This is a genomic window from Stenotrophomonas aracearum, from assembly GCF_031834615.1.
GTDB lineage: Bacteria > Pseudomonadota > Gammaproteobacteria > Xanthomonadales > Xanthomonadaceae > Stenotrophomonas > Stenotrophomonas aracearum.
The window spans coordinates 3176412-3232520 of the sequence record NZ_CP115543.1; the positions used below are offsets into that span (position 1 = coordinate 3176412).

52 protein-coding genes and 1 tRNA gene (2 of these 53 running past the window's edge) are annotated in these 56109 nt (G+C 68.0%); 18 read left to right on the forward strand and 35 right to left on the reverse strand.

Going from position 1 to position 56109, the window contains the following annotated elements; all coding sequences use genetic code 11:
- The 5 genes from PDM28_RS14445 to pilG all read right to left on the reverse strand — a co-directional run.
- Nucleotides 1-1890 carry the start of a hybrid sensor histidine kinase/response regulator gene (locus PDM28_RS14445; protein WP_311182563.1) on the reverse strand. 4575 nt of this gene lie to the left of the window's left edge, so the window shows 1890 of its 6465 coding nt (coding positions 1-1890); it begins with the start codon at nt 1888-1890; its stop codon lies off the left edge, out of view.
- 94 nt (nt 1891-1984) lie between these two features.
- Nucleotides 1985-4021: a methyl-accepting chemotaxis protein gene (locus PDM28_RS14450; RefSeq protein ID WP_311182564.1), complete on the reverse strand. Its 2037-nt coding sequence runs from the start codon at nt 4019-4021 to the stop codon at nt 1985-1987.
- Between the two features lie 43 nt (nt 4022-4064).
- Nucleotides 4065-4595, reverse strand: a complete 531-nt coding sequence (locus PDM28_RS14455) for a chemotaxis protein CheW (RefSeq protein ID WP_102945348.1) — start codon at nt 4593-4595, stop codon at nt 4065-4067.
- A complete protein-coding gene (locus tag PDM28_RS14460) occupies nt 4595-4957 on the reverse strand; it encodes a response regulator (RefSeq protein WP_102945347.1) in 363 nt (120 codons plus the stop codon). The genes PDM28_RS14455 and PDM28_RS14460 overlap by 1 nt, the downstream gene beginning before the upstream one ends.
- A gap of 18 nt (nt 4958-4975) precedes the next feature.
- Nucleotides 4976-5377, reverse strand: coding sequence for a twitching motility response regulator PilG (gene pilG / locus PDM28_RS14465; protein ID WP_070208795.1), 402 nt, complete (start codon nt 5375-5377; stop codon nt 4976-4978).
- Nucleotides 5378-5626: 249 nt separating this feature from the next.
- On the opposite strand from pilG, the gene gshB reads away from it, so the two are divergent.
- Both gshB and PDM28_RS14475 read left to right on the forward strand, forming a co-directional pair.
- Complete coding sequence (gene gshB / locus PDM28_RS14470; RefSeq protein ID WP_311182565.1) at nt 5627-6577, forward strand: glutathione synthase; 951 nt, start codon at nt 5627-5629, stop codon at nt 6575-6577.
- Nucleotides 6578-6582: 5 nt separating this feature from the next.
- On the forward strand, nt 6583-7461 hold the full coding sequence (locus tag PDM28_RS14475; protein ID WP_311182566.1) for an energy transducer TonB family protein: 879 nt from the start codon (nt 6583-6585) through the stop codon (nt 7459-7461).
- Here the strand turns inward: PDM28_RS14475 and tsaB are convergent, their stop codons facing one another.
- From tsaB to mrcB, 4 genes are read right to left on the reverse strand one after another with little or no spacing between them, the layout of a single operon-like run.
- Entirely contained in the window at nt 7462-8166 is a 705-nt protein-coding gene (tsaB, locus tag PDM28_RS14480) for a tRNA (adenosine(37)-N6)-threonylcarbamoyltransferase complex dimerization subunit type 1 TsaB (protein WP_311182567.1), read from the reverse strand.
- Nucleotides 8167-8172: 6 nt separating this feature from the next.
- Nucleotides 8173-10206 carry a DNA repair helicase YoaA gene (gene yoaA / locus PDM28_RS14485; protein ID WP_102945344.1) on the reverse strand — a complete coding sequence of 678 codons (2034 nt, stop codon included), beginning with the start codon at nt 10204-10206 and terminating at the stop codon, nt 8173-8175.
- A 21-nt stretch (nt 10207-10227) separates the two neighbouring features.
- Entirely contained in the window at nt 10228-10758 is a 531-nt protein-coding gene (locus PDM28_RS14490) for a hypothetical protein (protein ID WP_102945343.1), read from the reverse strand.
- Between the two features lie 23 nt (nt 10759-10781).
- Entirely contained in the window at nt 10782-13220 is a 2439-nt protein-coding gene (gene mrcB / locus PDM28_RS14495; RefSeq protein WP_311184702.1) for a penicillin-binding protein 1B, read from the reverse strand.
- Nucleotides 13221-13315: 95 nt separating this feature from the next.
- Here mrcB and PDM28_RS14500 point away from each other — a divergent pair, with 95 nt between their 5' ends.
- Entirely contained in the window at nt 13316-15433 is a 2118-nt protein-coding gene (locus PDM28_RS14500; RefSeq protein WP_311182568.1) for a glycosyltransferase, read from the forward strand.
- On the opposite strand, the gene PDM28_RS14505 is transcribed toward PDM28_RS14500, so the two are convergent.
- Genes PDM28_RS14505 through PDM28_RS14515 form a run of 3 tightly spaced genes read right to left on the reverse strand, consistent with a single transcriptional unit; the run spans nt 15405 to nt 20011 of the window.
- On the reverse strand, nt 15405-16241 hold the full coding sequence (locus tag PDM28_RS14505) for an SDR family oxidoreductase (RefSeq protein ID WP_311182569.1): 837 nt from the start codon (nt 16239-16241) through the stop codon (nt 15405-15407). The genes PDM28_RS14500 and PDM28_RS14505 overlap by 29 nt on opposite strands.
- 36 nt (nt 16242-16277) lie before the next feature.
- Nucleotides 16278-17828, reverse strand: a complete 1551-nt coding sequence (locus PDM28_RS14510) for a hypothetical protein (protein ID WP_311182570.1) — start codon at nt 17826-17828, stop codon at nt 16278-16280.
- Nucleotides 17829-17857: 29 nt separating this feature from the next.
- Complete coding sequence (locus tag PDM28_RS14515; protein WP_311182572.1) at nt 17858-20011, reverse strand: RelA/SpoT family protein; 2154 nt, start codon at nt 20009-20011, stop codon at nt 17858-17860.
- A 107-nt stretch (nt 20012-20118) separates the two neighbouring features.
- Between PDM28_RS14515 and PDM28_RS14520 the strand changes: the two genes are divergently transcribed.
- Nucleotides 20119-20655 (forward strand): hypothetical protein, encoded by a 537-nt coding sequence (locus tag PDM28_RS14520; protein WP_102945339.1) that lies wholly within the window; start codon nt 20119-20121, stop codon nt 20653-20655.
- Between the two features lie 44 nt (nt 20656-20699).
- On the opposite strand, the gene hrpA is transcribed toward PDM28_RS14520, so the two are convergent.
- On the reverse strand, nt 20700-24800 hold the full coding sequence (hrpA, locus tag PDM28_RS14525; protein WP_311182575.1) for an ATP-dependent RNA helicase HrpA: 4101 nt from the start codon (nt 24798-24800) through the stop codon (nt 20700-20702).
- An 89-nt stretch (nt 24801-24889) separates the two neighbouring features.
- On the opposite strand from hrpA, the gene PDM28_RS14530 reads away from it, so the two are divergent.
- The 6 genes from PDM28_RS14530 to PDM28_RS14555 all read left to right on the forward strand — a co-directional run bounded on the left by PDM28_RS14530 (nt 24890) and on the right by PDM28_RS14555 (nt 31301).
- A complete protein-coding gene (locus PDM28_RS14530) occupies nt 24890-25456 on the forward strand; it encodes a Dps family protein (protein ID WP_102945337.1) in 567 nt (188 codons plus the stop codon).
- Between the two features lie 151 nt (nt 25457-25607).
- A complete protein-coding gene (gene recQ, locus PDM28_RS14535; protein WP_311182576.1) occupies nt 25608-27410 on the forward strand; it encodes a DNA helicase RecQ in 1803 nt (600 codons plus the stop codon).
- Between the two features lie 92 nt (nt 27411-27502).
- Nucleotides 27503-27889, forward strand: a complete 387-nt coding sequence (locus tag PDM28_RS14540; protein WP_311182577.1) for a CopL family metal-binding regulatory protein — start codon at nt 27503-27505, stop codon at nt 27887-27889.
- A 97-nt stretch (nt 27890-27986) separates the two neighbouring features.
- Nucleotides 27987-29765: a copper resistance system multicopper oxidase gene (locus PDM28_RS14545; RefSeq protein ID WP_311182578.1), complete on the forward strand. Its 1779-nt coding sequence runs from the start codon at nt 27987-27989 to the stop codon at nt 29763-29765.
- Nucleotides 29762-30703, forward strand: coding sequence for a copper resistance protein B (locus tag PDM28_RS14550; protein ID WP_311182579.1), 942 nt, complete (start codon nt 29762-29764; stop codon nt 30701-30703). The genes PDM28_RS14545 and PDM28_RS14550 overlap by 4 nt, the downstream gene beginning before the upstream one ends.
- An 85-nt stretch (nt 30704-30788) precedes the next feature.
- Entirely contained in the window at nt 30789-31301 is a 513-nt protein-coding gene (locus tag PDM28_RS14555; protein WP_311182580.1) for a GNAT family N-acetyltransferase, read from the forward strand.
- Nucleotides 31302-31331: 30 nt separating this feature from the next.
- Here the strand turns inward: PDM28_RS14555 and PDM28_RS14560 are convergent, their stop codons facing one another.
- Nucleotides 31332-31631 carry a TFIIB-type zinc ribbon-containing protein gene (locus PDM28_RS14560; protein ID WP_311182581.1) on the reverse strand — a complete coding sequence of 100 codons (300 nt, stop codon included), beginning with the start codon at nt 31629-31631 and terminating at the stop codon, nt 31332-31334.
- Between the two features lie 162 nt (nt 31632-31793).
- Here PDM28_RS14560 and PDM28_RS14565 point away from each other — a divergent pair, with 162 nt between their 5' ends.
- Both PDM28_RS14565 and PDM28_RS14570 read left to right on the forward strand, forming a co-directional pair.
- Nucleotides 31794-32195 (forward strand): response regulator, encoded by a 402-nt coding sequence (locus tag PDM28_RS14565; protein WP_102945330.1) that lies wholly within the window; start codon nt 31794-31796, stop codon nt 32193-32195.
- Nucleotides 32196-32280: 85 nt separating this feature from the next.
- Nucleotides 32281-32943: a DUF3011 domain-containing protein gene (locus PDM28_RS14570; protein WP_311182582.1), complete on the forward strand. Its 663-nt coding sequence runs from the start codon at nt 32281-32283 to the stop codon at nt 32941-32943.
- A gap of 52 nt (nt 32944-32995) precedes the next feature.
- On the opposite strand, the gene PDM28_RS14575 is transcribed toward PDM28_RS14570, so the two are convergent.
- Nucleotides 32996-33664, reverse strand: coding sequence for an MliC family protein (locus tag PDM28_RS14575; protein WP_102945328.1), 669 nt, complete (start codon nt 33662-33664; stop codon nt 32996-32998).
- A 354-nt stretch (nt 33665-34018) separates the two neighbouring features.
- On the opposite strand from PDM28_RS14575, the gene PDM28_RS14580 reads away from it, so the two are divergent.
- The 3 genes from PDM28_RS14580 to PDM28_RS14590 are packed head-to-tail and all read left to right on the forward strand — an operon-like array spanning nt 34019 to nt 36410.
- Nucleotides 34019-35143: an acyltransferase family protein gene (locus tag PDM28_RS14580; RefSeq protein ID WP_311182583.1), complete on the forward strand. Its 1125-nt coding sequence runs from the start codon at nt 34019-34021 to the stop codon at nt 35141-35143.
- Entirely contained in the window at nt 35131-36057 is a 927-nt protein-coding gene (locus tag PDM28_RS14585; RefSeq protein WP_311182584.1) for a 2OG-Fe(II) oxygenase, read from the forward strand. The genes PDM28_RS14580 and PDM28_RS14585 overlap by 13 nt, the downstream gene beginning before the upstream one ends.
- Before the next feature lie 11 nt (nt 36058-36068).
- Nucleotides 36069-36410: a hypothetical protein gene (locus PDM28_RS14590; RefSeq protein ID WP_311182585.1), complete on the forward strand. Its 342-nt coding sequence runs from the start codon at nt 36069-36071 to the stop codon at nt 36408-36410.
- Nucleotides 36411-36424: 14 nt separating this feature from the next.
- On the opposite strand, the gene PDM28_RS14595 is transcribed toward PDM28_RS14590, so the two are convergent.
- The 19 genes from PDM28_RS14595 to aspS form a co-directional block, all read right to left on the reverse strand.
- A tRNA-Lys gene (locus PDM28_RS14595) sits at nt 36425-36500 on the reverse strand.
- 78 nt (nt 36501-36578) lie between these two features.
- On the reverse strand, nt 36579-37244 hold the full coding sequence (queC, locus tag PDM28_RS14600) for a 7-cyano-7-deazaguanine synthase QueC (protein WP_102945263.1): 666 nt from the start codon (nt 37242-37244) through the stop codon (nt 36579-36581).
- Between the two features lie 75 nt (nt 37245-37319).
- Nucleotides 37320-38018 (reverse strand): 7-carboxy-7-deazaguanine synthase QueE, encoded by a 699-nt coding sequence (queE, locus tag PDM28_RS14605; protein ID WP_311182586.1) that lies wholly within the window; start codon nt 38016-38018, stop codon nt 37320-37322.
- 139 nt (nt 38019-38157) lie between these two features.
- Nucleotides 38158-38970, reverse strand: a complete 813-nt coding sequence (gene ybgF / locus PDM28_RS14610; protein WP_425507670.1) for a tol-pal system protein YbgF — start codon at nt 38968-38970, stop codon at nt 38158-38160.
- Between the two features lie 9 nt (nt 38971-38979).
- Nucleotides 38980-39495 carry a peptidoglycan-associated lipoprotein Pal gene (gene pal / locus PDM28_RS14615; protein WP_070206984.1) on the reverse strand — a complete coding sequence of 172 codons (516 nt, stop codon included), beginning with the start codon at nt 39493-39495 and terminating at the stop codon, nt 38980-38982.
- Between the two features lie 63 nt (nt 39496-39558).
- Nucleotides 39559-40881, reverse strand: a complete 1323-nt coding sequence (gene tolB, locus PDM28_RS14620; RefSeq protein ID WP_311182588.1) for a Tol-Pal system beta propeller repeat protein TolB — start codon at nt 40879-40881, stop codon at nt 39559-39561.
- Between the two features lie 142 nt (nt 40882-41023).
- Nucleotides 41024-42082 (reverse strand): cell envelope integrity protein TolA, encoded by a 1059-nt coding sequence (tolA, locus tag PDM28_RS14625; RefSeq protein WP_070206987.1) that lies wholly within the window; start codon nt 42080-42082, stop codon nt 41024-41026.
- Complete coding sequence (gene tolR, locus PDM28_RS14630) at nt 42072-42500, reverse strand: protein TolR (RefSeq protein ID WP_311182589.1); 429 nt, start codon at nt 42498-42500, stop codon at nt 42072-42074. Before tolR ends, tolA begins: the two co-directional genes overlap by 11 nt.
- 23 nt (nt 42501-42523) lie before the next feature.
- A complete protein-coding gene (tolQ, locus tag PDM28_RS14635) occupies nt 42524-43303 on the reverse strand; it encodes a protein TolQ (RefSeq protein ID WP_102945257.1) in 780 nt (259 codons plus the stop codon).
- 10 nt (nt 43304-43313) lie between these two features.
- Nucleotides 43314-43745 (reverse strand): tol-pal system-associated acyl-CoA thioesterase, encoded by a 432-nt coding sequence (ybgC, locus tag PDM28_RS14640; protein WP_102945256.1) that lies wholly within the window; start codon nt 43743-43745, stop codon nt 43314-43316.
- On the reverse strand, nt 43735-44775 hold the full coding sequence (ruvB, locus tag PDM28_RS14645; RefSeq protein WP_070206991.1) for a Holliday junction branch migration DNA helicase RuvB: 1041 nt from the start codon (nt 44773-44775) through the stop codon (nt 43735-43737). The genes ybgC and ruvB overlap by 11 nt, the downstream gene beginning before the upstream one ends.
- A 63-nt stretch (nt 44776-44838) precedes the next feature.
- Complete coding sequence (locus tag PDM28_RS14650) at nt 44839-46758, reverse strand: potassium transporter Kup (RefSeq protein ID WP_102945255.1); 1920 nt, start codon at nt 46756-46758, stop codon at nt 44839-44841.
- 46 nt (nt 46759-46804) lie between these two features.
- Nucleotides 46805-47392, reverse strand: a complete 588-nt coding sequence (gene ruvA / locus PDM28_RS14655) for a Holliday junction branch migration protein RuvA (protein ID WP_102945254.1) — start codon at nt 47390-47392, stop codon at nt 46805-46807.
- A gap of 10 nt (nt 47393-47402) precedes the next feature.
- Complete coding sequence (ruvC, locus tag PDM28_RS14660) at nt 47403-47924, reverse strand: crossover junction endodeoxyribonuclease RuvC (protein WP_311182590.1); 522 nt, start codon at nt 47922-47924, stop codon at nt 47403-47405.
- Between the two features lie 14 nt (nt 47925-47938).
- Nucleotides 47939-48670: a YebC/PmpR family DNA-binding transcriptional regulator gene (locus tag PDM28_RS14665; protein WP_311182591.1), complete on the reverse strand. Its 732-nt coding sequence runs from the start codon at nt 48668-48670 to the stop codon at nt 47939-47941.
- A gap of 54 nt (nt 48671-48724) precedes the next feature.
- A complete protein-coding gene (locus tag PDM28_RS14670; protein WP_070206996.1) occupies nt 48725-49357 on the reverse strand; it encodes an esterase/lipase family protein in 633 nt (210 codons plus the stop codon).
- 97 nt (nt 49358-49454) lie between these two features.
- Nucleotides 49455-49976, reverse strand: coding sequence for a GNAT family N-acetyltransferase (locus PDM28_RS14675; protein WP_311182593.1), 522 nt, complete (start codon nt 49974-49976; stop codon nt 49455-49457).
- Nucleotides 49977-49996: 20 nt separating this feature from the next.
- Nucleotides 49997-50329, reverse strand: a complete 333-nt coding sequence (locus PDM28_RS14680) for a DNA primase (RefSeq protein ID WP_311182594.1) — start codon at nt 50327-50329, stop codon at nt 49997-49999.
- Nucleotides 50330-50359: 30 nt separating this feature from the next.
- A complete protein-coding gene (gene aspS, locus PDM28_RS14685) occupies nt 50360-52108 on the reverse strand; it encodes an aspartate--tRNA ligase (RefSeq protein WP_311182595.1) in 1749 nt (582 codons plus the stop codon).
- 157 nt (nt 52109-52265) lie between these two features.
- Between aspS and PDM28_RS14690 the strand changes: the two genes are divergently transcribed.
- The gene (locus PDM28_RS14690; protein WP_102945250.1) at nt 52266-52997 is read left to right on the forward strand and encodes a DUF3011 domain-containing protein; all 732 of its coding nucleotides are present in this window, start codon (nt 52266-52268) and stop codon (nt 52995-52997) included.
- A 3-nt stretch (nt 52998-53000) separates the two neighbouring features.
- Here the strand turns inward: PDM28_RS14690 and PDM28_RS14695 are convergent, their stop codons facing one another.
- A complete protein-coding gene (locus PDM28_RS14695) occupies nt 53001-53639 on the reverse strand; it encodes a hypothetical protein (RefSeq protein ID WP_102945249.1) in 639 nt (212 codons plus the stop codon).
- Between the two features lie 128 nt (nt 53640-53767).
- Between PDM28_RS14695 and PDM28_RS14700 the strand changes: the two genes are divergently transcribed.
- Together PDM28_RS14700 and ggpS are read left to right on the forward strand one after the other, a co-directional pair.
- Complete coding sequence (locus PDM28_RS14700; protein WP_311182596.1) at nt 53768-55030, forward strand: MFS transporter; 1263 nt, start codon at nt 53768-53770, stop codon at nt 55028-55030.
- 62 nt (nt 55031-55092) lie between these two features.
- Nucleotides 55093-56109, forward strand: partial view of a glucosylglycerol-phosphate synthase gene (ggpS, locus tag PDM28_RS14705; RefSeq protein ID WP_311184703.1) — the beginning only. Its footprint extends 1227 nt past the window's final position; 1017 of the gene's 2244 nt are visible here — the first part of the coding sequence; it begins with the start codon at nt 55093-55095; its stop codon lies off the right edge, out of view.

Consider the following 56109-nt stretch of genomic DNA (forward strand, 5'->3'; position numbering starts at 1 on the left):
GCTCGGCAAGGCCTGCACGTCCAGCGTGCCCTCGGCCTCCTGCGCGGCCACCGGCGCGTCATCGATCTCCAGCGACAGCACGTCGCCGGCGTTGTGCAGCGGCTCGTCGAAGGTGAACTCGATCGGCTCGTCGCTCAGTTCCAGTGCATCGTGCTCGGCCGCGACCGGATCGAACCCGGTGCTGGCCGGCTGGTCGTCGTCGGACACGGCCGTGTCGACCCCGTCCAGCACGATCGGCGCGATCTCCACGGGCGCAACGCCCCATGCCTGGCCTGCCTCGCTGTCTTCCGCCACGACCGGGTCGAAGTTGGCGAAGGTCGGGGCCGCGGTTTCGATGCGGGCAGCATCGCTGTGCAGCGTCCACTGCGGCGCGTCGGCGGCCACCGGTGCCATGGAGGCCTCGAACACCAGGGTCGGTGCCGGCTTGGCCACGCGTTCGACCGTCGCGGCCGCAGCGACCTCGGGCACGGGATCGAAGGTGAAGTCCGGCAGCGGCGGCGACGGCACATCGCCCGGCGCAGGCGCGGCCGGGGTCACGGCAACCTCGACCGGCGCGGCCACGGGGGTATCCCAACCCGTCAGTTCGACGTGCTCCGGGGCGACCGGCAGCGCTTCGGCGCTGACATCGGCCGGCGCGGCGTTCTCGTCCGGCAGCGGCCAGTAGCGCAGCGTTTCAAGGCTGGTACGGGTGATGTCGAGAATGTCTTCGCGTCCCTGGCGACGTTCGCGCAGGGCTTCCAGGTAGTACTCCAGGCTGGCCATGGCGTCGGCCAGGGTGTCCAGCTGGCGCCCGCTGGGCACGCGCTGGCGGCCGATCAGCTCGACCGAGATGTACTGGCGCACGCCCTGCAGGTAATCGGCCGGGGTCGGCAGGTCGAGCATGCGCAGCGCGCCGGCGACCTCACCAAGCAGGCGCGGCACTTCGTGCAGCTGCTGGTGGTTCCAGTTGGTTTCGATGAAGGCGACGAAATGCTCGCGCGCCGCCGCGAAGTTGGCGATCGCTTCGTGCGCCAGGATCTCCACGGTGCGGCGGCCTTCGGCCGCGCTCGGGTCGTCCTCGCCGCTGCCACCGGCGCCCAGGTGCGCGACCTGGTCGTCCAGCGACGCGTCTACGTACAGCAGGGCACCGGCGATATCCAGCAGCAGGGTCTCGTCGATCTGCTGCGCGCCGTCGACCACGCCGCGCAGCGCGTCGCGCTGCTGCACGACCACGCCACGGGCCACGCCCAGGCCCATCATGCCCAGGGTGTCGGCCACGGCGCCCAGTTCGTCGACCTGGGTCTGCAGCTGTGCCGGCTCACCGCCGGTGCGCAGGTGCAGGTCCAGCGCGTCCTTGATCCGCAGCAGTTCTTCCTTGACCGCATTGCCCACGGTGTCGAGCAGTTCGCGGTTGCGGCCGCTCAGGCTGCCGCGTGCGTGGTCCAGCTCGGCTTCGGTGGCGCTGGCGCTGTCCGGGGCGAAGGCGAACAGCACGCTTTCATTGATGCCCGGCGCCGCACGCGCGGCACGGATGTCGTTGAGCAGCGGCAGCAGCACGATCGGAATGTCGCGGTGGCCGTTCTGCAGGCGCTCCAGGTAGTCGGGCAGCAGCACGCTGCCGCGCATCAGGGTGGCGCAGGCTTCGTCGCGGTCGGGCACTTCGCCCGCACCGATGGCGTTGGCCAGCTGCTCCATTTCCTCGGCCACCATGGCCGGCGCGTACAGCTCGACCATGCGCAGGGTGCCCTGCACCTGGTGCAGGTAGCCGGCGCAGAAGCGCATGCGGCTGCCGTCGGCCGGGTCTTCGGCGTAATACTCGACCTCGTTGCGCACCTGGCGCAGGGTCTCATCCAGCTCCGGCTTCACCCAGCCCAGTGCGGCGTGGCTCATGGCATCGCGCAGCGTGCTCATGCCAGGTCTCCCGGCAGGGGCGCGCGCGTGTCGTGCTGTGGTTTCTCGCGATGCATCATCTGCTGATTCCTTCCCTCTCCGCCCTGCCCGCGGCTCACGCCGGCAGCTTGAAGTCGGCAACCGAGCGGCGCAGGTCGGCCGCCAGCTGTGCCAAATGACCGATCGACTCGGCGGTCTGTCCCGCGCCCTGCGAGGTCTGGCCGGTAATCTGACGGATCACGCCCATGGTGCGGGTGATGTCGGATGCGGCCGAGGACTGCTGCTGGGCGGCGATCGAGATGTTCTTGATGAGGTTGTTCAGTGCGTTGGACACGCGCTCGATTTCGGTCAGCGCGGTACCGGCGTCTTCGGCCAGGCGTGCACCGGACACCACTTCGGCGGTGGTCTGCTCCATCGAGCTGACCGCTTCGTTGGTATCGGCCTGAATGGCCTGGACCAGGTTTTCGATCCGTCGGGTCGCACCGGAGGTACGTTCTGCCAGGCGCTGCACTTCGTCGGCCACCACGGCGAAACCACGGCCGGCCTCACCGGCCGAGGCGGCCTGCACGGCCGCGTTCAGTGCCAGGATGTTGGTCTGCTCGGAAATGTCGTTGATCAGTTCCACGATCGAGCCGATTTCCTGCGAGGACTCGCCGAGGCGCTTGATGCGCTTGGAGGTTTCCTGGATCTGGTCGCGGATCTGGTCCATGCCCTGGATGGTTTCGCGCACCACGCCGGCACCCTCGGCGGCGATCACCACCGAGCGCTGTGCCACGTCGGCCGACTCGGCCGAGTTGCGCGACACCTGTTCGATGCTCGACGCGATTTCGCCGATCCGGTCGGAGGCGGAGGTGATCTGGTTGGCCTGGTGGCCGGCCGCTTCGGCCAGCTGCATCGCGGTTGCCTGGGTTTCCTGGGTGGACACGGCGACCTTGGCCGAGGTGTCGTTGATGGTGGTCACCAGGTGGCGCAGTTCGTCCACGGCGTAGTTGATTGCGTCGGCGATCGCGCCGGTCATGTCCTCGGTCACCGAGGCCTTCACGGTCAGGTCGCCTTCACCTAGCGAGCTGATTTCGTCCAGCAGCCGCATGATCGCCTGCTGGTTGCGGCTGTTGAACTCCACCTGGGTCTGGTAACGCAGTTCCTGTTCGCGCGAGCGGCTGCGCACGGTGCTGCTGACGAAGCCGATGATGGCGATCAGCGACAGCGCGCCGGAGATCACGCCCAGCCAGAAGTTCGGGAACAGGCGCGAGTCGCGCACCGAGCCGAACGAGGAGAACGCTTCGAACAGCCGCTTGCTGTCGTCCAGCATCTTGGTCGAGCCGGCGGTCAGCGCGGCAGCCGAGGACTGCGCCGAGAACAACTGGCGCGAGCTGGCCAGGATCGCGTCGGCGTCCTGCTTCATGGTGTCCCACTGCTTCTGCGACTGCTCCAGCGCAGCGAGCGCGCCGGCGTTGCGGACCGGGGCAATACCCAGTTCTTCATTGCCGTTGCGCAGTGCGTCCAGCACCTGGGTGAACACCACCGAGTCGCGGGCCAGTGCGTCGCCCGCGGCAGCGGCGTTACCGCCACCGGCGCGCATTTCGGTCACGCGGCGGGCCATCGAGCCCACCACCACGACCTGCTGCAGCGCGTTGTACACCTGCGACGCCGGAGCGCCGCCGGCCGACATGGCGCGGACCACTTCGTTCAGCTGTGCCTGCAGCGCCGGGACGCCGTTGACGAAGTTGTTGGCGTTGCCGGCCAGGGCCAGGACCGCCGGCTCGCTGGCGACCAGCTGGGCGGCGCTCTTGCCGAGCGGCTCCCAGGTCTGGGTCAGCTGGTTGAGCGGACCGGACACGTTGGTTTCGTTGCCGTAGCGCCCCTGCAGGCTGCTCACGGTGCTTTCGATGCGGGTCTTGGTGTCCTTGAAGGCGGTGAACGCCTGGGCGTTGCCCGAGACTGCTTCACGACCCTGGTTGGCCAACTGCTGGGACAGCACCTGCAGGTCGGCCGCGCCGGTGCTGGCGCCGGCCAGGCGACTGCCCTGCCAGGTGGCCACGCCGGTGTTGAGACCGAACACGATCAGCGACAGGGCCAGCAGGCCCAGCCAGAAATTGGTACCCACCGAGCCCAGCTTGCCGGCCTTGGCAGTTTCCGAAGAAGTACTCATCGTTCAACCTCGATCTTCAATACGGTAAGGAAGCCAGCAGCGTTCATGCCGCGGCCTGCCTGAATTCGGGGGTACGGGACAGCAGCGACAGCGAGAACACGCCCCAGTCGCGGCCGTCGCCATGGAACGCGCGGTCGACGAAATGGGCGTAGCGACCGCTGGCCAGCTCACCGGTACCGGTGTCCTGGTCCAGTTCGAAGCTGCGCTGGCCGAACAGTTCGTCGATGGTCAGGGCCACGTCGCCGCCGGCCTGGCGCATGATCAGCACGCGCTGGCCTTCCTGCTGCACGGTGCGCTCGCCTTCCATGAAGTACTTCAGGTCGACCACCGGGAACAGGTTGCCGCGCAGGTTGCCCACGCCCAGCAGCCACGGCTGCGCGCCGGGCACCGGTGTGATGGGCGGCATCGGGACGATTTCCACCACTTCGCGGAAGTCCGACACCAGGTGGCGCTTGCCGACCCGGTAGCCGACGCCGCGCCACAGGTCCTGGGCGAACTGCCGCTCGGGCAGCTGCACCGCATGGGCCAGGCTGCGCCGTTCGTAGGCTTCAAGGATGTCGAAGGGAGAACGCATCAGGACACCAGTTCGTTGATCCGGGCGATCAGAAACTCTTCGTTCGGCGGCTTGACGATGTAGTCCGAAGCCCCCTGGCGAAGCCCCCAGGCCTTGTCGGTCTCCATCGCCTTGGTGCTGATGATGATGACCGGGATGGCCTTGGTAGCCGGGTCGCGACTGAGTGCGCGGGTCGCCTGGAAGCCACTCATGCCGGGCAGCACCACGTCCATCAGCACCAGCTGCGGCAGGTGCTCACGGACGAGTTCAAGACCTTGTTCAGCATTTTCGGCCTCGAGCACTTCGTGCCCGGCCCCGGCCAGTAATTTCATCATCACCGCCCGTTCGGTCGGTGAGTCCTCGATCAGAACGATTCGAGCCATTGTGCCTTTCCCCCCTGGTCAGGCGTTTACGTATGTGCGGATGGCACCCAGCAGTTCTTCACGCGTGAAAGGCTTGGTCAGGTACTGCTCCGAGCCCACGATGCGCCCACGCGCCTTGTCGAACAGGCCGTCCTTGGAGGACAGCATGATCACCGGTGTCTTCTTGAACAGCTGGTTGTTCTTGATCAGCGCGCAGGTCTGATAGCCGTCCAGCCGCGGCATCATGATGTCCACGAAGATGATCTGCGGCTGCTGGTCGGCAATCTTGGCCAGGGCCTCGAAACCATCGGTCGCGGTCACCACCTCGCAGCCTTCGCGCTTGAGCAGTGTTTCAGCGGTGCGTCGAATGGTCTTCGAATCATCGATGACCATGACTCTCATTCCTGCGAGTTCCCCACCCGCAGCCATGTTTTCAGTCATTACCTTTTCCCCGAGCGCGCGACGCTTCTGCGTAGGTACAGCGCCGCTGCGAAAGCGTATCTATATCCCACCACGCGGCCGTCATCAAGGGTGTGCTGCCCAAGCCACGCCACGCGCACGTCCCCGTCGGCGCCCGGGGCCGGAACTGCGCAAAGCGTGAAGGCCGCCGGATGCTGCGTTCCGCCCCCCGGGGCAGGCAGCGCGGGCGCATTGCCGCTACCATCAGCGCCTGCCCGCCAGGTTGCGACCATGCCGTTGAACGTCATCGTGGTGATGGACCCCATCGCCCACATCAAGATCGCCAAGGACACCACCTTCGCCATGCTGCTGGAAGCCCAGCGCCGTGGCCATGCCCTGCACTACGTCAGCCCCGGTGGGCTGGCCCTGCGCGACGGCGTGGCGGTGGCCCGGACCGCGCCGCTGCAGGTGCGCGACGACAAGCATGACTGGTTCACGTTGGGCGAATTCAGCCAGACCACGTTCGGCCCCGGCCAGGTCGTGCTGATGCGCAAGGACCCACCGGTGGATGCCGAATTCATCTACGACACCCAGGTGCTGGGCGTGGCCCAGCAGGCCGGTGCGCTGGTGGTCAACGACCCGCAGGGGCTGCGCGACTTCAACGAGAAGCTGGCCGCGCTGCTGTTCCCGCAGTGCTGCCCGCCGACCCTGGTCAGCCGCCGCCACGCCGACCTGAAGGCGTTCGTGCTCGAACACGGCCAGGCGGTGCTGAAGCCGCTGGACGGCATGGGCGGGCGTTCGATCTTCCGCAGCGGCACCGGCGACGCCAACCTCAATGTGATCCTGGAAACGCTGACCGACGGCGAGCGCAAGCTGGCCCTCGCGCAGAAATTCATTCCCGACATCACCGCCGGCGACAAGCGCATCCTGCTGGTCGACGGCGAGCCGGTGGACTACTGCCTGGCGCGCATTCCGCAGGGCGACGAGTTCCGCGGCAACCTGGCCGCCGGCGGTCGCGGCGAGGGCCGCCCGCTGAGCGAGCGCGACCGCTGGATCGCCGCCCAGGTCGGCCCGGAGATGAAGCGACGGGGCATGCGCTTCGTAGGCCTGGACGTGATCGGCGATTACCTGACCGAGGTGAACGTCACCAGCCCCACCTGCGTGCGCGAGCTGGATGCGCAGTTCGGGCTGAACATCGCCGGCACCCTGTTCGACGCGATCGAGGCCAGCCTGCCGCGATGAGCACGGTGGTCGATCCGATAGTGCCGCTGCAGGCCCGCGAGTCGCAGCGCCTGGGCGCGACCCTGGCGCTGTCGGTGCTGGTGCATGCGCTGCTGATCCTGGGCGTGGGCTTTGCGGTGAGCGACAACGCCGCGCTGGTGCCGACCCTGGACGTGATCTTCAGCCAGACCCAGACCCCGCTGACGCCCAAGCAGGCCGACTTCCTGGCCCAGGCCAACCAGCAGGGCGGCGGCGACCACGACAAGGCGCAGCGCCCACGTGACAACCAGACTGGGATCGTGCCGCAGCCGCAGGCCGGGCTGTCGCCGGTGCCGCAGCAGCGCCAGGACGCCGCGCGTCCCCCGCCGCCGCAGGCGCGGGTGGTAGCCAGCCGCAACAGCCCCGACCAGGTGGCCAAGGCCGAGACCCAACCGCTGCCGGAGAATCCGCAGCCGGACGCGGCGCCCACCGCGCGCGAACAGCGCGATGCGGAAATGGCCCGGCTGGCGGCCGAAGTGCACCTGCGCTCGGCGCAGTACGCCAAGCGCCCGAACCGCAAGTTCGTATCGGCGAGTACGCGTGAATACGCCTACGCCAATTACCTGCGCGCCTGGGTCGACCGCGCCGAGCGCGTGGGCAATCTCAATTACCCCGACGAAGCGCGCCAGCGCCGGCTCGGCGGCCAGGTGGTGATCACCGTGGGCGTACGCCGCGACGGCAGCGTGGAAAGCAGCCGGATCCTGCGCAGCAGCGGCACCCCGCTGCTGGACGAAACCGCGCTGCGCGTGATCCGCCTGGCCCAGCCGTTCCCACCACTGCCCAAGACCGACGATGGGGTGGACATCCTGCAGGTGACGCGCACGTGGGTGTTCCTGCCGGGCGGGGAATTGCGCGACGACCGCTGATCACCCCTGTTTCGCCGCCCGCGCGGCCTGCTGCTCCACGAGGGTCAACGCCACGTTGTTGCGCAGGTAGGCCGGTTCCACCAGCTCCGGCGCCACGCCCTCCCCGCGCTCGAACATCGGCACCGCCAGCGCCAGCAGGTCCGACGCACGCGGCAAGGCCTGCGCATCCACCCCATCCAGCTGGCCAGCCAACCGCGCAGCCAGCACACCGTCGGCCGCACCAAACCCGGTGCCCACGCCATACCAGCGGCTGCCGTCCGGCAATGCCACCGCCTCCGGGGCACACACCCGCTCTTCGCCCTGCAGCTGCCACTGCCCGTCCGCGCGCACCTGCCGCGCCACGTACACCTCGCCCATGCGCGCGTCGATGCTGCTCAGCACGTGCGTCGCCTCGGTCGGCGCCCGCAGCGCCAGCACCTGGAGGGTGGACACTGGCAACAGCGGACGGTCCAGGGCCAGCGCGATGCCCTGCGCGATGGCGATCGCCAGGCGCACACCGGTGAACGCGCCCGGGCCGCGGCCCAGCGCAATCGCGTCCAGCTGCGAACGGGCAATCCCGGCCTCAGCCAGCAGCTGCTCCGCCCACGGCAGGCTCAGTTCGGCGTGCCGGCGCGGAGCGACTTCAAAGCGCTCGCGCACCTGCCCATCCACGTACAGGGCAACGGAACAGGCTTCGGTGGCGGTTTCAAAGGCGAGCAGATTCATGGCAGGTCAGAACAGGGAAGTAGGAAAGTCATCGCCGGCAGGCACGGCTTCGGCAGCCGTCGCTGCCGAGCCGACGACCCATTGTGGCGCAAAGAAGGCCTGCACATCGCCGAGCGCGCGGGTGCGGCGGAACGGCGGCAGCGAATCCAGGAAGGTGCGGCCGTAACTGCGGGTGACCAGGCGCGGGTCGCACAGGACCAGCACGCCGCGATCGGTTTCGCTGCGGATCAGGCGCCCCACCCCCTGCTTGAGCGCGATCACCGCCTGCGGCAACTGTTCGTCGCGGAACGGGTTGCCGCCGTCGCGCCGGATCGCGTCCAGCCGCGCTTCGAACACCGGGTCGTCGGGGGCGGCGAACGGCAGCTTGTCGATCACCACCACGCTGAGCGCGTCGCCGACCACGTCCACGCCTTCGCGGAAACTGGCCGAGCCCAGCAACACGCCGTTGCCGGATTCGCGGAACCGCTGCAGCAGCGTGGCGCGCGGCGCTTCGCCCTGCACGAACAGCGGCCACGGCGCATCGCGCAGCGCTTCGGCCGCTTCGCGCAGCGCGCGGTGCGAGGCGAACAGCAGGAACGCCCGGCCGGCCGACGCCTCCAGCACGGGAGTCAAGGCACGGATCAGCGCCGTGCCGAAGCCACGCGCGGCCGGATCCGGCAGGTCGGTCGGCAGGTAGCACAGCGCCTGTCGCGCCCAGTCGAACGGACTGGGCTGCAGCAGCGTGATCGGATCGTCCAGTCCCAACCGCTGCGCGATATGGTCGAACTGCCCGTCCACGGTCAGCGTCGCCGAGGTGAACACCCACGCCGCCATCGAGCGCTGGCGATGCTCGCGCAGCGGTCCGGACACGTCCATCGGCGTGCGCTGGCAGCGGAAACCGCGCGGGGTGAGTTCGTACCACAGCACTTCGGCCGGCGCCGGCGCGTGCTCGGGGTCGGCTTCGAAATCGAGCATCGGCGCATCGTCGCCCAGCCAGCGCGACAGCCGCGAGACCGCTTCCACCGCGCGCGCATGGCAGGCATCCAGGCCCGGCGAGGCCTCGCGCACGCCGTCCAGCGCATCCCGCAGCCCGACCAGCGCGCTCATCGCCGCGTCGAAACCGTCGCGCACCTGCGGCACCGCCAGCGCGCGCCATTGGGTACCGCGCGACGGCAACCCGTCCATCGCCGCGCGCAGGTCGCGCAGCAGTTGCTCCAGGAGTGCGGCCTGCGCCTGCAGCGTGGCCTGCGCGCCAGCCACGCTGCGGCTTTCAGCCAGGCAGTCGCGCGCCAGTTCCTGCCACGGGCGCATGCCGAAACCTTCGCCGAAGAAGTTGGCGGCCAGCTCGGGCAGCTGGTGCGCTTCGTCGATCACGAACGCCTGCGCCCCCGGCAGGATCTCGCCGAAGCCTTCCTGCTTCAACGCGAGGTCGGCCAGCAGCAGATGGTGGTTGACCACCACCACGTCGGCCGCCTGCGCCCGCTGGCGCGCCTGCACCACGAAGCAGTCCTGCCAGAACGGGCATTCGGTGCCCAGGCAGTTGTCGACGGTGGAGGTGACCATCGGGTACAGCGGCGAATCGTCCGGCAACGCCTCCAGTTCGGCCATGTCGCCATGTTGGGTGCGCCCGGACCAGGCCACGATGCGCTGGAACTGCGCCACTTCCTGCGGCGAGGTAAAGCGCGGCTCACCTCGGGCCTGCTGCAGGCGGTACCGGCACAGGTAATTGGAACGGCCCTTGAGCAGCGCACTGCTGTGCCCGACCCCGAGCGCGGCGCGGACGCGTGGCAGGTCGCGGTGATAGAGCTGGTCCTGCAGCGCGCGGGTGCCGGTGGAGATGATGGTCTTCAGCCCGGACAGCAGCGCCGGCACCAGGTACGCAAACGTCTTGCCGGTGCCGGTCCCGGCCTCGGCCAGCAGCACCTCGCGTTGGTCGAAGGCGTCGGCGATCGCCGTGGTCAGGCGCAGCTGTGCCGGGCGCGCAACGAAGGCATCGAGTTGGCTGGCGAGCGTGCCGCCCTCGCTGAGGGCTTCACTGCTGGCGTGGGCAAGGCGGGACATGGGCACATGATACGGGGTTGCTCAGTACCGCTTGATGCCAGGCACCGTGCAGCCTTCCAGCTGCGCGTGCGCCGACGCTGCATTTTCTTTCTGGCCGCGCGCCAGCTGCGACTGTTCGATGGTGGCCCAGTGCCGGCGGCACAGCGGCCCGGTCTTGGAGCCCAGCGCCACCGACTTGCGGGCCAGCGTTTCGGCGTTGGCCCAGTCGCCCTGCAGCAGGGCGATTTCCGCACGTTCCTGCAGGATCGAAGGGTCGCCTTCGGAAATCTTCAATGCTTCGTCCAGGTCTGCGGCAGCGCCCGCCAGATCGCCGGCCTGGCGCTTGGCCTTGGCCGCCACGCGCAGGTCTTCAACCCCGGCGTCGCGCAGCGGCTGCACGTCCAGTTCCTTCGCGTCATTGCCGGCGGTAGCGTCCACCGCGGCCATTCGCTGGGCGGGCGTGGTGGTATCCACCGGCGGTTTCACCGGCGGCGTGGTCGAGACACAGGCACCCAGTGCCACGCCAAGCGCGAGCACGGAAGCGGTACGGATCACGGTACGGGTCGTTGTCATCGGAGCCTGCCTTGTCATGCACGTCATCGAGCGGGGGAAGTAGCCGCGGGTGCGGCCTGGGCCGGTTCGGCCGGGGCGTCGGGCTTCTTGTCCAGCCCGAACCAGCTGCGCCAACCACCGCCTTCGCTGCCCTCGCCGCCCTCGCCTTCCGGCAACGCGGTCGGGGCCACGCAGGGCGCGTACGCCGGCGCGTAGCCGACCACGAACGGCAACCGGCGCGCGCCGGGACAGGACTCGTCGGTCGAGGCGGTGCCACCCGCTTCCACCGGCTGCCAGTCCAGGCCCTTGTTGCTGACCTTCAACGGCGCGCTGGGCAGGCGGCTGAAGATGCCCGACCACACCCGCATCGCGCCGGTGGCGCCGAACAGCCCGGTCTGCGCGTTCTGGTCGTTGCCCATCCAGACCACGGCCAGGTGGTCGCCGGTGTAGCCGGCATACCAGCTGTCGCGGCCGTCATTGGAGGTACCGGTCTTGCCGGCCGCCTGCAGGCGCGACAAGCCATCGGCATTGAGCCGCTGCGCGGTGCCGCTGGACACCACCTGCTGCAGGCCGATGCTGATCAGGTTGGCGGCGATCGAGTCGCCTTCCTGCGCCGGCGCCGGGGTCTTGTCGTAGCGCTTGAGCAGCTTGCCCTGCGGGTCGAGCACGCCACGCACCGCATGCAGCGGCTGGATCTCGCCGCCCGAGGCCAGGAACTGGTACAGCTGGGCCATCGCATACGGGCTCTGGTCGGTCGACCCCAGGATCACCGCCGGATTGCTCTCGGCCTTCAGCCCGGCCAACACGTGGATCAGCTGGGTGACCCGCTCCGGGCCCACCTGCATGCCCACGCGCACGGTGGCCTGGTTGTAGGAATGGGCGAGCGCGTCGATCAGGCGCACGGTGCCATGGCTGCGGTTGTCCGCGTTGCCCGGGGTCCACTGCTTGCCACGGCTGAGCTGCACGGTGACCGGCGAGTCGTCGACGAAGCTGGCCAGCGAATATTTGTCCGGCTGCGCCAGGGCCAGCAGGTACACGAACGGCTTGAGCAGCGAACCGACCTGGCGCTGCGCCTCGATGGCGCGGTTGAAGCCCGGCTCGGATACATCGCGGCTGCCGACCACGGCCAGCACGTCGCCGTTGTGCACGTCGGTCAGCACCAGGCCGGCCTGCAGCTCGGGGCGACGCTTGTTTTCCAGCGACTTCAGGGTCTTGGTCACCGAACCTTCGGCATAGGCCTGCGCCGACGGCGCCATGCCGGTCATCACGCTCAGCCCGGCGCCCTGCAGCACCGATTCCGGGTAGTCGTGGCCGAGCTGGCGGCGCACCAGGTCGACATAGGCCGGGAAGCGGTTGGCCGCGATCAGGCCCGGGGTCTTGGGCACGCCCAGCGGCGCCTTCAGCGCCCGCTGCAGCTCGGCGTCGTCGATCAGGCCGTTCTCATGCAGCTTGCCGAGCACGAAGTTGCGACGGTCCAGCGCGCGTTCGGGATTGCGTCGCGGGTCGTAGTATGACGGCCCCTTGACCAGCCCGATCAGCAGCGCGATGTGCTCGGTGTTGAGCGAGGACAGGTCGCGGCCGAACCAGAATTCGGCGCCGGAGGACATGCCGTGGATCGCCTGGCTGCCGCGCTGGCCGAGGTAGACCTGGTTGAGGTAAGCCTCGAGGATGGTGCGCTTGTCGTAGCGCGCTTCCATGATCAGCGCGTACAGCACTTCATTGAACTTGCGGGTGACGGTCTGTTCCTTGCCGATCCCGAGCAGGCCGCTGCGCGCCAGCTGCTGGGTCAGGGTGGATGCGCCCTGCCGGCTCTGGCCGCCCGAGCGCACGGTGACCCACACCGCGCGGGCGATGCCGCTCAGGTCGATGCCGTGGTGGCGGTTGAAGTCCTTGTCTTCCACCGCCTGCAGGCCGGTGACCAGCAGTTCGGGCGTTTCTTCCAACCGCACCAGCCGGCGTTCTTCCTGCTTCTGGCCGTACAGGGTGGCGATGCGCGCCGGATCCAGTCGTGCGGCCTTGATCGCCTTGCGGCTGTCGGCGTCGCGCAGCGAGGCGATCTGCCCGCCGGACAGGCTCAGTTCGATCCGGCGCGGTGCCACCTTGCCGTCCACGTCGTTGTAGCCGCGGCTGGAAACGACGAAACGCCCGCCCTCCTGGCTGAACGTGGCCGGCGACTTGCCGGTGCCGTCGTCGCGGTAGGCCGAGGCCGCCAGTTCGGTCTTTAGCGTCTGCGCGTCCATCGCCAGGCCCGGCGCCAGCGCCAGCGGCCGCGCGTACACACGGGTGGGAATCTGCCAGCGCAGCTCACCGAAACGCTGGGTGACCTGGGTGTTCAGGTACACCGTGTAGGGAATCAGGAAGCCCAGCCCCAGCGCCACGGCGGCCATGCCCCAGGTGATCAGGCGGCGGCGCCACAGCGGACCGTGGCTTTCGGTGTCGTCTTCGAACTCGTCGATGTCGTCGGAATCGTAGCGTCGGGGCACGGGCATGCAAGAATGTAAAAGTCCGGCGAGTCTAGCGCAGCCATGGTGGCGCGCGTGTCCCCCGGTTTTCCCCGCTTAGCTGGAGTTGTAACGGGATGTCGACCTCCCTGGCCGATGCACGCTATTTCCTGAACCGTATGATCGGCCTGTTCCGGCGCAGCCTGGCCAGCCTGCGGACACGGGGGTGGCAGGCCACCTGGCAGCGGATCCGGGTGCATACCCGTGCCCTGCCGCCGCTGCAGCGCGAGCCGCTGTACCTGCCTGCCGCCACGCCGTTCGCGCCGTTCGCGGTGCCGTACAGCGTTGAACCGCGGGTCAGCATTGTGATCCCGGTGTACAACCATGTCCCCCATACCTTGGCCTGCCTGCGGGCGCTGGCCGCGCACCCGCCACAGGTGGCCTGCGAGATCCTGGTGGTGGACGACGGCAGCAGCGATGAAACCGTGCAGTGGATGCCCCGGATCGAGGGCCTGCGCTACGAGGTGCGGGCCCACAATGGCGGCTTCATCGAAGCCTGCAACGACGGCGTGGCCCGCTCCAGGGGCGACTTCGTGGTCCTGCTCAACAACGACACGGTGCCGCAGCCGGGCTGGCTGGATGCCCTGCTGGAGACCTTCCAGCGCGTGCCCGACGCGGGGCTGGTGGGCTCGCAGCTGCTGTATCCGGACGGCCGCCTGCAGGAATCGGGCGGCGTGGTGTTCAGCGACGGCAGCGCCTGGAGCTACGGGCGCTTTGAGTCGCCGGAAGATCCGCGCTACAGCGCGCTGCGCGACGTGGACTACTGCTCCGGCGCCGCCGTGATGCTGCCACGCGCCCTGTGGGACGCGCTCGACGGACTGGACACGCGCTACCGCCCGGCCTATTACGAAGACACCGACCTGGCCTTCGCGGTGCGAGCCGCCGGCAAGCGCGTGCTGGTGCAGCCGGCGAGCCGCGTGGTGCATGACGAAGGCACCAGCAACGGGACCGATACCAGCACCGGGATCAAGGCCTACCAGGTACGCAACCGCAGCGTGTTCGCGGCCAAGTGGGCACCGGTGCTGGCCGGCCACCTGGCGCCGGGCAGCGTGCCCGGCCCTGCACTCCTTCATCGCAACCAGCGCCAGGTGCTGATCCTGGACGAACGGGTGCCGCAGCCCGACCGCGATTCCGGCTCGCTGCGCCAGTACAACCTCATCCGCATGCTGCTGGCCGAGGGCCTGCACGTGGTGTTCGTACCGACCCTGCGCGAACACGTCGGCGCGGCCACCGAAGCGCTGCAGGAATTGGGCGTGGAAGTCTGGTACGCGCCGTTCCTGGAAGGCGTGGGCGCCTGGCTGCGCGAACACGGCCCGCGCTTTGCGGTGGTGATGATGGTCCGCCACCACGTCGCCAGCGAATGCCTGCCGCTGCTGCACCGTTACGCGCCGCAAGCGCGCCGCGTGTTCGACACGGTCGACCTGCACTACCTGCGCGAACGCCGCGGCGCGGAACTGGCGGGCGACGCGGCGCTGCTGCGCAACGCCGAGCGCACCCGCACGCGCGAGCTGGCCGTGATGGCCGACAGCGATGTGACGGTGCTGGTCAGCGACGCCGAGCGCGTGCAGCTGCAGGTGGATGCGCCCGATGTGCAGGTGGCGCTGATCTCCAACCTGCATGAGGTGGCCGGTGGCGGTGCCCGCTGGGAACAGCGCCGCGACCTGGTGTTCGTCGGCGGGTTCCGCCACCCGCCGAACGTGGACGCCATGCACTGGTTCATCGGCGAGGTCTTCGCACACATCCGCGCGCAGCTGCCGGATGTCCAGTTCCACTGCATCGGTGCCGACGTACCGCCGGCGCTGCACGCACTGGCCGCCACCCAGCCCGGCGTGCAGATCCACGGCTTCGTGCCGGTGGTCACCCCCTACATGGACGAGGTCCGCATCGCGGTGGCACCGCTGCGCTTCGGTGCCGGCGTCAAGGGCAAGGTCAACCTGAGCATGGCGCACGGCCAGCCGGTGGTGGCCACCACCTGCGCGGTCGAGGGCATGCACCTGCGCGACGGTGAGGACGTGCTGGTGGCCGACGACGCCGAAGCGTTCGCCGCCGCCGTGGTCCGCCTGTACCGCGACGAAGCGCTGTGGCAGCAGTTGTCCTGTGCCGGCCTGCGCAACGTCGCCGACCACTTCTCGCTGGAGGCCGCACGCGAAACGGTGCGGCAGGTCTTCACCCAGGCCCCCAGGTTCCAGGGGTAGGCGCGAAGGGGCGCGGGCGCACGCCCAGCAGCGCGGTCAACGCGGTGTTGTCGGCGACCAGGTCCTGTTCCAGCCGCGACACCGGGCCGCGCGCGCGCGGCACCGTGGCCGCGAGCAGGCGCAACGCCATGCCCGGCAGGTACAGCGGCAACGTGGCGGTGCCGATGCTGGCATGCACGCGCTGGAACATCTGCTGGTAATCCAGGCGTTCGCCCCCGCCGATCTGCAGGGTCTGGCCCGCAGCGGCATCGCCCTGCACGGCCGCCAGCACCGCCTGCGCGATGTCATCGGCATGCACCGGCTGGCGCAGCCCGTGCGCCATTGGAATCGGGAACACCCGGGTGCGGCGGGCGCGCGCCACGATCGGAGTCAGGCTGCGGTCGACGCCGGCGCCATACACCAGGGTCGGGCGCAGGATCGTCCATTGCATGCCCAGGCGGTTGGCCTGCGTCGCCAGGTTCTGCTCGCCCCGCTGCAGCAGCGCCACCAGCGCCTGCTCATCGGGTTGTGCCGAACCCTGCTTGGTCAACACGCTCATCGAACTGGTCACGATGATCTTCGCCGCCGGCGCCACGGCCTGCTTCGCCAACCAGTCGCCCCATGCATCCAGCGGCGCGAAACTGACGATGGCCTGCAGCGGCTGCTCTGGCACCGCCAACGCGCGCATGTCGCCCACCTGCCATTCCACGCCCGGTTGCGCCGGCTGCGCATGCCGGCTCAGCGCGCGCACCGGCACCCCTGCCGCCACAAGGCGCGGCAACAGGAAGCGGCCGATCTGGCTGGTAGCGCCTGAAACAAGAACCGTCATGCCGTATCCACGTTCGAACAAGCGCGCACTATAGCCTCAACGCAGCGCGTCGACGTCGCGCAGCCGCTGTTGCAGGGCCTGGTACTCGGCAGCAGTCGCGGGAATGCCCCAATGTGCGGCCTGCTGCAGCGCCTCCTGCGCGAACTGCACATCGCCGCGACCCAGCCGCTCGCTGCCGATCGCCAGCCAGCGCTGGCCCAGTCGTTGCCGCGCATCGGCCTGGGGACCACTGCGCGACAGCGTCTCCCAGGCGTCCAGGCAGGCCCCTGCCGCCTGCACCCGGTTTTCGCGCAGGCCGTCCTCAACGCACTGCCGGGCGGCCGGCAACAGGCGCACCGCGGCCGCACGCACGCGCCGGTCCCGGGGCGCCAGCGCCTGCATCTCACGCAACGCGTCGTAGGCGCTGCGCCCGGGCGGGGTGAGGATGTCGCCTCGGGCCTGGGCGTCGTCGAACCGCTCCAGCAGTTCCCCCAGTGCCGGTTCGATCGACCCCGCCGGGCCCGCAGGCGCGGTCAATGCACGCTCGGCCACGCGCGCCTGCGTCATCGATCGTTTCGCAGCGGCCAGCTGGCGCTCGGTCGCGCCCAGCGCACGCGCCGACTGCAGCGCCTGTCCGGCCAGATCGAAGCGGAAATCGGCCGCCTCGCGCGCGGTGGTGACCAGCAGTCCTTCAATCGCTGCCTGCCGTCCCTGCTGTGCGCCGACGTCGTCCGGGCGCGCGGCAAGCACGGTCTGGAAGGATTCGCCGGCGGCATCCCAGCGCTTGCGCCGCAACAGGCGCCGGCCTTCATCCAGGCGCTTTTCAAGCGCGGCATTGAGCGCCGCCTCGCTGGCCGGCAGGTCCACATGGCCCGGGTCGAAGCCGCGGGCGCTGCGCACGCGGCTGGCGGCGGCGACCACGTCGCCCTTCGCAGCTGCGGTGCGCGCCTGCTGCAGCAGGTCCGACAACGCATCCTCGCGCCCTTCCAGTGCACGCAGGTTGTTGGGCGCGCGCTCGAGGACCTGCTGGTACAGCGGCAGCGCACTGTCGTCGCTGCCGTCCAGGCGTTGCGCCTGCAATGCCGATTCGGCGCGTCCGAGCAGCGCGCCGATACCTGCACCGTTGTTTTCATGGTCGCGCAGCCGGCGTGCCACTGCGTCGGCATCGCGCTGCGGCACCTGCAGCTCGCGCGCCAGCGCAAGCGCCCGCTCCGCCGCTGCGGTATCGCCGGCGTCCAGCGCCGCGGCGGCCTGCTGCAACGCCGCCCGGCCGGTCCGGGCCAGGCCGGTACGCGCCTGCGGCCGGTCGCTGTCCAGCGCGAGTGCGGCCTGGTACCACTCGCGTGCGCCGGTGCCATCGGGCGCGCTCAGGCGTCCTGCGGCGAGCGCCCGGTCGCCGCGGTCGAGCAGCTGCTCCACCTGCGGCTCGTTCCAGAACCAGTTGGCCAGCGGACGGCCGAAGGCCACCAGCAGCACGAACACTGCTACGGCAACCAACAGCGCCCAGCGCCAGATGCGTCCTGCATGCCGGGCCTGCCAACGGCCTTCGCTTCGCACGCGTCGCAGGGCGGCATGCGCGGCATCTTCATGGGCGGGGCGGCGGCTCATTCCGTGAGCGTAGCGCGGGTCACGTGAGCTCAGCCCAGACGCCGCGCGTCGCTGACCCCGGGCAAGGCATCCAGCTTTCCGAGCAGGTTCGACAGCTGCCCGTAATCGCTCACCTTGAGCCGCAGGCGCAGGTGCGCGCGACCGCTGTTGCGGACGTTGTCGCTGTGGATGTCCAGCACGTACGCATCTTCCTGCGCGATCAGGTTGGTGATGTCCTTGAGCAGCCAGCGCCGGTCAACCGCGTCGACCACCACGTCGACCTCGTAACCTCCGCCGGCCTGGCCCCATTCCACCGGCAGGATGCGCTGCGGGCTGGTCGCCGACAGGCGTGCCAGCGCGGCGCAGTCGGTGCGGTGCACGGTCACGCCACGGGTGCGGGTGAGGTAACCGACGATGGGTTCGCCGGCCACCGGCTGGCAGCAGCGTGCCAGCTGCACCAGCAGGTTGCCCACGCCCTGCACGGTGAACTTGGACGTGCCCAGGCTGTCGCGGCGTGCGGTCGGCCGTGGCAGCACCGGCGCGGCCGGCTGGGTGGCGGCGCGTTCGGCCTCCAGCAGCGCGCGGCTGACCTGGTGCGGGCCGGTGTCGCCGAGTGCCACCTGGATGTACAGGTCGTCCACGCTGTCGGCGTGGAACTTGCGCGTGGCGATGGACAGGTCGGCCTGCTGCAGCCCGAGCCGCTTCAGTTCGCGGTCGAGCAGGTCGCGCCCGGCCTGCACGTTGCGCGCGCGGTCGAGCTTGTGGAACCAGCCACGCACCTTTTCGCGCGAACGGTTGCTGGCCAGGTAGCCGTTGGAGGCCAGCAGCCAGTCGCGGCGCGGGTCGGCCTCCTTGCCAGTGAGGATCTCCACCCGGTCGCCACTACGCAGCCGGTAGGTCAGCGGCACGATGCGGCCGTTGACCTTGGCGCCACGGCAGCGGTGCCCGACCATGGTGTGTACGTGGTAGGCGAAATCCAGCGGCGTGGCACCCTGCGGCAGGTCCATCACCTCGTCCTTCGGACTGAGCGCGTAGACCCGGTCTTCGGTCAGCTCGGCATCCAGTGCACCGGCCAGTTCACCGCTATTGCCTTCCTGCGACTGCTCCAGCAGCTGCCGCATCCAGGTGATCTTGCGGTCGAAGGCCTTCTCCGCGCCTTTGCTGCCTTCCTTGTAGCGCCAGTGCGCGGCCACGCCGAGCTCGGCCTGCGCGTGCATGTCGTGGCTGCGGATCTGTACTTCGATGGTGCGCCCTTCCGGGCCGACCACGGCGGTGTGCAGCGAACGGTAGTCGTTGGCCTTGGGCCGGGCGATGTAATCGTCGAACTCGCTGGGCACCGGCGCCCACAGCGAATGCACCACGCCCAGCGCGGCGTAGCAGGCCGCCACGTCCTTGACCATCACCCGCACCGCGCGGATGTCGTACAGCTGTTCGTAGGCCAGCCGCTTCTTCTGCATCTTCCGCCAGATGCTGTAGATGTGCTTTGGACGCCCACTGACCTCGGCCTCGATGCCCTGCGCGAGCAGCTCCCGCGACAGCACCTTCTTGACGTGCTCGACATAGCGCTCGCGCGCCAGCCGGGTTTCGTCGACTTCGCGCGCGATGCGGCGATAGGTCTCCGGCTCCAGGTGGCGGAACGCCAGGTCTTCCAGCTCCCACTTCAGCTGCCAGATGCCCAGCCGGTTGGCCAGCGGCGCATGGATGTCGCGGGTCAGCTGGGCCAGCGCGCGGCGCTCTTCCTCGGGCAGGCGGTCGGCCGCGCGCATCCGCGCCAGCTGCCGGGCCAGCAGGATCGGCACCACCCGCAGGTCGTGGATGATCGAGAGCAGCAGCCGGCGCAGACCTTCGCTGTTGCGCCCGGCGTCCCGCCCGGCATGCAGTGCCCAGACCTGGTCGGCCGCATCCAGGCCGTCCAGCAGCCCGACCACCGCCGCCTTGTGGCTCCCCAGTGGCAACCCCTCCAGCCCGGCGCGCAGCCACGGCAGGTCGAACAGCAGCGCCGCCAGCAGCGCGCTGTCGTCGGCCGAGAGCAGGGCCAGTGCGTCCAGGGTGTCGGCCAGCACCGGCCACGCTGCGGCTTGGGTGTGGTCGGCGTCGTCAGCCTGCCAGCGCTGCAGCAGCGCGTCGCGCAGCATGGCGGGCAGCGCGGCGGCCGAGGGGCGGTTCAACAGGCCATCCAGGCCGGGGACGGAAGCGCGGTTCACAGCATCATGCAGGAAAGACAGAGAGCCCTACACTAGCGCTGCTATCGTTGGCGGACAATCACAAGCGTTGCCCGTACCTGTCACCGTTCAATTCCTGGAGAGCTGCCATGCGTTTTACCCGTCTGAGGTTGTTGGCCTGTGCGGCCGTCCTGCTCGGCCTTTCCGGGCACGCGCTCGCCCAGCGCGTGGTCGGCGGCGACCTGCAGCAGCAGATGTCGCCGGCGGAGTTCAAGGCGGCCGGCCTGGACAAGCTGAGTCCGACCGAACTGGCCGCGCTCAACGGCTGGCTGCAGGGCAAGGTTGCGGCGGTCACCGCCGACGTGCGTGAACAGGTCCGCGAGCAGGTGCGCGAAGAGGCCCGCGAGGAAGGCCGCCAGGAGGTGATCGTGAAGAACCGCGGGTTCTTCGACTTCGGCAGCAAGGAGCCGATCACCAGCACGCTGCAGGGCGATTTCCGCGGCTTCGGCAAGGGCTACCGCTTCGTGCTGGCCAATGGCCAGGAGTGGGAACAGACCGACACCACCCAGCGCGCCGGGTCGCGCAAGCCCACGCCGGCAGTGACCATTTCGCCCGGCATGGTGGGGGTGTGGTACATGCAGGTCGAAGGCGTCAACCTGCGCGCCAAGGTGCAGCGGGTGAAGTGAAACCTGCCACCCCGCGCCACGCCGGCGCGGGGTAGCTGTTGCCGTTACGCCTGGCGCAGCGCCGCCACGCGCTGGGCCAGTTTCTTGGCGGAAATGCCGGTCTTCGCGCCGAGCTCCTGCGCGAACAACGACACGCGCAACTCTTCCAGGTCCCAACGCAGGGCCTGCCACTGCGGGCGCTCGCGCAGCCCACGTGCCTGCGCCTCGTCCAGCGCGTCCAGGAACGGCCGCAGCTCCAGCATCCGCGCCTGGTCGCGCGGCGGATCGCGCTTGGCACGTTCGCTGCGCAGGATCATCGCGCGCAGGTAGCGCGGGTACTGGGCCAGCGCATCGGCCGGGGTGTCGCGCAGGAATCCGGGATGGACCAGCGCGGCGAGCTGCTGCTCCAGGTCGTCCAGGTTGCCACGCGCCCAGCCCATCAACGGCGCTTCCAGCAGTGGCTTGAGTTCGGCCACATGGGCCAGGATGTTCTCGGCCAGCTTCAACCGCGCCATCGCCTCGCCGAACAGTTCGCGGCCGGCGGCGTCGCGCCGTTTGGCGAACGCACCCGGATCGCGGATCTCGCCCAGGCCCTCGGCCAGCACGGCATTCATCGCTGCATCGACCAGGTCGCCGCGCAGGCGTTCCTGCGATTCGATCGCCGCATACAGCAGCCCGGTCTTGGGCGGCACCGGCAGCTGCTTGCGCGCCTGCTTGGCCTTGTCGGCCAGCGCGATCTCCAGCAGGCGGCGCACGCCGCGCGGATGCTGTTCCAGCGCTTCATTGCGGTCGGCGAAGATCCGCAGCGAGGCGGTCTCGCCCGCATCGACCAGGGCCGGATAGGCCGGCACGCCGGCTTCACCGGGCACCTGCAACGGGATCGCGGCGGCCGGGAACTCGCGCAGCCCTTCGGCGGCGAGTGCGCGCCCGGCGCGCTGCGCGAACGCATCGCCGGCCTGCTCGCCGAAGCGCGCGCGCAGCGCATCCAGATCGCGGGACGCGGCCAGCAGCGTGCCCTGCGCATCGTGCAGGCGCAGGTTCATGCGCAGGTGCGCGTCCAGCGCGGTTTCGTCGAAGTCCAGCGCACTCACCTGCGCGCCGGTGGCGCGCGACAGGAAGCGCGCCAGCTCACCACGCAGGTCGTCCGCGGTCGGCGCCGGGAACGCCTCGGCGAAGGCACGGCCGAAGTCCGGCGCCGGCACGTAGTTGCGCCGCATCGCCTTGGGCAGGCTGCGGATCAGCGCCGAGGCCTTGTCGGCCACGAAGCCCGGCGCCAGCCACGAGAGCCGTGCCGGGTCCAGCGCGTTGAGCAGGTGCAGCGGCACGTCCAAGCTGACGCCGTCGTCCTCGCTGCCCGGCTCGAAGCGGTAATGCAGCGCCAGCCGCGCGTCGCCCAGCGGCAGGTACTTCGGATACCGCTCGGCATCGCTGCCCTCGCCGGGCAGCAGATCGCCCAGCGACCAGGCCAGCGCGCGCCGTTTTTCCGGGGCCAGGCCTTTCCACCATGCATCCAGGCCGGTGGCCGAGTGGATCTCGGCCGGAATCCGGTCCAGGTACCAGCGGGCCTGCCAGTCCTCGTCGGCGACGATACCGGCGCGGCGCAGCTTGGCCTCTTCCTCGCGCGCCTGTTCCAGCACCTTCAGGTTGTCGGCGATGACGCTGGCGCGGGTGTTGATCTCACCGCTCACCAGCGCCTGGCGCACGAAGATGTCGTGCGCTTCGCCCGGGGCGATGCGGCCGTAATGCACCGGCTTCTTCGGGGCGAGCACCAGCCCGAACAGGCTGATCTGTTCCGAGGCCAGCACCTGGCCCTGCGCGCGCGACCAGTGCGGGTCGAAATGCTTGCGCAGCAGCAGGTGCGGCAGTTCGGCAATGACCCAGTCCGGCTCGATCGCGGCGTTGGTCAGGCCCCACACCTTCTGCGTGTCCAGCAGGGTCGCGGCCAGCAGCCACGGCGGCGGGCGCTTGGCCATCACCGAGCCCGGGAACGGCAGGAAACGTCGCTGGCGCGGGGCCAGGAAATCGCCCTTGTCGCTGCGGTGGCCGACCTGGGTGGGCAGGCCGGCGATCAACGCGCGGTGCAGCGTCTGGTAGGCGTTGGCGCGCACGCGTTCGCTGAAACCGGAACGGGCATCTTCGGCCGGTGCTGGCGCAGCGGCGGGCGCAGCGACGGGCGGCGTTTCACTCTTGCCCTCACGAGCCAGCCGCGCGGCGCGGTGCTGCTGGCCCCGGGTGGCCTTGGCCTTGGCCGCGTCATCGCGTACCGGCGCCGGCGCCGACGAACCGGCCAGCAGCGGCGCCATCGCGCTCTCCACCGGCTCTTCGTTCCAGCCCAGTTCCTCGCACAGCACGCGCAGCTGGCGGTGCAGCTCGCGCCATTCGCGCATGCGCAGGAAGCCGAGGAAATGGCGCTCGCACCAGCCGCGCAGCTTGGACTGGGTGAGGTCTTCGTGGGCCTGGCGATAGCCTTCCCACAGGCGCAGCACGCCGACGAATTCAGAGCGCCCGTCGGCGAACAGCGCATGCGCGTTGTCGGCGGCGGCGCGGGCCTCGGGCGGCCGCTCGCGCGGGTCCTGGATACCCAGGAACGAGGCGATCACCAGCATCGGCCGCAGGCAGCCCTGCGCCTGCGCGGCCACCAGCATGCGGGCCAGCTTGACGTCCACCGGCAGCCGCGCCATCTGCCGCCCGATCGGGGTCAGCCGGCGCTCGGCATCCACCGCGCCCAGTTCGCCGAGCTGCTGCCAGCCGTCGGCGATGGCGCGCTCATCCGGCGCCTCCAGGAACGGGAAATCCTCGATCCGGCCCAGGCCCAGCTGCAGCATGCGCAGGATCACCCCGGACAGGCTGGAGCGGCGGATTTCCGGGTCGGTGAATTCGGCGCGCGACTGGAAATCGGCTTCCGAGTACAGGCGGTAACAGATACCTTCTGACACGCGCCCGCATCGGCCCTTGCGCTGGTTGGCGCTGGCCTGCGAAATCTCCTCGATGTGCAGGCGGTCCAGCTTCTGGCGCGGGCTGTAGCGCTTGACCCGGGCCAGCCCGGGGTCGATCACGTAGCGGATGCGCGGCACCGTGAGCGAGGTCTCGGCCACGTTGGTGGCCAGCACGATGCGGCGCTTGCTGCCCGGGTTGAACACCAGGTCCTGGTCTTTCACCGACAACCGCGCATACAGCGGCAGCACGTCGGTTTCGCGGTACTTGCGTCGCTCCAGCGCCTGGTGCGCATCGCGGATCTCGCGCTCGCCCGGGAAGAACAGCAGGATGTCGCCGCGCGGGTCGCTGCGGGTGATCTCGTCCACTGCGGCCACCACCGCATCGTTGACCGTGCGTTCGCCGTCGCGGCCGCCGTCCGCATCACCGCCGCCCTCGCCTTCCAGCGGGCGGTAGCGCACTTCCACCGGGAAGGTGCGGCCTTCCACGCTGATCACCGGCGCATCGTCGAAATGCTGGGCGAAGCGCGAAGTGTCGATGGTCGCCGAGGTGACGATCAGCTTGAGGTCCGGGCGCTTGCGCAGCAGCTGCTTGAGGTAGCCCAGCAGGAAGTCGATGTTGAGGCTGCGTTCGTGCGCTTCGTCGACGATCAGCGTGTCGTACTGCGACAACCAGCGGTCGCTGCTGATTTCTGCCAGCAGGATGCCGTCGGTCATGAACTTGATGCGGGTGTCATCGCCGACCCGGTCGGTGAAGCGCACCTGGTAGCCGACGGTGGTACCCAGCTCGGAATGCAGTTCCTGCGCCACGCGCGTGGCTACCGCACGTGCGGCAATCCGTCGCGGCTGGGTGCAGCCGATCATGCCGGCCACGCCGCGCCCGGCGGCCAGGCACAGCTTGGGCAGCTGGGTGGTCTTGCCCGAGCCCGTTTCGCCGGCGATCACCACCACCTGGTGGTCGCGGATCAGCGCGGTGATGCGCTCGGCTTCACGCGCAATCGGCAGGCTGTCGTCCAGAGTGATCGATGGCAGGTTCTGCGCCCGCGCCTGGCGCCGCTGTACCGAGGCCTGCAGCGCCTGTTCGAAGGCCGCCGCAACGCCCGCATCGGCCGGCTTGGCGCGCAAGCGCGAGAGCAGGCCGAGCAGACGACCGCGGTCCCGGCTCATGGCCCCGTCAATGGCGGCCTGCTGCGAAGAGAAGGACGAAGCGGCAGGTTGTTTGATAGCTGTCATCAATCGAATCGTTTAATACGTATGAGTACTACTGAAGGTTAGTCTGATCTATTGTGAAGACCATCCACTCCACGAAGAGGAACTCCCCCATGGCGAAGACCAAGTCCCCGGCCAAGCCCAAGGCCACCAAACAGAAGCTGGCTGCCTCGGCCGCGTCCCTGCCGGCGGCGCCCTCGGCCCCGAACATCGATATCGGGATCAAGGTGGGCGATCGCAAGAAGATTGCCGACGGGCTGGCGGCCTTCCAGGCGGACGCGTTCACGCTCTACCTGAAGACCCACAATTTCCATTGGAACGTGACCGGCTCGATGTTCAACTCGCTGCATGTCATGTTCGAAACCCAGTACACCGAGCAGTGGGCGGCCCTGGACGACGTGGCCGAGCGCATCCGCGCCCTGGGCTTCAACGCCCCCGGCTCGTACCGCGAGTTCGCCGCCCTGACCTCGATCGCCGAGGAACCGGGCCTGACCAACAGCGCCGACTGGCGTGAAATGGTACGCCAGTTGGTGGTTGCCAACGAGGCCGTGTGCCGGACCGCCCGCAAGGTGCTGGACGTGGCCGACGACGCCGACGACGCCCCGACCGAAGACCTGATGACCCAGCGCCTGCAGACCCACGAGAAGTACGCCTGGATGTTGCGCTCCCTGCTGGCCTGATCGGCCCCCTGGTAGTGCCGGCCGCTGGCCGGCTCCACGCGGTGCCCGGCATCGCCTGGAGCCGGCCGGCGGCCGGCACTACGGGGTCCCCCGCACCGCCTCGCGGTGATTTCCTACGGGATCGGTGGCCTCGGCGCGCTAAACTAGCGCGATGTCTTCCCGCCCCGCGCACGAACTGCTGCACCGCATCTTTGGCTACGACGATTTCCGCGGTCCGCAGCAGGCGATCGTCGAGCATGTCGCGGCCGGTAACGACGCGCTTGTCCTGATGCCCACCGGCGGCGGCAAGTCGCTGTGCTACCAGGTCCCTTCCCTGCTGCGCGACGGCACCGGCATCGTCATTTCGCCGCTGATCGCGCTGATGCAGGACCAGGTCGAAGCCCTGCGCCAGCTCGGCGTGCGTGCCGAGTACCTGAATTCGACCCTGGACGCCGAAACCGCCGCCCGGGTCGAGCGCGAACTGGCCGCCGGGGAACTGGAACTGCTGTACGTCGCGCCCGAGCGGCTGCTGACCGGCCGCTTCCTGTCGCTGCTGGCGCGCAGCCGGATCGCCCTGTTCGCGATCGACGAAGCGCATTGCGTCTCGCAGTGGGGCCACGATTTCCGCCCCGAATACCGCCAGCTCACCGTGCTCCACGAGCGTTGGCCGGACGTGCCGCGCATCGCGCTGACCGCCACCGCCGACCCGCCGACCCAGCGTGAAATCGCCGAACGACTGGACCTGACCAACGCCCAGCACTTCGTCAGCTCGTTCGACCGTCCCAACATCCGCTACACCGTGGTCCAGAAGGACAACGCCAAGCGCCAGCTGCTGGACTTCCTGCGTGGGCACCGCGACGAAGCCGGCATCGTGTACTGCATGTCGCGGCGCAAGGTCGAGGAAACCGCTGAATTCCTCTGCAAAGAGGGCATGAACGCCCTGCCCTACCACGCAGGGCTGCCGGCCGAGGTGCGCGCCGCCAACCAGCGCCGCTTCCTGCGCGAGGACGGCATCGTCATGTGCGCCACCATCGCCTTCGGCATGGGCATCGACAAGCCCGACGTGCGCTTCGTCGCCCACACCGACCTGCCCAAGTCGATGGAAGGCTACTACCAGGAAACCGGCCGCGCCGGCCGCGACGGTGAGCCGGCCGAGGCCTGGCTCTGCTACGGGCTGGGCGACGTGGTGCTGCTCAAGCAGATGATCGAGCAGTCCGAGGCCGGCGAAGAGCGCAAGGCGCTGGAACGCTCCAAGCTCGACCACCTGCTGGGCTACTGCGAATCCATGCAGTGCCGGCGCCAGGTACTGCTGGCCGGGTTCGGTGAAACCTACCCGCAGCCCTGCGGCAACTGCGACAACTGCCTGCAGCCACCGGACGCCTGGGATGCCAGCGTGGCCGCGCAGAAGGCACTGAGCTGCGTCTACCGCAGCGGCCAGCGCTTCGGCGTGGGCCACCTGATCGACATCCTGCGCGGCGGCGAGAACGACAAGATCCGCCAGTTCGGGCATACCGAACTGAGCACCTACGGCATCGGCAAGGACCTCGATTCGCGCACCTGGCGCAGTGTGTTCCGCCAGCTGGTCGCGGCCGGCCTGCTGGAAGTGGACAGCGACGCCTACGGCGGCCTGCGCCTGACCAACGGCAGCCGCCAGGTGCTGAAGGGGCAGCGCAAGGTGATGATGCGCCGCGAAAGCCCCAAGACCCGCGAGCGCGAGCGCAGCGGCCAGCGCACCGGGCTGTCCGTGCTGCCGCAGGACCTGGCCCTGTTCAACGCACTGCGCGGACTGCGCGCCGAGCTGGCCCGCGAGCAGAACGTGCCGGCCTTCGTGATCTTCCACGACAGCACCCTGCGCAACATCGCCGAACAACGCCCCACCAGCATCGACGCGCTGGGCCGGGTCGGCGGCATCGGCGGCACCAAGCTGTCCCGTTACGGCGAGCGGCTGGTCGAAATCGTCCGCGAAGAAGGCTGATGCCTCTGCGCCCTCCCAGACCCACGTCCAGACTTGAATCGGCCGTTCAGGCAGGGGTGCGCACGCACCGCGTTGCCGGTAAGGTGGCGCCCATGTCTGCCGGTGGCCTGCTCCTGCGCGTGGTCTTGATGCTCAGCCTGTTGCTCAACGGGCTGAACGCGGCCATGGCCGGGCCCATGGTGCTGGAGATGGCGCAGGCGCCCGCCGTGCAGCAGGCTGCCGCGCCGCCCTGCCATGGCGAAAGCCACGCGGCCCTGCCCACTGCCCCCACCGGGACCGACGACGCCCAGGCCCGTGAAGATAGCGAGCACTGCAAGATCAAGGACTGCCTGCGCAATTGTGCCCAGCAGCCCAGCCTGACCGCGCAGATCGCCTGGCTTCCGATCCCGCCGCCGTTGTTCCAGGCGCCGTTGCCGGTCGCGCAGTCCAGCCTGCCCAGCCTGCCGCTGGATCGCATCACCCGCCCTCCCATCGCCTGAGCGCGCGTTCACCACGAACGCCTGCGTAACGCGATGCCGTGCTGATGCACGCGCGTCCTTTCGGCACCTGCGCGTGCCCTTTGGATCCGGAGTTGCAATGTCCCACCCCTCTTTCCCCGGCGCGGGCGCCCCGCCGCTGCCGTCGCGGCGCCTGTTCGTGCAGGGCCTGGCCGCTGGCGGCGTGGTCGCCGGCCTGGCTAGTGCCACCCTGCCGTCGCGTGCACTGGCCAATGCCGGCCCACGCGTGGCCACCGCCCCGCAGGTCCTCACCGGCGAGCAGTTCCAGCTCAGCATTGGTGAATCGCTGGCCAATTTCACCGGGCGCACCCGTCCGGCGATCACTGTCAACGGCAGCCTGCCCGCGCCGATCCTGCGCTGGCGCGAAGGCGACACCGTCAACGTGCGCGTGGCCAACACGCTGCAGGGCCACCCGACCTCGATCCACTGGCACGGCATCCTGCTGCCGGCCAACATGGACGGCGTGCCGGGCCTGAGCTTCAACGGCATCGCCCCGGGCGAGGCCTACCAGTACCGCTTCACCCTGAAGCAGTCCGGCACCTATTGGTACCACAGCCATTCCATGTTCCAGGAACAGGCCGGGCTGTACGGCGCGCTGATCATCGACCCGCTTCAGCCGGCGCCGTACCGGTACGACCGTGAACACGTGATCCTGCTCTCGGACTGGACCGACATGGACCCCGGCGCGCTGTTCCGGCGCATGAAGAAGCTGGCCGAGCACGACAACTACTACAAGCGCACCCTGCCCGACTTCCTGCGCGACGTGCGCCGCGACGGCTGGTCCGCCGCCACCGCCGACCGTGGCATGTGGGGCCGGATGCGGATGACGCCGACCGACATCTCCGACATCAACGCGCACACCTACACCTACCTGCTCAACGGCACCACGCCGGCAGGCAACTGGACCGGGCTGTTCCGCAGCGGCGAAAAGGTCCTGCTGCGCTTCATCAACGGCGGCTCGATGACCTACTTCGACGTGCGCATTCCCGGATTGAAGATGACCGTGGTTGCCGCCGACGGCCAGTACATCCACCCGGTCAGCATCGACGAGTTCCGCATCGCCCCGGCCGAAACCTTCGACGTGATCGTCGAGCCCACCGGCCAGGACGCGTTCACCCTTTTCTGCCAGGACATGGGCCGCACCGGCTACGCCGCCGGCACGCTGGCCGTGCGCCACGGCCTGCAGGCGCCGATCCCCGCGCGCGACCCGCGCCCGCTGCTGACGATGAGCGACATGGGCCACGACATGGGCCACGACATGAAAGGCATGGAAGGCGGCTGCGGCGCGAACATGGGCCACGCCGGTCACGGCAGCGCGCAGGGTAGCAGCAAGGCGCCGCGCCACCCCGCCAGCGAACAAGGCAACCCGCTGGTCGACATGCAGAGCATGGCCACCGAGCCCAAGCTGGACGACCCCGGCATCGGGCTGCGCGACAACGGCCGCCAGGTGCTGACCTACGGCGCCATGCGCAGCCTGTTCGAGGATCCCGACGGTCGCGAACCGTCGCGCGAAGTAGAACTGCACCTCACCGGGCACATGGAGAAGTTCAGCTGGTCGTTCGACGGCATTCCCTTCGCCAGCGCCGAACCGCTGCGCCTGAACTACGGCGAGCGCATGCGCATCGTGCTGGTCAACGACACCATGATGCAGCACCCCATCCACCTGCACGGGGTGTGGAGCGACCTGGAAAACGCCGCCGGCGACTTCCACCTGCGCAAGCACACCATCGACATGCCGCCCGGCACCCGCCGCAGCTACCGCGTGCGCGCCGACGCACTCGGCCGCTGGGCCTACCACTGCCACCTGCTGTACCACATGGAAGCGGGCATGATGCGCGAAGTGAGGATTGAAGAATGAGCACGATTCGATTCCTCACCCCGCAGGTGCTGAGCGCTGCGCTGCTGGTTGCGCTGGCAGCGCCGGCATGGGCGCAGTCGCACAACCATGGCGAAGCTGCATCGCAGGATTCGCAGGAACCGGTCGACCATTCGAAGATGGACCACGCTGCGATGGACCATTCCACGATGGACCATTCGAAAATGGACCATGCCGCCATGGGTCACGCGGTTGCCCCCTCCACGCCGCGCGAACCCATTCCGGCCGTCACCGACGCCGATCGCGCCGCCGCGTTTCCGCCCATTGACCACGGCGCGATGGAACACGCACCGGAGATCCACAGCCTGCTGCTGGTCAACCGCCTGGAACACTGGGACGGCCAGCACGGCAGCGGCCAGGCATGGGAAGCCAGCGGCTGGGTCGGCGGCAACATCAACCGCCTGTGGCTGCGCAGCGAAGGCGAACGCAGCGGCGGTCGCACCGGATCGTCTGACCTGGAAGTGCTGTACGGGCGCAGTGTGTCGCCATGGTGGGACGTACTGGTAGGCGTGAAGCAGGATTTCCGGCCAGCGGACTCCCGCACCTGGGCCGCACTCGGCATCCAGGGCCTGGCACCCTACAAGTTCGAAACCTCCGCCACTGCGTACGTCGGCGACGGCGGGCAACTGGCGGCCACCCTGGAGGTCGAGTACGAACTGCTGCTCACCAACCGCCTGATCCTGCAGCCGCTGGTGGAAGCCACGCTCGCCGCCAAGGACGAACCGGAGCACGGCATGGGCTCGGGCCTGAACAAGGTGGAGGCCGGCCTGCGCCTGCGCTACGAGTTCAGCCGCCGCTTCGCGCCCTACATCGGCATCACCCACGAGCGCCTGTTCGGCGAAACGGCGGACTACCACCAGGCCGCAGGCGAACACATCCGAGACACCCGCTGGGTAGCCGGCGTCCGGCTCTGGTTCTAAATCAGGATAGGGGTAGAGCCACGCCCTGCGTGGCTTCGCGGTGCCGGATCAACCTAAACTCCTGCACCGCGCCCCAAAATTTCCCATGACCACAACCATCCGCCGCGCAACCCCGGCTGACGCCGAGATTCTTTCCGCACTCGCCATCGCCACGTACACCGAAACCTTCGGCGACTCCTACCCGCCGGAGGATCTCGCCGCGTTCCTGCACGCGCACTACTCCCCCGAACCGCAACGGACGGAACTCGAAGACCCACGCACCGCCGCTTGGCTGCTGTTCGACGACGACCACCCCATCGGCTACCTCGCCGCAGGCCCCAACACCCTTACGCACGCAGACGTGCAGGAAGGCGACATCGAACTAAAACGGCTGTACGTGTTGGCCAGCCATCAAAGCGGCGGCCACGGCGCCCGCCTGATGGACGCCTTCCTGGCATGGCTGGACCAGCCGCAGCGGCGCACCCTGTGGGTCGGGGTATGGTCGGAGAACTACGGCGCGCAGCGCTTCTACGCACGCTATGGGTGCCACAAGGTAGGCACCTATGAATTCCCGGTGGGCGACAGCCGCGACCTGGAATTCATCCTGCGCCGGCCCTGATCAGGACCGGCGCGGACACCGCCGCAGCGGTCAGAAATCGAACAGGTCCGACAGGAAGCTTTCTTTCTTCTTCTTGCGATACCCATGGCCATCGCCATGGTGCTGCTGGCCCAGGTGGCGGGTATCGCGATGCTGCATGTACTCCTGCTGCGGCGGCGGCGCGGCCGCACGAGCCGGCGCCGGTGCAGCGGCACCCACCGAGCGCTCGATGATCTTGTCCAGCTCGCCGCGGTCCAGCCACACGCCCCGGCACTGAGGGCAGTAATCGATTTCGATGCCCTGGCGCTCGGACATCACCAGCGCTTGGGTCGTACAGACGGGGCATTGCATCGGTTTTGGCTCCATTCGGGGTCAGAAAGCGACTGTACCGTGGCCTACCTGACCGGTTGGCAACAACGCCACGAATGCGCAACACCATTTGCACGGCCCGCTCACCTTCGCCTCCCCATACTGCCGCGCCACTCCACCCGTCCTGCCAGGGAAATCCGCGTCATGCTGTTGTCCAAGCGCCATGTAGAACCGCGCGTGCTGTTGATCGAAGACACCGAAGACACCCGCGAACTGAGCCGCATGGCGCTGGAAAGCCAAGCCTGCGAAGTGGCTGCGGTCAGCACCGCCGAAGCCGCACTCGGCCTGCTCCAGGCCGGCGAGCGCTTCGACCTGGTGTTCACCGACGTCTGCCTGGGCGGCCTGAGCGGCATCGAGGCCGCCCACCGCATCCGCCAGCAGTTCCCCAGCCTGCCCGTGCTGGTCACCTCCGGCCTGCAGCCGGACCGGGTCACCCCGCAGCTGGCCCCGGGCATCCACTTCCTGCCCAAGCCGTACACCATGAGCGAACTGCTGGACGCCATCCGCGCCTGCTTCGGCGACCACGAGGTCGACCGCGCCGCCTGAGGCGGTTTCATCAGGATTTCATCAAGGGCTGCGCATCGTGGCGGTGACACCATGCCACCCGCCACCCTTGCCGGACTCCCCGAACATGCAGACCCGATTGCTGCTGGGCACTCCCTTGTTGTTGCTGGCCACCCTCACTGACGCGCGCGCCGATGACTTCGTCACCTGCGAAAGCCGCGACAACCGCTACCAGTCCTGTTCATTGCCGTACGCCGGCTACGTAACCCTGGACCGAAAGCTCTCCGGCGCAGATTGCCGCCAGGGCCGCAGCTGGGATTACGACCGCCGCAATGTGTGGGTCGACGACGGCTGCCGCGCCTCGTTCCGGGTCAGCAACAACGACCGGCATAATGACCACGACGACGGCAACCACGATGCCAAGGTGGCCGCTGGCGTACTGATTGGCGCCGCGATCCTCGGTGCACTGGTGCACAACGCCAACAAGGACGACCAGCGCTACGACGACGACAACTACCAGGGCGCACGCCACAACTCCTACGTGCCGCAGTGGATGGTCGGGGAATTCGAAGGCTACAAACCGATGTACAACGCCGACATCCGCATGCGGATCGAATCCGATGGCCGCATGAGCGCGCAGGCCCGCGGCCAGAACCTGTCCGGCTGGGTCAACGGCGGCCAGCTCAACGTCGGCAACAGCGTCTTCGACATCAGCCAGAGCCGCGACGGCTTCGTCACCACCGAAGTGGGCGATCGCCAAAACGAAGTGCGTTACCACCGCATACGCTGAGTGGCGCGCTCCGGACGTGGAGCCGGGCTCTGCCCGGCTCCACGGTGAAGGTTCAGCCCCCGACCTTGCAGCTCAACCGCGTGCCGTAGAAGTCCAGCGTCGCCTCGCCCTGGTGTTCCCAGAACTCCACGCCCTCGCGCGTATAGCGAGCGCCACTGGCGGACGGCGCAGCAAACGTAATCGCCTGGTCGCGCCCCAACCGGACCACCGCAACCTGCGGGTCCAGTTCGTTGTGGAATACCACCGACAAAGGCTTGCTGGCATCGTCACAGGTGTACTGCACCGCCTTCGCGGCCGGCGCCGATGACGAGGACAGGCGCAGCTCCACGATACGGGTCTGGTAGGACTCGACCAGGCACCGGTTGGCATCTACCGCCTGCCAGCAGGCATCACGGCCCTTGATCCAGCCGCGCTGCTCGGCGGCAATGTCCAGCTCGCCCGGACCGGTCTGCGCAGCCTTGTACAACGCGGCCAGCTCGCGATCCAGCGCCGACAAACGGGCGTCACCGCAGACCGCCTTCTCCGCATCGGACGCGGCCTTCGCGCAATCGAAAGACGGGCCTTGCCCAGCGGCCGCAGCGCTAGGCGTTTCAGTAGTCGCCACCGGCTTCGGCGACTCATTGGTCGGTGCAGCGGGCGCCGGGGCCACCGGATCGGTCGGCGCGGGCTTACAGGCCGCCAGCGCGAGCGCGCCCAGGCCGATCAGGACAAAACGATTCATGGCAGCTCCACTGCAGTCAAAACGGACCAAGCTAGTGTGCGCCAACTGGCGCCGAAGCGGCGTATAGAGCCGACGCCCCGAAAGCTGTCACCCCCGCCGGTAGAGCCACGCCTTGCGTGGCTGTAATCCCACCGACCCACGTGCAACCTACGGTCCTGCCAGACCCCAGGGCCATTTGCGCCATCTCGCCCGAAACGTGCCCTTTCGGCAATTCGACCGTGCACCACTGCTCGCAGCCGGTTTGACGATCTGCAGCGACGTCAGATGCGTCAGCCCTTGTTTCCGACGTTGCACGCGAGCGCCACCATCCGCAGCACACCGTGACCTGCGGCATGCGATTCCGGAAGACAGTGGATGAGTCATCGACATGAGGGTGAGCCAAGCCCTGCAGAAACCTCCGTCACCAGCGCGGGGCTCGCGCGCCCGCTACTCGGCATTCAGGTGCTGCGCGCTGCTGCAGCCCTTGCGGTCGTCATCTATCACATGGTGCACGCCGAAGATGTGCATGGAGGCGGAGTCTCTGTACTCGGCGGCCCCGCACACTTCGGATACGCCGGCGTTGACGTCTTCTTCGTCATCTCTGGCTTCATCGTGGCCACGATAACGGCTGGAAAGCTTGGCAACGCAAAGTACGCCGTTGAGTTCATGTGTCGTCGCGCCGTACGAATTGTGCCCCTGTACTGGCTGTGCACCCTGGCAATCGCCGCCGTGCTCACACTTCATCCAAACGCATTAAGCAGCGAGTTCGAGAACAAGAGCCTGCTTGACTCGCTGCTCATGATTCCACAAGCAGGCGGACCGCTACTTGCCGTCGGATGGACCCTGAGCTACGAAATCTTCTTTTACGCAATGGCCGCACTCGGTCTGGCGTTCGGTTCGCGAGCAGCAATTCACAAGGCGCTCCTGGGCTGGGCACTCGTGCTCCCTTTTCTGCAGGCAGTCCCAGCCACTGGCCCATGGATATCACTGCTGACCAGCCCTCTCAGCATCGAGTTCATCGCAGGGGCGCTGGCCGGGCTTCACTGGCGGAGGTTGCCGAGCATATTGGCGTTACCCGCAATAGCCTCAGGGATTGCCTGGATGATTGCCGCGGGATTTCTTCTGTTGGACGTTCCCGGGCATGGTCACTCCGATGGAGTACGGACGCTAGCGTTCGGACTCCCAGCAACGCTTCTGATAGCGGGGCTAGCTAGGTTGGAGGCTGACGGAAAGGCTGTTGCGCCAAAACTCCTTGTGCAACTTGGCGATGCATCCTACTCGCTCTATCTGACCCATCTGTTTGTGCTGTCTCTGGTCGCCCGTCTCGGATCAGGCTTGGACGTAACTGGAACAGTCACCGGAAACACGATGCTCCTCATCATTACGTTCATTGCGTCCTGGATAACGGCGCTGACAGTACACAAGTACGTCGAGAAGCCGCTGATGAAGATCGGCAACCACGTCATGCAGACTCGGATCCGTAAACGATGCACAAATTAACTGCGCCCTCCATTCTCAGCCCGAAAGTCATTGCGAACTCGGATTCACTCGCCCAACGCTTCAATCTCGCAGCGCCCTTTCCGCACATCGTTATGGACGACTTCTTCGCACAGGAATTTGCGGAAAGGCTGTCGACCGAGTTTCCTGCGTTTGAGCGGGGCAACCATGTGGGCGACAACGGTTTGCCCGGCGGCAAGTCCACGCTTGAGAAAATCCGTGACCTGGGGCCAGCGTATCGGCAACTGGACGAAACAATCAAATCCCCGGCTTTCCTCGAGCTTCTGTCAAAGATCACCGGGATCGGTGGCCTCCTATACGACCCGTGGTACCTAGGCGGCGGGACCCACGAGAACCACACGGGAATGAGCCTGGATCCCCACGTGGACTTCAACTACCACCCGAGCGAGCGCTGGCACCGGCGACTGAACCTGCTGGTGTACCTCAACCGAGACTGGGACGAGCACTGGGGCGGCTGCTTCGAGTTGTTTTCCGACCCGCATGCATCGCCTCAACCCGAGGTGTCCATACCACCCGCGTTCAACCGCTGCGTCATCTTCGAAACGTCCGAACGCTCCTGGCATGGCTTCAACGCGATCCAGCTGCCAGCCGACCAGGCAAATCGCAGCAGGCGGTCGATTGCGCTTTACTTCTACACAAGAGACCGACCGCAGGATGAGATTGCCGACCGACACACTACCTTGTACGTGAAGCGCCAGTTGCCGGAACGCATTGCCGCTGGCCGAGTGCTTGATGGCGCTGATGTCAGTGAGCTTCAGAGCCTGATCCGGCAGCGGGACGACCACATACGCTCGCTCTATGCCGAGAACACCGCCCTGCGCAAAGCACAGGACCAGGGGCTCACCGGCCACCTGCTGTATCTGGCCAAACGCGCATTCGTGCGCTTTCGTCGCTAAGGAGCTACTGAATGGATCCCGCAACGCTGGTGGCACAGCTCACGTCCCGCGCTGAGCTGGCGTCGGTCCTGCCACCATACGAAAGGGTGGTCGGACTTGCGCACGCGCAGCAGATACTGGCTTCTGCGCTAACGTCCCGCATGGCACCCATCGCATCCGCAAGCAAGCGGGACCTGGCGATTGGCGACTTGGTTGCTGCCATCACCCATCAACGCGCACTGGCGCATTCAACCACCACCGTCTTTGGCTACGAGCTCCAAGCCGCAGGACATCGTGTCGATGCCGCCTTGGCCGCATTGGCTACCTGCCCTTCTCATCCAAATCCACAAAAAAGGCGCCCATCGGGCGCCTAAGTCGTTGATGCAATTGGTGGGCCGTGATGGATTCGAACCATCGACCAAAAGATTAAAAGTCTTCTGCTCTACCGACTGAGCTAACGGCCCATTGCATGCCCCGACTTCGCGCCGGGGGTGCGCATTCTAACCCATCTTGCGCCGCAGGCGTACCCCAGCGCGTCGCGATCAGGCGTAGCGGGTGGGGTCCGGCACGCCGGCGTCGGCGAAGCCCTGGGCGCGCAGGCGGCAGGCGTCGCAGTGGCCGCAGGCCGCACCCGTGTCGTCGGCGTTGTAGCAGGAGACGGTGAGGCCGAAGTCCACGCCCAGGCGCACGCCTTCACGCACGATGTCGGCCTTGCTCAGGAACTGCAGCGGGGCGTGCACCTGGATGCCCGCCCCTTCCACGCCGGCCTTGGTCGCCAGGTTGGCCAGGGTCTGGAAGGCGCTGATGAACTCGGGGCGGCAGTCCGGGTAGCCGGAGTAGTCCACCGCGTTGACGCCGCAGAAGATGTCGTTGGCGCCCAGCACTTCGGCCCAGCCGAGTGCGACCGAAAGCATGATGGTGTTGCGGGCCGGCACGTAGGTGACCGGGATGCCCTCGCCGCCCGCTTCGGGCACGTCGATGTCGTCGGTCAGGGCCGAGCCGCCGATGCTGCGCAGGTCGACGTTGACGGTCTTGTGCGCGGCCACGCCCAGCGCTTTGGCCACCGCGGCGGCGGCGTCCAGTTCGGAGGTGTGGCGCTGGCCGTAGCGGACGCTCAGGGCGTGCACGGCGAAGCCCTGCTCGCGGGCCATGGCGACGACGGCGGCGGAATCCATGCCGCCGGACAGGAGGACAACTGCGTTCTTCATGAGGGTGTTTCCGGTGGGTTGCGGGAAAGCCAGCACGCTGTCCCGCGCCGGTACATCAGGGGCGTTCGAACGGGCTCAGCGGCCCGGCTCGTCGTCCCACAGAAGCTTGTGCAGCTGCATCTGGAAGCGTACGGGCAAGCGGTCTTCGACGATCCAGTCGGCCAGCTCGCGCGGCGTGACCTGGCCCTTGCTGGGCGAGAACAGCACCATGCTGCGCTCGTTCAAGCGGTGCTCGCGTACCATCGCGCGTGCCCATTCGTAGTCGTCGCGGCTGCACAGCACGAACTTGATCTGGTCGCGGCGGGTCAGCAGCGGCAGGTTTTCCAGCCGGTTGCGCGCCATCTCGCCGGAGCCGGGCGTCTTGAGGTCGACCACGCGAGAGACGCGCGGGTCCACGCCGCTGACATCCAGTGCGCCCGAGGTCTCCAGCGAGACGTCCATGCCGGCCTCGCACAGCTTCTCCAGCAGCACCAGGCAGCGCTTCTGCGCCAGCGGCTCGCCACCGGTCACGCAGACGTGCTGCACGCCCTGGGCCAGCACCTCGGCCACGATCGCGTCGATGTCCCACCAGGTGCCGCCGTGGAAGGCGTAGGCGGTGTCGCAGTAGGTGCAGCGCAGCGGGCAGCCGGTCAGGCGCACGAACACGGTCGGCCAGCCGGCGGCATCGGCTTCGCCCTGCAGCGAGGTGAAGATCTCGGTGATCTTCAGGCGCGGCAGCGGGGATTGCACGATCTCGCTCGGGGTGGCGACGGCGTCGGGCGTAGTGGTGGTCATGATGGGAATCAGAGAATGCGTGTGTCGGAAACGACAGCAGCCACGCAGGGCGTGGCTCTACCGGGGTGTGGCGTCCGTGGTTCAGGCCGATCGCGTCGGTGCCAACGGGGAATTATACCGGCCTGGGCCGGGGGCTGCCTCAGCGGATCTGCTGGCCGAGGCGGATGGCCTGCAGGCGGTCCTGCGCGGTGCGCGCGGCGTCCGAGCCGGGATAGGTGTTGACGACCTGCTCCAGGGTGGCCTGGGCTTCGTCGATCCTGCCTTCGCCATACTGCGAAAGACCGACCTTCAGCAGGCCACCAGAGGCCTTGTCGTGGGTCGGGTAGCGCGCCAGGAGGTCGCGGAACTGCGCCTCGGCGAGCGGGAAATTGCGGGTGGCGTAGTAGCTTTCACCCAGCCAGTACAGGGCATTGGGGGTGTAGACGCCGTTCGGGTACAGCTCCAGGAAGCTCAGGAACAGCTGCGCGGAGTCGTCGTACCTGCCGGCCTTGAGCGAATCGAAGGCGACATTGTAGGCAGTGCGCTCGTCGCCGCTGGCGGCCAGGCTGCCCGGGTCGCCGTGTACGGAAGGCGGCCGCTCGGTGGCGGCCGCTGCCGGTACGGCGGGCTTGGGTGCAGCAGCGGGTGCATTCGGGGCCGGAGCGGCCGGCAGAATCGGGGCGCTGCCCCCTTCAATACGGTTCAGACGCCCGTCCAGGTCCAAATACTGGTCCTGCGAGGTCTGCTTCAACTGGGCGTTTTCGTGCTGGAGCTGCTCGACGGTGCTCTGCAGCTGCTGCATCTGCTGACGCAGCTGGGTGACCTGGTTCAACAGATCCTGGTTGGAACTGTTGTTGTAGGCCTGCTGTTCGAGCGCGCCAACGCGGTCGGCCAGGCTCTGTCGCTGGGCCTGCGCCGGTGCGGCAGCCACGAGGGCTGCCGCAACGACCAGCATCAAGGTTTTGATGCCAATGCGCATGGATTACTGCGCGGTGTAGACGATTTCGACGCGACGGTTCTGCGACCAGCAACCTTCGTTCGACTCGGTGCAGACCGGACGCTCTTCACCGTAGGACACGACGGTGATCTGGCTGGCCGAACCACCGTTGGCCTGCAGAGCCGAGGACACGGCATTGCCACGACGCTCGCCCAGGGCCTGGTTGTACGCGCGCGAACCGCGCTCGTCGGTGTGGCCCTGCAGGGTCATGCGGGCCGACGGACGGTCACGCAGGTACTTGGCGTGGCAGGCCATCTGGGCCTGGAACTCCGGCTTGATCGCTTCCTGGTCCAGGTCGAACAGCACAACGCGCTGGCGCAGGCAGGCGTCGGTGTCCAGGTCGCCCGGGCCGTACAGGCCGGAGGTCGACGGGCCGGTCGGCTGGGTGGTGCTGCCGGTGTCAACCGGAGCTTCCGGAGCTTCCTTGACCTTCTTGGAGCAACCGGCCAGGACGGCCACGGACAACAGGGAGACAAGCAAAACGCGGGAGGTCTTGTTCATGAAATACCTTTGAGGCTCCTAAAGCCGGATGTGGGATGAATACGTGCGGATCTTAACACTCTGTTAGCGCTTTGTACGGTATGGCGACCACGAAGGTTCGCGAACGTCACCGTCGGCCAGCACCAGGCGCTGGCGGACGCGCGCATCAGCCGACACCGCATACAGCACGCCACGGCCACCTTCGCGGGCGGCGTACAGCACCATGCTCGCGTTCGGCGCGAAGGTCGGGGACTCATCCAGCGAGCCCGGCGACAGCGTGCTCCAGCGCGGGGAACCCAGGCTGCTGTCCATCATCGCGATCTTGTAGGTGTTGCCGCTGCCCTGGGCCACGACCAGCTTCTTGCCGTCGTAGGAGATGCTCGGGGTGGCGTTGTAGTTGCCCTGGAAGGTCACGCGCGAGGCGCTGCCACCGGTGGAGGGCACCTGGTAGATCTGCGGGCGGCCGCCACGGTCGGAGGTGAAGTAGACGCTGGAACCGTCTGCGCTCCAGGTCGGCTCGGTGTCGATGGCGAAGTGGTTGGTGAGCTGGGTGAGCTGCTTGCTGCCCAGGTCCATCACGTAGATTTCCGGGTTGCCGCTGCGCGACAGCGACAGGGCCAGGCGGCGGCCGTCCGGGGAGAACGAGGGGGCGCTGTTGATGCCGCGGAAGCTGGTGACCAGCTCACGGGCGCCGGTGGAGATGTTCTGGATGTAGATCGCCGAATTGCCACGCTCGAAGCTGACATAGGCCAGGCGGTTGCCGTCCGGGCTCCACGACGGCGACAGCAGCGGCTCGGCCGAGCGGACGATGGTCTGCGGGTTGAAGCCGTCTGAGTCGGCCACCATCAGCGCGTAGCGCATGGCATCGCCCTTGCCGCTGGCGGTGACGTAGGCGATCCGGGTCCAGAAGGCGCCGCGAACGCCGGTGATCTTCTCGTAGATGGCGTCGGCCATCTGGTGGGCGACGTCGCGCATGGCATTGCCACGGGCGGTCATGGCCAGGCCGAGCAGGCGCTCGCCCTTGGGCACGTCGTACAGCTCGTACTCGACCCGGTAGGCGCCGGCGCCGCCGTCCATGACCCGGCCGACCACGATGTAGTTCTGCTTCAGCGCGCGCCAGGTGGCGAACTGGATCTCGCTGCCACGGGTCGGCTTTTCAACGATCTGGGCTTCCGGCAGGGTGCGGAACTGGCCCGAACGCTCCAGGTCGGCGCGTACCACCGAGGCCACGTCGGTCTGCGGCGCGGCGGCCGAGCCCTGGTAGGGCATGGGGACCACGGTGATGGGCAGCGCGGAGGCGTTGCCGCCGATGATGTCGATATCCAGGCCCCTCTGCTGCGCAACGGCGGCAAAAGGCAGCAACAACAAGACCGCGAACACGGCAAACCAGCGAGGCATCTTCTTCATGGGCGCTCTATTGGGGGAAAAACCAGAACGAGGGATATCAGCACGGCGGTGAACCGTTTCGCAATGATGAACCAACCGGGTGTGAAATCCGAGTGGTCGCGGCGCTGGATATCACGGCTTGTTAACGAAACCGCCCGGGACGTCAGTCCTGGGCGGTAAACGTAAAGTTGAGCTGGCGCGCGAATACGGTCTCGAAACCGCGGTACGGCAACGGCTGCGCGTTGAGCACGGCTGCTTCGATCGAGCGTCGGCCGGCCTCGTCGAACGGGCAGTCCGGGCTGACCTTGGCCGAGCTGACGTTGCCGCCCGGCAGCTGCACGATTTCAATTTTGCAGCGCTGGCCGAACGGCACGTTGTCCGGACGGGTCCACGACGCCAGTACCTTCTGCTGGATGGCGGCCGCGTACTTGGCACGCAGGTCGTCGCTGGTGCCGCCGCCACCGGCGGCCGGCTGCGCCGCACCGGTGGCCCCTGCGGTGGACTGCCCGGTGGCCGCGCGCGCGGCGGCCAGCTGGCGCAGCTTCTGCTCGGCCAGCTTGGCTTCCTTCTCGGCGGCCTCGCGGCGGCTGCGGATCTCGGCGATCTTCTTCTGGCGCTCGGCTTCAGCCTTGACGTCGTTGGCCTTCTGTTCCTGCTCGGCCAGCTTCTTCTTCTGCGCGGCCTCTTCCTGCTGCTTGGCCAGGCGCAGCTTCTGCTCGGCTTCTTCCACGCGCTTGCGCTCGGTCAGGTCGATCTGCTCCTGGCGGCGCTTGGCTTCCTGTTCCTGCTTGGCCTTCTCGGCCGAGATCGACATCGCGTTGACCGCGGCCTGGTCGACCGTGTCCGGCTGGGCGATGCGTTCCTGGGCATTCTGCTGCTGCGGGGTCGGCGCGTCCTGCGGGCGCGGCTCGGGCAGCGGCTGCGGCGGCGGCACGGTGTCTTCCTCCACCGGAATCGGCTCGGCCACCGGTTCTGGCAGGTCGGGCAGTTTTTCCGAGGCGCGCAGCGCCTGGCGGGCAGCGGCAGCCTCCGAAGCGCTCAGCTGCAGGCTGGCTTCAATCGCCGGGTCGCCTGCTGCCGCTTCGGTGGAACGCTGCGGCGACCACAGCCACGCGGCGATGAACACCAGCGCCAGCAGCAGATGCACGAGGATCGCCAGCGCGATCGGCAGACCCCACTGTTCCTCGGGCTGGCGCTGCGGGGGCAGGACGTCAGTTTGCATCGGTCGCCAGACCCACCTTTTCCACGTTGGCGCGCTTGATCACGTCCATGGCGGCCACGACCTTTTCATAGGCCACGGCCTTGTCGGCAGCGACGATCACGCGCAGGTTCTTGTCCTGCGCGGCCATCGCGCCAAGCTTGGCCTGGAGTTCGGCGGCCTCCATCGGCGCCGGCTCTTTGGCTTCGGGCAGCTTCAGGCTCAGCTGGCCGTCCAGGCGGACCGAGACGATCACCGGGTCCTGCTTGCTTTCCAGGGCCTTGGCCTGCGAGCTGGGCAGGTCCACTTCAAAGCTCAGGGTGAGCAGCGGCGCGGTGACCATGAAGATGATCAGCAGCACCAGCATGACGTCGATGTACGGCACGACGTTGATTTCGGATTTGAGCTTGCGGCGCTTGCGGCGGCCGATGGCAGCGGTCATGGCAGAGTCCTTGTGCTGGGCGCTTACTCGTCGCCTGCGGACTGGCGCTGCAGGATCGAGCTGAACTCTTCGGCGAAGGTTTCAAAGCGGACTGACAGGCGCTCGACGCGGGTGGTGAAGCGGTTGTAGGCCCACACCGCCGGAATGGCCACGAACAGGCCGATGGCGGTGGCGAACAGCGCTTCGGAAATACCCGGGGCGACCGAGGCGATACCGGCCTGCTCGCCGCTGTTGATCATGTCATGCATGGTCACCATGATGCCGAACACGGTGCCGACCAGGCCCACGTACGGGGCGGTGGAACCGATGTTGGCCAGCAGCTCCAGGCTGCGCTCCATCTGGTCCACTTCGCGGGTGTAGGTGGTGCGCATGGCGCGCTGGGCGCCTTCGAGCTGGGCGCGGCCGTCCAGGCGGCGCTTGTCGCGCAGGCGGGTGAATTCGCGGAAGCCGGCTTCGAAGATCGCCTCCAGCCCGCCCACCTTGCGGTTGCGGTCGGTGGCGGCGCTGTACAGCTTGCCCAGGTCCGCACCGGACCAGAAGCGGCTTTCGAACTCGTCGGCCTCGCGGTTGGCGGCGTTGAACACGCGCGCCTTGCGGAAGATGATCACCCAGCTGATGAACGAGCCGACCAGCAGCAGCAGCACGATGATCTTCACCGGCAGGCTGGCCTTGATCATCAGGTCCAGGTAATTGATGCCACCGCCGTGCGCGGCCTGGGCGACGGTCTGCGACGCGGCGCTGGTGACTTCCTGCGGCAGCGCTTCGACCACCGTGGCCTGCAGGGCCAAAAGCATTGCGATCATCCGTTGTTCCTCAATATGCGGCTGTTTGAATAACGTGGGGTTTCAGCGCGGCGTGGAGAGCATCGTCCATGCCGCGCGGCTTGAATGTGGAGGCGTCCAATGCCGCGATCTTCACCTGCGCGGTCAGCAGCGTTTCATCGCCGCGACACACCGCCTGTTCGAACACCATGCTGGCGCGCTTGCACTGCACCAGCGTGGCGGTCACCAGCAGCGCGTCGTCCAGCCGCGCCGGTTTCAGGAACTCCAGGGTCATCGACCGGACCGCGAACACCAGGCCATGCTCGGTGCGGGTGCGTTCCTGGCCATACCCCAGCGCCCGCATCCATTCGGTGCGTGCCCGTTCCATGAAGGCCACGTAGCGGGCGTGGTAGACCACGCCGCCAGCGTCGGTATCTTCCCAATATATGCGTGTCGGCCAACTGAACCGCGCGTCAACCGGCATCGGGGACCTCCGCGAACAGGTCGGCCGGCGGGTTCTTCGGCTTCAGGCCCAGGTGGCGGTACGCCTTGTGGGTGGCCATGCGGCCGCGCGCGGTGCGCACCAGGAAGCCCTGCTGGATCAGGTAGGGTTCGACCACATCTTCCAGCGTGCCGCGCTCCTCGGAAAGGGCTGCGGCCATCGACTCCACGCCGACCGGGCCGCCGTCGAAATAGTCGATCAGGGTGCGCAGCATGCGCCGGTCAAGGTCGTCGAAGCCTTCCGGGTCGACCTTCAGCATCTGCATGGCGGCCTGCGCCACGTCCTGGTCGATGTGCCCGTTGGCCTTGACCTGGGCGTAGTCGCGCACGCGGCGCAGCAGGCGGTTGGCGATACGCGGGGTGCCGCGCGAACGGCGTGCGATTTCCGCCGCGCCTTCGGCGGTGCAGTCGATGCCGAGGATCGCCGCCGAGCGCCGGACGATCTTCGTCAGCTCCTCGGGGGTGTAGAACTCCAGCCGGTGCACGATGCCGAAGCGGTCGCGCAGCGGCGCGGTCAGCAGGCCGGCACGGGTGGTGGCGCCGATCAGGGTGAACGGCGGCAGGTCGATCTTGATCGAGCGCGCCGCAGGGCCCTCGCCGATCATGATGTCGATCTGGAAATCTTCCATCGCCGGGTACAGCACTTCTTCCACCACCGGCGACAGGCGGTGGATTTCGTCCACGAACAGCACGTCGTGGGGCTGCAGGTTGGTGAGCAGCGCGGCCAGGTCGCCGGCCTTTTCGATCACCGGCCCGGAGGTGACCCGCAGCGCCACGCCCAGCTCGTTGGCGATCACGTGGCTCAGGGTGGTCTTGCCCAGGCCGGGCGGCCCGAAGATCAGCACATGGTCCAGCGCATCGCCACGGGCCTTGGCCGCTTCGATGTAGATCGACAGCTGCTCGCGCACGGGCGCCTGGCCAAGGTAGTCGGCCATGCGCTTGGGGCGGATGCTGGCGTCGGTGGTGTCATCCTCGCGGGTGGCACCGGCGCCAATGATGCGGTCGTCGGTCATTTCCCGATTATGAGGCAAAAAGACGCGAATTCGACGTAGTGCCGGCCGCCGGCCGGCTCCCCGTCAAATTTCGACCTGCGCGCCCAATTCCACGAGACGATTCCCCGGAATCCGGAAGAACCCGGTCGCCGGTGCCGCGTTCCGGTGCATCAGCGCGAACAGCTTGTCGCGCCAGATCGGCATGCCGCGGTTGGCGGTGGCTACGATGGTCTCGCGGCTGGCGAAGAAGGTGGTGTCCATCGGGTCGAAGTAGATCCCGCCGCGGTCGCACGAGCGCATCAGCGCCAGCGGCACGTCCGGGGTCTCCATGAAGCCGAAACGCACGAACACGCGGTAGAACTCATCGCCCACCGACTCGATCTTCAACCGCTGGCCTTCCATCGCGTAGGGAATGGGCAGGGTCTCCACGTGCAGGAACACGTTGCGCTCGTGCAGCACCTTGTTGTGCTTGAGGTTGTGCATCAGCGCATGCGGGGCCACCGAGGGGTCGGCGGTGAGGAACACCGCGGTGCCCGGCACGCGCACCGGCGGGGCCAGCATCAGCCCCGGCAGGAACGTATCCAGGCGGATGCCGTCCTTGCGGATCTCATCGCGCAGCAGCTCGCGGCCACGCCGCCAGGTGCGCATCATGGTGAACAGCACGATGCCCAGCACCACCGGGAACCAGGCGCCCTGCAGCAGCTTGGCGCCGTTGGCGATCACGAAACCCAGGTCGATGATGAAGAACACCACGCACAGCGGAATGATCCAGTAGCGCGAGGTCGGCCACAGCGCGCGCGCCACCAGCACCAGCAGCAGGGTGTCGATCAGCATGGTCGCCGACACCGAGATGCCGTAGGCCACCGCCAGGTTGGACGAACTGCGGAAGGCCAGCACCAGGCCGATGACCATGACCGCGATGCCCCAGTTGATGCCCGGGATGTAGATCTGGCCGATGGTGTCGTGCGAGGTATGGGTGATCCGCATGCGCGGGATGTAACCCAGCTGCATGGCCTGGCGCGAGACCGAGAACGCGCCGGTGATCACCGACTGCGAGGCGATCACCGCCGCCATGGTGGCCAGGATGATCATCGGGTACAGCGCCCAGTCCGGCACCGCCTCGAAGAACGGGTTCTTCACCGCGCCGGGGTCGTTGAGCACCAGCGCGCCCTGCCCCAGGTAGTTCAACACCAGGCACGGCAGCACGAAGAAGTACCAGGCGTGGCGGATGGGCTTGGCGCCGAAGTGGCCCATGTCTGCATACAGCGCCTCGCCACCGGTCACCGCCAGCACCACCGCGCCGAGGATGAAGATGCCGTGCCAGCCGTGGTCCATGAAGAAGCGCACCGCCCAGATCGGGTTGAAGGCCTTCAGCACTTCCGGGGCGTCAACGATGTTCCAGATGCCGATCGCAGCCAGCGAAACGAACCATACCGAGGTGATCGGCCCGAACGCCTTGCCGATCTTCTCGGTGCCGAAACGCTGCGCGGCGAACACCAGCAGCAGCACCACCACGGTGATCGGCACGATGAACGCATGCAGCCCGGGCGCGGCCACTTCCAGGCCCTCCACCGCGCCGAGTACGGAGATGGCCGGGGTGATCACCCCGTCGCCGAAGAACAGCGAGGCGCCGAAGATGCCCAGGATGCCGACCACGTAGGCCGAGCGCGAGCCGTTGCGCATGGTGCGCTGGGTCAGCGCCATCAGCGCCATGATGCCGCCCTCGCCGTCGTTGTCGGCGCGCATGATGATGGTGACGTACTTCAGCGTCACCACCAGCATCAGCGCCCAGAAAGCTAGCGAGAGCACACCCAGCACCGTGTCATGGTTGCCGACCAGGCCGTAGTGCTCGGAGAAGGCTTCCTTCAGGGTGTACAGCGGACTGGTGCCGATGTCGCCGAACACCACGCCGATCGCACCGACCATGAGGGCCAGGCCGCCGGCGGCCGGCGCATGGCCGTGCCCGGCGTGGCCGCTGTCGTGCTGGGAGGAAGAGGTGGACATGGAACTCCGGACAGGCGTCAGTCGATGGGGAGGAAGGCCGGCGCGCTCAGCGCAGCGCGGCCTGCAGGGCCTTGCGGATCACGGTGGCGACATCGTCGCCCTCGCTGTTGGCATCGCGCGCCATGCGCGCCGCTTCCGCCGGCTTGTACCCCAGCTGCTGCAGCGCCACGGTGGCTTCGGACACCGGGTCGGTGGCCATCGCACCGGCAATCGGCGCGCCGCCCCCGCTGAAATTGGCCGCGCGGTCGCGCAGCTCCAGCACCATGCGTTCGGCGGTCTTCTTGCCGATGCCGGGAATGCGGGTCAGCGCAGTGATGTCGCCGGCCTGCACCATGCGTGCGAACTCGTCCACGCTCACGCCCGACAGCACCGCCAGCGCGATCTTCGCACCGATCCCGCTGACCTTCTGCACGTCGCGGAACAGGCGGCGCTCGCCCTCGCGCAGGAAGCCGTACAGCGAGACGCTGTCTTCCTTCTGCGCGTAGTGGGTGAACAGGATCACCTCGCGGCCCAGGTCGGGCAGGTCGTAGAAGGTGCTCATCGGCGCCTCCAGCTCATAACCGACCCCGTTGACGTCGATCAGCAGCCACGGCGGCGCCTTGTACGCCACGATCCCACGCAGACGACCAATCATGCAGATGTCCTCATTTCCGGCTCCAGGCCTGGCGGGCGTTGACCCCCAGGCGCTGCGCCGTCGCCCGTACATGGGCATGGGTGATGGCCACGGCCAACGCGTCGGCGGCGTCGGCCTGCAGCTTGGCTTTCAGGTTGAGCATAAGCCCGACCATGTGTTGGACCTGTTGCTTTTCCGCCGCGCCGCGCCCGACCACCGCCAGCTTGATCTCGCTGGCCGCGTATTCGTGCACCGGCAGGTCGCGCATGACCACCGCCGAGATCGCCGCGCCGCGCGCCTGGCCGAGCTTCAGCGCCGAGTCCGGGTTGCGCGCCATGAACACCTTCTCGATGGCCACTTCGTGCGGGCGGTATTCCTCCACCAGCGCATTGAGCCCCAGCACCAGCAGCTTCATCCGCTGCGGGAAGTCGTCCGCGCCCAGCAGCACCAGCGGCAGGTGGTGCACGTGCACCACTTTGCCGGACGGGTCGACGTCAATGATGCCGACCCCGGTCCGCTGCGAACCGGGGTCGATGCCGAGGATGCGGATCATGCCGGGCTACGCCGTCAGGCGTACGCGTCCGCGCCGAGGTCGGCGTTGGAGAACACGTCCTGCACGTCGTCCAGGTCTTCCAGCATGTCCAGCATCTTCTTGACCTGCAGGGCGGTGTCGCCCTCGACCTTGATGTCGTTGTCGGCGCGGAAGGTGAGCTCGGCGTGGTCCGGCTTCAGGCCGGCCGCTTCCATGGCGTCCTTGACCGCGTGGTACATGTCGGCCGCGGTCAGCACGTCGATCGCGCCGTCCTCGGGGTAGACCACCACGTCATCGGCGCCGGCCTCGATGGCCGCCTCGGTCACCGCATCTTCGTTGGCGCCGCCGGCAAAGTGCAGCACGCCCACGCGCTTGAACATGAACGACACCGAGCCTTCGGTGCCCATGTTGCCGCCGCACTTGCTGAACGCGTGGCGGACATCGGCCACGGTGCGCACGCGGTTGTCGGTCAGGCAGTCGACGATCACGGCCACGCCACCGGGGGTATAGCCCTCGTAGCGGATCTCTTCGTACTCCACCCCTTCCAGCTCGCCGGTGGCCTTCTTGATGGCCCGTTCGATCACGTCCTTGGACATGTTCGAGGCCAGGCCCTTGTCCATGGCCACGCGCAGGCGCGGGTTGTTGTTGGGGTCGCCTCCACCGCCGCGCGCGGCAACGCCGATCTCGCGGATGATCTTGGTGAAAATCTTGCCGCGCTTCGCGTCAGACGCGTTTTTGCGGTTTTCGATGGAAGGGCCTCTACCCATGGGTGTTTCCGTGCTTGCGTGGGAACAGGGCGCGGATTCTACCTGATCGGCCGCTCAGGCGGCGTGGGCGGTACGGTCCGGGCGGAAGCAGCCGTCGCGCAGGAAGGCGGCGGTCTGGCGGGCGGCGTCGGGCGAGAACACCAGGCCGCTGTGGCTGGCTGCCACCACGCAGTGGTCGGCCAGGCCCGGCAGGCGGGTTTCGTCCAGCGCCACGGTGCCGTCGGAGGCCTCGCCGATGGCGCCCAGCAGGCTGCCCAGGCCGTGCGGCACCGAGCCGGCGATCAGCCCGACCTGCGCCCTGCCCTGCCAGTCCGGCAGGCCGTCGAGCAGCAGGTCGGAACTGCGACCCAGCGCCGCCGACCAGCCATGTTCGGCCAGGGTACGGGCGGTGCCGCTGCCGCGCAGTGGCGAGCCCAGGCAGACCACCCGCGAGACCGGCAGGTCAGGCTGGCGGCGCAGCGCCTCCAGCGCGACCAGGCCACCCAGGCTGTGCCCGACCAAGGCCACCGGGCCGCTGTCCTTGAGCCGCTGCAGGAGCTGCGGCACGGCCACGTCGGGGCCGCCGAACACGCTGGCATAGCCGAAGGTGTCCACGCTGAAGCCGCGCGCGCGCAGGCGCCAGGCCAACGGGCCGACCCAGGCGCGGGCATTCCAGATGCCATGCAGCAGTAAAACGGGGGGATTCATGGGTGCAGCGTAGCCGGTGCGAACCGATCCAGCAGTAGGAGACGGCCCAATTAGACAGAGGGACTGACGAACGGCGGGTGAAGCCGCAGCGAGGCGTTCAGGAAGCCCGCGGGTTGCGGCGCAGGATGAACTCGAGATCCCTCACCTGCCCGACCGGGAACTCGTAGGTACCCACTTTTTCGAAGCCGTAGCGGGCGTAGAAACGCTGCGCGCCGAAGTTTTCGGACCACACGCCCAGCCACAGGGTGCGCGGGCCGTCGCGTTCCAGCCAGGCCAGCGCGGTTTCCAGCAGGCGGCTGCCCCAGCCGCTGCTCTGTTCGTCCTTGATCAGGTACAGGCGCTTGAGCTCGCCATCGCCGGCCTGCACCTGCTCATGCGGCAGGCCGCAGGGGCCGGCGGCGGCATGGCCCACGGCCACGCCATCGCGTTCCAGCAGCCACACCGCGTAATCGGGGTGGGACAGGATCACCTGCTGGCGGTCGACCGCGTAGGCCTCGTCGAGGAAATCCTGCAGGTCCTGCGGCGGATACAGGTGGCCGAAGGTTTCCACGAAGGTGCTGGTGGCCAGCACCGACAGGGTCGGTGCGTCTTCGGGGCCGGCGCGGCGGATGGTGTACATGGACGGGTGCGGGACAGGCCTCAGGCCTGCGTCCCCTTGGCGGCGTCTTCTTCTTCGCCGTCTTCGTCCTCTTCCTCGTACTCCTCGTCCTCTTCCTCGTCCTCTTCGCCTTCTTCGTACTCTTCGTCTTCCTCGTCGCCTTCTTCGTCGTCTTCGTAATCCTCGACGCCGAAGTCCTCACCGTCCCAGCGGCCTTCGCCATCGGCGACGAAGGTCAGCGCCATCGCGGCGGGGTTGGTGCCCACGCGCACCAGCCAGCCACCGAACACGCGGGCGCGCTCGGTCACCAGGTTGGCATCGCTGCCCTCATTGCCCAGCTTTTCCCATTCCACTACGAACGCAACGTCGGACACTGTTTCGATCTCCTGATGGATTACGGTGGGTTATTTCTTCGGGCGGACCTGGATGTGCACTTCGGCCAGCTGCTCGTCCGGGATCGGCGACGGGGCGCCGGTCATCAGGCACTGCGCGCCGGTGGTCTTCGGGAACGGAATGACGTCGCGGATCGACTCGGTGCCGGCCATCAGCGCGGCGATACGGTCGATGCCGAAGGCGATGCCACCGTGCGGCGGCGCGCCGAAACGCAGGGCGTCGAGCAGGAAGCCGAACTTGGCTTCGGCCTCTTCGGCGCCGATGCCGAGCAGCTCGAACACCGCGCTCTGCATGTCCGAACGGTGGATACGGATCGAACCGCCGCCGATCTCGTTGCCGTTCAGCACCATGTCATAGCCGCGCGACACGGCCGTCTTCGCGTTGGCGCGCAGGTCGGCAATGTCGTCCACCGCCGGGGCGGTGAAGGGGTGATGCAGGGCCACGTAGCGCTGGGCTTCGTCGTCGTACTCGAACATCGGGAAGTCGGTCACCCACAGCGGCGCCCAACCGTCGGCGACCAGGCCGAAGTCCTTGCCGGCCTTCAGGCGCAGCGCGCCCATGAAGTCGGACACCTTGTTGTAGCCACCGGCACCGAAGAACACGATGTCGCCATTACCGGCGCCGACGTGCGCGACCAGCGCGGCGAAGGCGTCTTCGCTGAAGAACTTGGCGATCGGCGAGCTGACTTCGCCGTTCTCGGCGATCTTGATGTAGGCCAGGCCCTTGGCGCCGTACTTGGCGGCGTGCGCGGCATATTCATCGATCTGCTTGCGCGAAAGGCTCGCACCGCCGGGAATGCGCAGCGCGGCCACGCGGCCGTCCGGATTAGCGGCGGCGCTGGCGAACACCGGGAACTCGCTGGCCTTGACCAGCTCGGCCACGTCCACCAGCTCCAGCGCGATGCGCAGGTCCGGCTTGTCCGAGCCATAGCGACGCATCGCCTCGGCCCAGGTCATGCGCGGGAAGCTGCCGGCCAGCTCCACGTCCACCACTTCCTTGAAGATGGCGCGGATCATGCCTTCCACGAAGTCCTGCACGTCGCGCTCGCGCACGAAGGCGAATTCCATGTCCAGCTGGGTGAATTCCAGCTGGCGGTCGGCGCGCAGCGCTTCGTCGCGGAAGCAGCGCGCGATCTGGTAGTAGCGGTCGAAGCCGGCCACCATCAGGATCTGCTTGAACAGCTGCGGGCTCTGCGGCAGTGCGTAGAACTCGCCCGGGTGCATGCGCGCCGGCACCAGGAAGTCGCGCGCGCCTTCCGGGGTGGCCTTGGTCAGGATCGGGGTTTCGATGTCCTGGAAACCTTCGCCGTCCAGGTGGCGGCGCACCGCCTGCACCAGCTTGATGCGGGTGCGCTGCATGCGCTGCATTTCCGGGCGGCGCAGGTCCAGGTAGCGGTACTTCAGGCGGGTTTCCTCGCCCGGGTTCTCGTGCGCGTGGAACGGCAGCGGCTCGGCCTTGTTCAGCACGGTGATGCGGGTGGCGACGATCTCGACCTGGCCGGTCCGGATCTTGTCGTTCACCGCATGGCGCTTGCGCACCACGCCCTCCACCTGCAGCACGTCTTCGTAACCCAGGCTGGCGGCCACGGCGAACACGTCCGCGTTTTCAGGCTCCACGGTCACCTGCACGATGCCTTCATGATCGCGCAGATCGATGAAGCACACGCCGCCCAGGTTGCGGGCAACGTCGGTCCAGCCGGCGAGGGTGACAGTCTGGCCAATCAGGGTCTCGTCGACCAGGCCGCAGAAGTGGGTACGCATGGGGGTAAAGCTCCGCAGGAGAGTGTCGGCGCCAGGCGGCACCGGTCAGCCCGTTATTCTGCGGCCGGCGACCCGTTGGGGCAAATCCGGATGGTCACATGGGCTTGATCTGGCCGGGCAGATAGTGCCCGGACCACCATGCGCAAGGGGATTTGCCATGAACCGTCTCGCTATTGCCTGCCTCACGGCCGTGCTGGCGTGCAGCGCCCCGACCCTGCACGCCCAGGTCAACGCCCGGGCCTACGCCCCGGAGAACCTCCGAACCCTGTCGGTCAACGACCAGCAGCGGGTCATTTCCCAGGAATATGCGGAGCAGTCGGGGGGACGCCGCATCCCGGACGACCAGATGCGCTTCTACCTGGACCAGGTAAACCGGTCGTCCTGGGGCTTTTCACGGGTCAAACAGGACATTGCCACCTCGCTCAGCGGGTCCGGTGGGGGCTGGAACCCGGGTGGCGGTGGCTGGAACCCCGGCGGCAACCACGGGGTGGTCCGCTGCGAGAGCAACGACAATCGCCAGCGGGTCTGCCAGACCGGCTGGCGCAGCGCGCGCCTGTCCCGGCAGATCTCCAGCACGCCCTGCGTGCAGAACCGGAACTGGGGCTCGCGCAACGGCCAGGTCTGGGTCAGCGGGGGCTGCCGGGCCGATTTCGTCGACGGCCGCGGGGGCGGCTGGGGTCCGGGCGGGCCGGGCAGCAATTACACCGTGACCTGCAGCAGCACCGGCAACCGCACCCAGACCTGCGCCTGGGACATGAGCCGGGGCCGACCGGTGCTGATCCAGCAGCTCTCGGGCAGTCCGTGCCGGGAAAACAACACCTGGGGCTTCCGCGGCAACCAGATCTGGGTCAGCAACGGCTGCCGGGCACGGTTTGGCGCGCGGCGGTAGCCGTTAGTTGTCGGGCGGCACGTCCGCGCCCCAGGGCGCGGGCGGCAGGGCGACCGGGTGGGCCAGGTCGAACACCACCTGGAACTTCCGGCCGCCCGGACGGGTGAGCTCGTAGACGAACTGCTCGTCCGGTTCTACTTCCATCGCCCAGGTATTGGTCACCGAGGCCTCCATGCCCGCCTTGCGGAACATCGCCACCGAGTCGGCATCGACCGGGAACGACTGGCGCTGCGCGGTGCCCGGCGGCGCACTGTCGCCACCGTACATCGTCACTGCATCCGGGGTGCCATCCGCATGCCGGTGGTCATGCTTCAGGCGCAGGCCGGTATCGGTGCGGCCGAGCACCCAGGTGCGCGAATGATCGTCGCCGACATGGAAAGGAATACGAATCTCATGCGCGGCGTCATCGCAGCCGCGCACGTGCATCACCAGGCGTTTGCCGTCGAACGGATCGGGCGTGGCGCTGCGCGGTTCGTTGACCACCACGCGGCCTTCGAACGCTTTGCCGCAGTGCGCGGCCACGGCGGCAAGAAATGCGTCGGCCGGGGCCATCGCAACGTCATGGGCCACCTGGTCGCGCTGGCTGTTGCAGCCGGCAAGCAACACTGCAGCGGCGAAGGGAAGATATCGATGCACACTCATGCAGCCACCCTAGCCCGCATGCGTGCACAGCGCAAATTTGCCACCATTTTTCTGCAACAAAGGGTTGATTGCGACTGTGTTAGGGTAATAAAGGTGATCTGTTCGCCTTCCCCACGAAGGTTGCACGCATGTTGCGGCTGACCGCCCTGCTCGCAGGCGTCGCGCTGTTGTTGACCGGCAGCGGACTGCTTGGCACCTTGCTGGCGGTGAGCGGCGGTGCGGCCGGCTTCGGTGCCGGTACGTTGGGCCTGGTGATGTCCGGTTATTTCGCCGGTTTCTTCATGGGCACCTTCTTCGCGCCGTCGCTGATCCGCCGCATCGGCCATATCCGTGCGTTCGCCTTCTTCTCCGCGCTCGCCGCCATTGCGGTGCTGCTGCATCCGCTGTGGCTCAATGCCTGGCTGTGGGGACTGCTTCGCATCGTCACCGGCATCGCGCTGGTCGGGCTGTATACGGTGATCGAGAGCTGGCTCAACGCCGAACCGGACCCGCGCCAGCGCAGCCGTGCGTTCTCGCTGTACATGGTGGTGAATCTGTCCGCGCTTGCGCTGGGCCAGGTCCTGCTGATGGTCAGCAACGCGCCGGCGATGTCGATGTTCATGCTGATCGCCATGCTCATCTGCGCGGCCGTGCTGCCGATCACCGCCACCCGCCTGATCCCGCCGGAGGTGCCCTCGGTGCCACGCCTGAAACTGTCCCGGCTGTATGGCATGGCGCCGGTCGCCACCGTGGCCGCCGGCCTGTCCGGACTGGCGATGGGCGCGTTCTGGGGCCTGCTGCCGGTATATGCCGGTGAGGTCGGGCTGGACAGCGATGGCGTGGCGCGCTTCATGCTCACCGCCATTGCTGGCGGCGCGCTGCTGCAGTGGCCGCTCGGTCATATCAGCGACGGCCACGACCGCCGCACCGGGCTGGTGGCGCTGTGCCTGGCCGCCGGCGGCATCGCCGTGGTCGCGTCGATGCCAATGGTGCAGATGCAGACCTGGCTGCTGTTCGGCCTGTTCTTTTTCTATGGCGGCCTGGCGTTTTCGCTGTATCCGTTCGCGGTGGCGCACATGCTCGACTACCTGCCGCGCGAACACCTCCTCTCCGGCTGTTCCAGCCTGCTGCTGGTGCACGGCGTGGGCGCAGCGATCGGCCCGGCGCTGGCCGGCGCAGCCATGCAGCAGTTCGGCCCGGCCGCCCTGCCCCTGTATTTCGCCGTCGTGCTCGGTGCCCTGGCCCTGTTCACCACTACGCGCCTGCTCAGCTTCAGCCGCCTGCGCACGCATCCGGTGGTGTTCCGGCTGATGCTGCGCACCACGCCGGCGGCGCTGGAGCTGATGCCCGAAACCGACGTCGCGCCGCCACCGGACACCCCTCCCAACCCTCCTGATAAGGAAGTGCATTGACTGTATCGACACCCGCCACGCCCACCTCACCCCGCATTACGTCGGCCCCGCCGGCACCGCAATTGATCCTCGCCACCGATCTGGATGGCACCTTTCTCGCCGGCGACCCCGCCGCGCGCCACCGCCTGTACCGGCTGGTCGACCAGCACCCCGGTATCCGCCTGATCTTCATCACCGGTCGCGGCCTGGAAGCGGTGATGCCCCTGCTCTCCGATCCCGCCATTCCACGGCCCGATTACGTGGTCTGCGACGTTGGCGCGACCGTGGTCGACGGCCACACCCTGCAGCCGCTGCAGCCCCTGCAATCGATGATCGACGCGCACTGGCCGGGTGAGCACGTGGTCGCCGAGGCAATGCGCCCGTTCACCGCGCTGCAGCGCCAGGACGTGCCGCAGGAGCGCCGCTGCTCGTATTTCTGCGATCCCGAAACGCTGGCGCCGCTGCGCGCGCAGATCCAGGCCGCCGCCGAGGCGCTGGGCTGCGACGTGCTGTACTCGGCCGACCGCTACCTGGACATCCTGCCGCCGGACACCGACAAGGGCCGCACCCTGGCCGCGCTGGCGCGCCTGCTGGAACTGCCGCGCGACCGCATCCTGGTCGCCGGCGACACCCTCAACGATCTTTCGATGTACCGCGCCGGCTTCCGTGGCGTGTGCGTGGGCGAGTCCGAGCCGGCACTGACCGAGGCCACCGCCACGCTGGAACACACCTTCCATGCACAGGCGCCGGGCTGCGGCGGCATTCTCGAAGCGATCGAACACTTCGGCCTGCTGGCCGCCGATGATGCGTGGCTGCAGCCGCCGGCGCAGGCGCGCGCCGAAGGTGCCGAGCTGGTGATGGTGTACCACCGCCTGCCGTTCGATGAAGTCGTGGAAGACGGTGTCGTGGTACAGCGACCGCCGCGTTCCCCGAACGGCATCATTCCTTCGCTGCTGAGCTTCTTCGAGGGCGGCCAGAAGGGTTCCTGGGTGGCGTGGGGAATCGACGATCCCAAGCGCGGCCCGTTCCAGACCCACCTGGCGGTGGACGCAGACCGCTACCCGACGCTGACCGCCGCGCGCGTGCCGTTGAGCAAGCAG

Bases quoted from the DNA above. Each gene is read 5' to 3' on its own strand.
- PDM28_RS14585 (WP_311182584.1), top strand. From the start codon at position 35,131: ATGCACAAATTAACTGCGCCCTCCATTCTCAGCCCGAAAGTCATTGCG.
- PDM28_RS14570 (WP_311182582.1), top strand. From the start codon at position 32,281: ATGCAGACCCGATTGCTGCTGGGCACTCCCTTGTTGTTGCTGGCCACC.
- PDM28_RS14665 (WP_311182591.1), bottom strand. From the start codon at position 48,670: ATGGGTAGAGGCCCTTCCATCGAAAACCGCAAAAACGCGTCTGACGCG.
- PDM28_RS14575 (WP_102945328.1), bottom strand. From the start codon at position 33,664: ATGAATCGTTTTGTCCTGATCGGCCTGGGCGCGCTCGCGCTGGCGGCC.
- tolQ (WP_102945257.1), bottom strand. From the start codon at position 43,303: ATGATCGCAATGCTTTTGGCCCTGCAGGCCACGGTGGTCGAAGCGCTG.
- PDM28_RS14450 (WP_311182564.1), bottom strand. From the start codon at position 4,021: ATGAGTACTTCTTCGGAAACTGCCAAGGCCGGCAAGCTGGGCTCGGTG.
- PDM28_RS14670 (WP_070206996.1), bottom strand. From the start codon at position 49,357: ATGAATCCCCCCGTTTTACTGCTGCATGGCATCTGGAATGCCCGCGCC.
- ruvA (WP_102945254.1), bottom strand. From the start codon at position 47,392: ATGATTGGTCGTCTGCGTGGGATCGTGGCGTACAAGGCGCCGCCGTGG.
- PDM28_RS14545 (WP_311182578.1), top strand. From the start codon at position 27,987: ATGTCCCACCCCTCTTTCCCCGGCGCGGGCGCCCCGCCGCTGCCGTCG.
- PDM28_RS14510 (WP_311182570.1), bottom strand. From the start codon at position 17,828: ATGAGCCGCCGCCCCGCCCATGAAGATGCCGCGCATGCCGCCCTGCGA.
- PDM28_RS14675 (WP_311182593.1), bottom strand. From the start codon at position 49,976: ATGTACACCATCCGCCGCGCCGGCCCCGAAGACGCACCGACCCTGTCG.
- yoaA (WP_102945344.1), bottom strand. From the start codon at position 10,206: ATGTCCCGCCTTGCCCACGCCAGCAGTGAAGCCCTCAGCGAGGGCGGC.
- ruvC (WP_311182590.1), bottom strand. From the start codon at position 47,924: ATGATCCGCATCCTCGGCATCGACCCCGGTTCGCAGCGGACCGGGGTC.
- PDM28_RS14560 (WP_311182581.1), bottom strand. From the start codon at position 31,631: ATGCAATGCCCCGTCTGTACGACCCAAGCGCTGGTGATGTCCGAGCGC.
- queC (WP_102945263.1), bottom strand. From the start codon at position 37,244: ATGAAGAACGCAGTTGTCCTCCTGTCCGGCGGCATGGATTCCGCCGCC.
- PDM28_RS14690 (WP_102945250.1), top strand. From the start codon at position 52,266: ATGAACCGTCTCGCTATTGCCTGCCTCACGGCCGTGCTGGCGTGCAGC.
- aspS (WP_311182595.1), bottom strand. From the start codon at position 52,108: ATGCGTACCCACTTCTGCGGCCTGGTCGACGAGACCCTGATTGGCCAG.
- queE (WP_311182586.1), bottom strand. From the start codon at position 38,018: ATGACCACCACTACGCCCGACGCCGTCGCCACCCCGAGCGAGATCGTG.
- PDM28_RS14565 (WP_102945330.1), top strand. From the start codon at position 31,794: ATGCTGTTGTCCAAGCGCCATGTAGAACCGCGCGTGCTGTTGATCGAA.
- tolB (WP_311182588.1), bottom strand. From the start codon at position 40,881: ATGAAGAAGATGCCTCGCTGGTTTGCCGTGTTCGCGGTCTTGTTGTTG.
- tolA (WP_070206987.1), bottom strand. From the start codon at position 42,082: ATGCAAACTGACGTCCTGCCCCCGCAGCGCCAGCCCGAGGAACAGTGG.
- PDM28_RS14540 (WP_311182577.1), top strand. From the start codon at position 27,503: ATGTCTGCCGGTGGCCTGCTCCTGCGCGTGGTCTTGATGCTCAGCCTG.
- PDM28_RS14590 (WP_311182585.1), top strand. From the start codon at position 36,069: ATGGATCCCGCAACGCTGGTGGCACAGCTCACGTCCCGCGCTGAGCTG.
- tolR (WP_311182589.1), bottom strand. From the start codon at position 42,500: ATGACCGCTGCCATCGGCCGCCGCAAGCGCCGCAAGCTCAAATCCGAA.
- ybgC (WP_102945256.1), bottom strand. From the start codon at position 43,745: ATGCCGGTTGACGCGCGGTTCAGTTGGCCGACACGCATATATTGGGAA.
- PDM28_RS14505 (WP_311182569.1), bottom strand. From the start codon at position 16,241: ATGACGGTTCTTGTTTCAGGCGCTACCAGCCAGATCGGCCGCTTCCTG.
- PDM28_RS14530 (WP_102945337.1), top strand. From the start codon at position 24,890: ATGGCGAAGACCAAGTCCCCGGCCAAGCCCAAGGCCACCAAACAGAAG.
- PDM28_RS14550 (WP_311182579.1), top strand. From the start codon at position 29,762: ATGAGCACGATTCGATTCCTCACCCCGCAGGTGCTGAGCGCTGCGCTG.
- hrpA (WP_311182575.1), bottom strand. From the start codon at position 24,800: ATGACAGCTATCAAACAACCTGCCGCTTCGTCCTTCTCTTCGCAGCAG.
- PDM28_RS14700 (WP_311182596.1), top strand. From the start codon at position 53,768: ATGTTGCGGCTGACCGCCCTGCTCGCAGGCGTCGCGCTGTTGTTGACC.
- recQ (WP_311182576.1), top strand. From the start codon at position 25,608: ATGTCTTCCCGCCCCGCGCACGAACTGCTGCACCGCATCTTTGGCTAC.
- PDM28_RS14695 (WP_102945249.1), bottom strand. From the start codon at position 53,639: ATGAGTGTGCATCGATATCTTCCCTTCGCCGCTGCAGTGTTGCTTGCC.
- PDM28_RS14650 (WP_102945255.1), bottom strand. From the start codon at position 46,758: ATGTCCACCTCTTCCTCCCAGCACGACAGCGGCCACGCCGGGCACGGC.
- PDM28_RS14455 (WP_102945348.1), bottom strand. From the start codon at position 4,595: ATGCGTTCTCCCTTCGACATCCTTGAAGCCTACGAACGGCGCAGCCTG.
- PDM28_RS14460 (WP_102945347.1), bottom strand. From the start codon at position 4,957: ATGGCTCGAATCGTTCTGATCGAGGACTCACCGACCGAACGGGCGGTG.
- gshB (WP_311182565.1), top strand. From the start codon at position 5,627: ATGCCGTTGAACGTCATCGTGGTGATGGACCCCATCGCCCACATCAAG.
- pal (WP_070206984.1), bottom strand. From the start codon at position 39,495: ATGAACAAGACCTCCCGCGTTTTGCTTGTCTCCCTGTTGTCCGTGGCC.
- PDM28_RS14555 (WP_311182580.1), top strand. From the start codon at position 30,789: ATGACCACAACCATCCGCCGCGCAACCCCGGCTGACGCCGAGATTCTT.
- PDM28_RS14500 (WP_311182568.1), top strand. From the start codon at position 13,316: ATGTCGACCTCCCTGGCCGATGCACGCTATTTCCTGAACCGTATGATC.
- tsaB (WP_311182567.1), bottom strand. From the start codon at position 8,166: ATGAATCTGCTCGCCTTTGAAACCGCCACCGAAGCCTGTTCCGTTGCC.
- pilG (WP_070208795.1), bottom strand. From the start codon at position 5,377: ATGACTGAAAACATGGCTGCGGGTGGGGAACTCGCAGGAATGAGAGTC.
- PDM28_RS14580 (WP_311182583.1), top strand. From the start codon at position 34,019: ATGAGTCATCGACATGAGGGTGAGCCAAGCCCTGCAGAAACCTCCGTC.
- PDM28_RS14520 (WP_102945339.1), top strand. From the start codon at position 20,119: ATGCGTTTTACCCGTCTGAGGTTGTTGGCCTGTGCGGCCGTCCTGCTC.
- ruvB (WP_070206991.1), bottom strand. From the start codon at position 44,775: ATGACCGACGACCGCATCATTGGCGCCGGTGCCACCCGCGAGGATGAC.
- PDM28_RS14490 (WP_102945343.1), bottom strand. From the start codon at position 10,758: ATGACAACGACCCGTACCGTGATCCGTACCGCTTCCGTGCTCGCGCTT.